The following is a 57671-nucleotide window of genomic DNA, read 5'->3' as shown; positions in this document are numbered from 1 at the left end:
GTATGTAGGAGAAATAAGTGCACAGATAGCCCATGAACTAAGAAATCCCTTGTCCAGTATCAAGGCTGTGGTCAGAAATGTAAGCATCGAGGTTGATGACGATGATGCCAAACGTCGACTGGCATTGGTAGACGGCGAACTAAATCGGATTTCTGAACTTTTAAGAAATCTGCTCAATCTTGCTCAACATAAGCCAGAGAAACCAACTCGCATCAACGTGTCTCAATCGATCAGGGATCTGGTTGACTTGGCTGTGTATTCTATCCCCAATCAAATCAGACTCGAGTTCACAGGTGATGACCCTGTGTATTTCAGTTTGCCAGAAGATAGATTTCGGCAAGTGGTATTGAATCTTATCTTAAACAGTGCGCAAGCCATTGGGGATAAAGACGGCCATATTACTGTACATATTAAGGTGCGCAAAAATTTTCTACTGGAGATAGAGGTCTGTGATGACGGGCCAGGCTTCAGTACAGGCGATAGAAATACACGAGTACTGGCTTTTTCTTCAGAAAAAAGGCATGGAACCGGGCTTGGATTGGCGATTGTTCTGCGATTTGCACACGAGTTTGGCGGTACACTGAAAATTAGTGAGAATTATCCGAAGGGTTCGAAAGTTACGGTTGTGGTACGACATGACATCTCAGTCAGCTGAAAGCATTTTGATTATTGAGGATGAGGAACTCTTCGCTAGTGAATTAAAGCGTTATTTGCAGCGAGGTGGTTGGGAAGTCAAGTGGGCGCGTAGCCTGGAGGAGGCTCGTCGGGAAATACTCCTCAATTCAAGTGATCCGTCTATCGTTCTTGCGGATATGAAATTGCCTGATGGAAACAGTCTTGATCTATTCGAAGAAACCTCCAATGTTGTGCGTACTTGTGAATGGATCATTCTGACGGGGTATGGGAGCGTACCTGATTCCGTCAGGGCGATGCGCCTGGGTGCCTTCGATTTTCTCACAAAACCCTGTGACTTTGATCAAATGGATCTGGTCATTACGTCAGCATTGAGGAGTACCCGTGCCCAAAGGCGTATATGGGAAGAATCTGACGCCAACCGAAAAAAATTCTCTGCTGAGCGGTTTATTGGTTCCAGCGCAAAAGCCAATTCTCTGCGCTATCTGTTAAGGCGATTTGCTTCAGTATCCCTTAGTTCGGTAATTATCACCGGTGAGTCAGGCACAGGCAAAGGGCTTGTTGCCCGTATTCTCCATCATTCAAGTCAGCGTGCCGATTTCCGTATTGTGGAAGTGAACTGTGCTGCTATACCAGAATCTCTCCTTGAGGCTGAGCTTTTTGGCCATGAGGCAGGCGCTTTTACTGGCGCAAAAGGTCGGCGTCGTGGGTTATTTGAGCAGGCAGATGGAGGAACACTATTTTTGGATGAAATTAGTGAAATTCCTCTAAGTTTGCAGGTGAAATTGCTTAGAGCTATTGAGGATAAATCATTCCGGAGGGTTGGTGGTGAGAAAGAAGTTCAAGTTGATTTTCAACTGCTGGCAGCAACCAATAAAAACCTTGAAGACCAAGTAGAAAATGGTGAGTTTAGAAAGGACTTATTTCACAGGCTAAATGTGATTAATATTGAAGTACCACCCCTTCGTGAGCGGCTGGAAGATATTTATGAGCTTGTCCCGCAGTTTATTCAGGAGTTCAATCATACTTCCGGTAAGTGCGTGAATAAAATTCCAGATAAAATCTGGGAGGTAATGATGGCGTATTCCTGGCCCGGTAATGTGCGGGAATTGCGCAATGTGATTGAGCGTTGCGTATTACTGTCTGATGGTGAGGTTTTTCCATACCACTGGCTATCCCTGGGGCAATCTACACCAGCCTCCAGTAGTGAGGTAATTTCCAAGGAAACTCCTATTGTGGTGATGAATCTTGATGGGAGTGAATCACTGGAGAGTATGGAAAGGCGGGTTTGCGAAGCTGCGATGCGCCTGGCTGGTGACAATATCTCTGCTGCTGCACGAATACTGTCTCTCAGTCGGGAAACGATGCGATACAGATTAAAAAAACACAATATAACCCAAGCGTAGGCAATAGGAACAGCAGGTGCTTTGGCGTGTGGCAGAACAGGGTCTGCCAGAATGATCGCAGTGTTTGAAGGAGAGAGACAGGCAACAGCTCAGCTATAATACCTGCCCCCTAAATGCTGTATTGTCAACAAATCAGGTCTGTAGAATCAGCATGATTCAGAAAAGACTGTCTGTAACAAATCCGCAATGTTTGACACTATGATGTTGCTACTGTAAGGATCTGTTTTTTTGGTTACTGAGAGGCGTTATTCCTGTGCAGATCAACGGATTCAACACCTGAAATTTCTTGTAACGTAGCTTTGGCTTTATTCAATAATTCGTCTTCACCGTGAACGATCAAAATGAATTTGTCTGCCTTGATAGCAGTTTCGTAGTTAACGATGCTGTCCTTGGGAATGCCAATGCTGACCAATGCTGCACCCAGGGCGCCTAAACTACCACCAATGACAACCCCCTCCAGTGCGCCAACAAGTACCTGGACCAGGGGGCCGGCGACAGCCACTGGACCCAATCCAGGGATGAATAGAAATGCCCCGCCAAATAAAATACCCCAAATACTGCCCCAGAAGATTCCGTTTTTGCCCCAGAACTTTATCCGATCTCCGGTGTTGTAATAACCGTGTACCTTCTCTTCTGTGTGATAATCCTTACCGATAATTGAAATTGCTTTTAGATCAATACCGATGTTTTGCAGAGGTTTTATGGAGGATTCAGCCAGATCATGACTAGGGAAGATCGCTGTGCAAGAATTATTTCTGTCCATTTCGCACCTTCAAAAAAAGGCCGCTACCAACCATAACAGAGTGCAATAGCGGCTTGTGAATGGTTTATGTTATTTAATAAAGCTCGTCAATGGCTTCGTATACGGTGTCACCCTTGTTGTTTTTGCAGTAAGTGATCATATTTGCATGCCAGTCCACATAATCATCTTCTTCGATGAGTGGCTTACTCCAGGTCATCCAGGAATAGGCGTCATACCAGTAGTACACTCGAACATAATCCTCCGGATCGTAATCGATAAACTGGCTACAAGTGATATTCAAGTAGGGATGGTCTTTTATCCCCTCTTTTTTTTCAGCCATGGCGCAAGCTGAAAAAGAAAGTGCCAGTAATGCAACAAGCAGGGTTTTTACCCGCATATAATTTCTCCTTGAGATTAAAGTCAAACGCCTGCTAATTTAGCAGCTTATCTTGTTTTCGCGTTAGGACATCTTAGCCTAGAAAGCGAAAATAGTTTTGTTTTTTTAAATGTTGACATTAATAATAAATATATAAAAACTATCAATTCGGTCGATACAAGCAGTATTTCACTTTCCTTGATTGCTGATGGCCTGATAGAACTGAACATGTCCTATCTGATGATTCAACAGATGTTTTTCATTGCATATTATTGGATCTGGTAGTTGTCGTTTGTTAAGATCGCTTATCGATATCAATGAAATAAATATGATCTGGAATTGGTAAATATCAATGCAAAATAGTCCGAGAAATAATCCAACGCAGAAAGTTGAGCACAGTGCGAACAAATTGACCGCTTTACCGCTGATTTTTATTACTGCAGCATTGTTTATGACCATGAGAAACATGCCGGCGATGGCCGAAACCGGTATGCACATGATTTTCTTTAATTTCATTACGGTATTCTTATTCTTGATCCCGGCAGCTTTGGTTTCTGCCGAGCTGGCAACCGGATGGCCACATAACGGCGTGTATGGTTGGGTAAAAGCGGCCTTTGGACCTAAATTGGGCTTTCTCGCTGTATGGCTGCAATGGGTTCAGAGTATCTTTGGGATAACCAGTATCCTGGCCTATGTCGGAGGCTCTTTGGCCTATGTACTTGCGCCTCAACTTGGAAATAATAAATATTTTATTGCAGGAACTATTGTTACTATCTACTGGCTGGCCACCGTTATGAACTTCAAGGGTGCCAAACGATCGGGATTGATTTCAAGTGTCGCACTTATTGCAGGGGTAATCACGCCGACACTTCTATTGATAGGATGTGGTGCCTGGTATTTTTTGCAGGGTAACCCATTACAAATCAATTATCAACTTACTCAGGAAAACTACCTACCCTCTTTTACTGATACGACAGGGCTGTTACTGTTTCTCAGCTTTGTGTTCGGATTTGTAGGCATAGAGGTATCAGCCAGTCATGCGAGAGATGTGGTTAATCCGCAAAGAAATTATCCCATTGCACTGTTCACTGCAGCGTTAATCGGATTTGTATTGACATTATTAGGTGGACTAGCTATTGCGGTTGTGGTGCCCGCTGAAAAGATCGATTCTATTAATGGCGCAATACAAGCCTTTTCTATTTTGCTAAAACATTACCAGCTTTCCTGGCTGATACCTGTAGTCGCTTTTTTAATTGCTATGGGAGCGGCGGGGCAAGTAAGTACCTGGGTTGTCGGACCAATTAAAGGGTTATGGGCTGCAGGGCTGGAGGGAAATCTGCCCCCTTATCTTCAAAAAACCAATAGATACGATGTGCCGGTGAGGCTATTACTGATTCAGGCAACATTGATTTCTGTTATTGGTTTGTTGTTCCTGTCATCAAGTGACGTGAATATAATATTCCTAATGCTCACGTCAACTGCAATTGTATTGTACGCAATGATGTATATCCTTATGTTCCTGGCTGCAATACGGCTTCGGTATTCTCATCCAGAAGTTCATAGGGCCTACAAAATACCTGGTGGAAGATTTGGGATATGGGGAATCAGTTTAACCGGTGGCATATCCATATTTGCATGTCTTCTTATTGGATTTATTCCGCCAGAACCAAATCCATGGGGATTGTGGGGCTTCGAGTCCCTGTTGATTTCAGTGTGCATTGTTTCAATTATAGCCGCATTTATCATTATTAATAGACGCCAATCCAATTGGATTGACAAAAGTCAAGATTCTTCACTCATTTACGGAGAGGGATAAGATGGTTTTTCACATTAAGAATGATATCGAGAAGGCAGGTGGGTTAACGCCTGGGTACGGTTCTAGAGAAATGACTGAGCCAACACCAAAATTTACTCTTCCTGAAAGGGAGATGTCTCCAACGGTAGCTTATCGCTTGATTCATGACGAATTGATGTTGGATGGAAATGCCAGACTTAATTTAGCCACTTTTGTTACAACCTGGATGGAGCCAGAGGCAAAGGCATTGATGGCTGAAACATTTGATAAAAATATGATTGACAAGGACGAATATCCACAAACTGCACAAATTGAAGAGCGGTGTATCAATATCGTCTCGAATTTGTTCAACGCACCGGAGGGAGGCATAGGGACATCTGCTATTGGGTCAAGTGAAGCGGTTATGCTGGCGGGAATGGCACTGAAGTGGAAATGGCGTGAACGCATGAAAAATAAGGGCAAGGCAGTGGACAAGCCCAACTTGGTTATGGGCAGTAATGTCCAGGTTGTATGGGAGAAATTTTGCCGATATTGGGATGTCGATCCTAGGTACGTCCCAATGGAGCCAGGACGCTATGTGATCCATGAGGAGGGGGTTTTATCTCTAGTTGATGAAAATACCATTGGTGTTGTCGCAATTCTTGGTACGACCTATACGGGTGAGTTCGAACCAATTGAACAAATTCACGATGCTCTTTTGGCGCATAATGAGCAAACAGGATATGACACACCGCTGCACATTGATGCAGCCAGTGGAGGCTTTGTTGCACCATTCCTACACTCGGATTTGAAATGGGATTTTCGGTTACCGCTGGTAAAATCCATCAATGTCTCAGGTCACAAATACGGCCTTGTCTATCCTGGTGTCGGGTGGATATTGTGGCGTAATTCTGATGAACTTCCAGCTGACTTGGTTTTTCATGTTAATTATTTGGGTGGTGATATGCCAACGTTTACGTTGAACTTCTCCCGGCCTGGAAACCAAATTGTAGCGCAATACTACAATTTTATTCGTTTGGGTTTTGAGGGCTACAAGCGAATTATGGAGAACCTCCAGTCAACAGCTATGTACCTGGCTGCGGAAATTGAAAAGCTTGGTAATTTCTCCGTTATCAATAATGGAGAGAGTATTCCGGTTGTGGTATTTCATGTTACCGGTGAGGTGCCATTTACCGAGTACGATATCTCTGATGCTCTGAGAATGTACGGATGGCAGGTACCCGCGTACACAATGCCAGAGAATATTCAAGATATGTCTATATTGCGTCTTGTGGTTCGCGAGGGGTTTTCCAGAGATATGGCTGATTCATTGATTAGAGATATCAGGCGTGCCACTCAAAACTGTAATAGCGGCAACAGCAAAGGCCAACGAATGTTTTCCCACTAAATTAGCCCAATCGGGTGTAAAGGTCCTGTTTAAAGAGCCACTGCGTATTATGGTGATCAAATCTGATGCGCGTGGCGCTTATATGCCACCCACAACAAGCACAATACTGTATAAACGCTTCAAATACCGTCCCCAGATAAGTGAAGCCTGCCAGATACCCTGTTCTTATTTGCGTGGCTAGCCAAACAAATATTACAATGCATAACAATACATTTACTGGTATGCTTGTAACTTTGATACTGGCTTGTTTTCGGGGGTTTAGCCTGAAACACAAAATGCCGGGATTAACATAAACCCTTAATGGAAGACGAGGGTCTCAGGCACCAGCGCATCTGATAATAAAATCCTGCTATTAGGCAGCATATCAACAGATAAGCTGTATCCTGTGATCCTGAAATTTTATGTTTTTAATACTGCATGTCATTATTGTTGTTGGGTTTACCATTCGCATATTATTGCGTGATGATTTATCACCCACCTCTCGCCTGGCCTGGTTTGTTGTTGTTCTCATTTTACCTTATGTAGGTGGTGCCCTCTATTTCTTGTTCGGAGAAATAGATCTTGGCCATCATGCCAAAGAGCGTCATAGCGCTATTTGGTGTGAAATAAAATCACGATGTACAGCTGTTTTTAGTAATGCAAATTTGACACAAAAGCTGATTGCCCCTGCATATCGGCCTGGATTTTCCTATGCCGCTTCGGTAAATGGGTTTCATACTGCTGACGGCAATAGCGTTGAGCTGATGCCTGACCAGGTTGCTGCCAGGGAACGATTAATTGATGATATAGAGGCTGCTAAAGATCATGTACATGTGCTGTATTATATCTGGCTTGAAGATAATACGGGTATCGCTACTGCCAAAGCCATTATCCGTGCCGCACAAAGAGGGGTGGTATGCCGAGTGATGGTGGATGGTTTAGGGTCACGTGCTTTTATTAACTCTCATCTTTGGAAAAAAATGCGTGCCGCGGGCGTGCATACTGCGGTATCGTTGTCACTGAAACATCCCATTCACACGATATTGACCAGTCGCATTGATTTACGTAATCATCGAAAAATAACTATCATTGATAACGCAATCACCTATTGCGGCAGCCAAAACTGTGCAGATCCAGAGTTTAGAATAAAGGCAAAATACGCACCTTGGGTTGATATAATGGCGAGAGTAAAAGGCAGCGTCGTCGCACAAAATCAGGTGATTTTTGCCAGTGATTGGGTGCAAACAACAGGGGAAACATTGGATAATTTCCCATTTGTAATAACGACTGTATCCCAAGGCATTCCGGCCCAGATTATGGGAGATGGCCCAACTGGCAGGTTGGGTTCGACTCCACAACTTTTCTCAACATTGATTAGCACGGCACAAACAGCGCTGACAATTTCAACACCCTATTTTGTGCCGGATTCAACTGTTCTTGAAGCCCTGTGTGCCGCGGCACATCGCAGTATAAAGGTTACACTCATCTTTCCCAAACATAATGATTCGTGGGTGGTGTCAGCGGCCAGCCGCAGCTATTATAGGAAACTTCTGGAGGCTGGTGCTAAAATATATGAATTCAGAGACGGTTTGCTGCACGCCAAAACACTCACAATAGATGGAATTGTCAGTCTGATAGGATCATCCAATCTGGATTTACGCAGCTTTGACCTCAATTACGAAAACAATTTGCTTTTGTATGATAAAGCGGTGAGCAAGGATATACAGGAGCGCCAATCCGAGTATATCGCCCGATCAGATTTTGTATCCATTGAAGATGTTCTTGCTTGGCGACGTCGCAAAAGGATCTGGCATAACGTTATTGCAACTATTGGTCCGGTTTTATAACCTAGATTCAACTTGTAAGTGCATATCTCTTGCCGGAGAAAAAGCGCGAAGCCTACGGGTAACTGGTCGATTTTTTTCTAGCTCTCTTGAGATATTCACTTGCAAGTTGAATCTAGGTATAAAATATAAAGAGCCATGATCCTGAGCATAATTTACTCTCAAGACTCCGGTGGGCAGAATTTAAAGACCGTAGTCACACAATTGAATTCCTCACAACAGCTAAGGCCATTAGTGGCGAACTGTGCCTGACATCTAAAACCTTTCTATCCAGTAAAATATTTACATCGTTATTTAGAGAACCTTTGACGTTACATGGCGGGAAGGATTCCTTATTAATAAAAGCTAGAAAAGCTGAGCTGGTCATCCATATCAACCATTTTATACAGCTGCCAAATCACGCTGCAGGACTGGTGCAATTTTTTTAAAATTTGGTTTATACTCGAAGGGAGAATAAAAGTTTCTATTCTTGAGTGAGTGAGACCAGAATGGAAATCCACCCCACCGAAATGCATTTCTCAGTTCGTAAGCAAAATACATATCGCCACCGCCGTCGTTATAAATTACACCATCAAATTTATGATCCGGCAAAATAAATCCCTTGGGTTCACAATTTGACGTCCAGCCACCCAGCGGAAAGAAGGGCTCATATTTTTCCATTTCTGGATCGTAGTAGCCGTTCTTCTTCGCTTCTTGAATGAATGCAACCTGCTCTTTATCAATTTCAGTGATCATTTTGAGCGATTCATTCAAGTCGACAAACACTATCGCCGGATGACTGCCAAGGCCGTAGACGGCAGGGCCTTTTTGTGGCTTGATCCCATCAGGATGTTGCAGTTGCTCGCTTGATTGCCGGAAATCAACAGAACCGAAAGTCTCGTACCATGCACGTAAAATAATTGGAAGGGTTCCATATTTGCTCTCGATAACATCGAGTTGTTCAAGTTCAGACTTCGTCGGTTTACGTAATGCGTTTTCGGGTGATGCAAATTGGTAACCTATCTCTTGCAATCGAGCGTGCAACAGCATGAGGTTTTTTCGGCATCGACTGACGAATTCACGGGCAACAGATTGTGCGTCAGAGATTACAGCCCTAGAGCGAACCTTGTCACCTAGCGAGATGAGTTCATCCCATACTTTGTCGCATTCGCCATTGCAATATCGTTTGTAGAATGAGTCCATGTGTTTTTCCGGATAATGCCCGCCCCGTGTTTTGTATACATTTTCAATGTTCAGTTAGAATCTTAGCGCCTTCAATACTGCCAAGTAGCTAAATATCCCACTTGCCAAGTTATTTAAACTCAGGTCAATCATACTCTCCAAGGCTACACCCTTTAAATCTATTGCCTACAAGCAATCTTTCTAAGCACCGAAGCTATCGAAGGGGGTTTTTGTAGACATATTGGGACACCCCTTCTTTGTAAACTTTTCTTGTATAAATTTTGGCCCCTGCCTTGAAGTGGGGCTTGGAGCAACGAAGTAGGGGAAAGACCATAGCAAGATTTGTTTGTTGAGGGCCGAATACGCATTCTATGCGCATAAATTGATTTTTTAAAGAGTCCGCAGATTTAATCTGACAGATACAGGCTCTTCAATAAGGTGACTGCCCTGGAATCACAAAAGTGGGGCTGGATAAGTGCCTATATAAAAATTACTTTCCGGTGCCCATCATCACTGGAAAATAGAGGCTTCAGGGCAGTAAAGTTGAGGAAAATTCAATTTTCAGAGACGCCCTTAAGTCTCGTGTAATAAGGTTTGCTCCTGCCATACCTATTGAATACAGGGCAAGACGGCGATTAATTCCGTTTCACAGAGTAACTCCGGGCGGCAAATATCAGCCTGAACCCAAACGTGAGGGAAACCTTCGAAGCCTGCATTTCGAAACCTATCCAGCAGGAGCAACTGATCGGATGGCCGTTTTACGTAGGTGATCGCGAAAGTGATATCATCGAAAGTCGCGCCCTGACCTCTCAGCAGGACATGAAGGTTCACCAGCATGCGGTCCGTTTGCGCGCAAATGTCACCCACATGGGCTGTCTTTCCAGCCTCATCAATACTGGCAGTCCCGGAAACAATTAGCATGCTCTTATTCGATTCAACGACCCGCATACCGCGTACAAAATCCGCGCCGTACTCCGGGGCTTCATTTAGGATGGGTGAGGTCATTGGAATGCGCTCTACAGGACTGCGGCCTTTCACCGCGTAGAAACCCAGACACAAACTGTGTATTTCCGAGACCGGATCACCGCCGATGGCCGTGCTGGCAGGGGCGGGTTGAATCCCCCGCGAGACGAAAAATGCCCGGCGTGCCCGGTTCAGGACATTGTAGTCGCGGTCTATATCACGAAGGTGAATCCAGGTGCGAACCACGTCGGTAAACGCCAGGCCGGCTTGTTGCAGTAAGCTCTCGGCCATTTCGAACACGCCGTCTGTTTGCTCATGGACATTGCCGCCTGCACCGCAGAGACCACTGGCGAGTACACGGGTTTCATCCCCTAACTTAACCCGCAAACCACGCCCAGAGGTGCTGGCAGTACTGCTGCAGGTTGCAGAAGTCTCGACAGTGGACAGACTGAATATTGATGTGCCGGGGATGACCGCCTGTATCAGAATTTCGAGGTGGGCTTGGGCATTCAGTGGGGGTTGTCCGATTTCTGTGCGGGCAGGTGCGATGCCCTTTCCCCCGCTTGTGGCGAGTACCTGTTCTCTTGCTTTTCGCACAGGGGCGATATTTTCGGGAAGATTTTGCAGGAATACCATCTCTGAAATGATTGAAGCGGTACTTCCGCCCTTGGCGAGTAGAGCCTTTAGTATCGCCCTGTAGATTGCTGCTGCCTGGGCACCGACATCAGCCCGGTGAGTCGGAGCCTGACAGTGTAAGAAGAGTTCTCGGGCCCTGCAGCCCTCAATGCAGCGCAGGACGATTGGACAACCATGGATTTCAAATGATTCAGCGGGAGGGTGGAAAGTCACTGGGCTCCTTTTCGCAGCAAAAGGGCCTGTAGGGCCAGGCCGCTTACACATATCAGTGGTTAAATCGGAGAAAACTGCCTCTAACAATTGTCGGAGGGTAGCTCACCATTCGGGGCCGAGGAAACAAACGTTAAGCCCTCGGGTTTGTTGTTCTTAAAACAATTTCCGGCGCCAACGGTGACCTCAAGTTGAAAGTAGACAAGGTCCGCAGCGAGGAAGTCGAGAATGCCTCCCGGTGGGCTTTCTCCGTTGCCGTTCAGTGTGTTCAGGGAGATTTGGTTATCGTTTGCCGCCGGATCAGAAATCGGCGGTCTGGTTTCGCAGCTATTGTCGGTGCCAGTAGTAGCACTACACCAACCCAATATGCCGATGCCAACAAAACCATTGTTCGCGACGCGGTTTTTACCGACCACATGATTACTCACCCCCATCAACAACACACCCGTCCCTGGGGGGAGGTCTGCCTGGAAGCTGCCATCTGGGGCATCGTTCGGCCGGTTATTGTCATAGATATGATTGTGTTCAATAACCCAATTTTCCATCACCGGCAGCGGTGGGTTGCCCGCACCGTTGGGATGAAACAAGCCAATACCCACCGTATTGTCGTATATTTTGTTATGACTTGCCTGGACCTGATTGGACACGGTAATTTCAAAGCCAATAACGCTACCGAACAGCTCGTTGCCGATAACGCGAATGTTTTCGGAGCCCGCAACCCACATGGCGGTATCCAGGGAGCCGTAGGAAATATTATCCCGAACCAAACCATTGGCGGAGAGGGTTGGGTAGATACCATTGTTCAGATTATTGACAGAAACATTACGCACAAATTGAAACCCGTTTACCCATCGGGTCTGGATGCCGTTAGCCGGGTATCCCTCGACACTGAAGCCACGGAGGTAAAATCCCTGCAGTTCTTCGGCACAGGCGCTGTTTTTGTACTCGCAACCCGCGGGCGCTACGTAAACGCCAGTCTCCTGGGCGCCATTGGCGATAAGACGAACCCTGTTGGACATCTGCCCGGCTTTATCGGAGGGGTGGCTATGGCTGTTTTTCGACTTTCCAATCAAGCGGAGGTTGTCCGTGGTGATGCGCAAACCATAGATGCTTCCGGCGTCTTCATAATACTCACCGGGCTCGACAAGGATGGTATCGCCGGGATTCGCTGCGTCGATTGCCGCCTGGATGGATTCTCCGGGGTAAACTCGCAGAATACCCGCCCGAGCTGCGGTAGTGCTGACAAGCAGGGCGACAGCAAATATTTGAAGGGTAAAGCGCACATGCATCTTGTTATCCCGACTTGAAAAGGGCCTACATGAGTTTATGATCAGCGCTTGTGGTGTGTGCAGTTCCAATTCACACCATTCGTACATGAATGATCTATAGGTGTCAATCGCCAATATGGGACTGTCATCACAAACCGGCCCATGACAATTCGGGAACCCCGTCCAGCGGGCTCTCAATTGACTTCAACCCCAATGTACTCCACACTCACCGAGCCCCCTGAGGTTGTGGTGGCGGCCTGTAATATTCTCGCATAATGGAAGGGCCTCTTCCTCAGTGAAGGGCTCCGGGCATCAACGAACGATCCATCGTATCGCCTGTACATGTGAATACATTTTCAGTCTGCGCTGGTCTTCTCAGCGTCCTGCTCGTGCTATGTGGCTGTGGGCCGGAAGCCGGCTCCACCACCGTGTTCCCTTTTCCCAGCATGCCAGCGGGGCAGCTGGAAATTATCTATCCGCTGGATGAGACACTGTTTCCACCGGAAATTGTGGCGCCCACTGTCGTCTGGGAAGATAAGACCGAAGGTGTTGCGCGGTGGCAGGTGATGTTGCGTTTTCATGGCCAAGAAGCGGTACTTCGTTTTGATAGTGCAGAATCACGCTGGCGCCCTTCAGAACAAGACTGGTCTGACATCAAGCGGCATTCCCTCAAAAGCGACACCGAGTTGGCGGTGATTGGCGTTGATGCCAGCGGCAAAGTCGCCGCCGCTGCGACTGTTCGGATTCGCACTTCAACAGATCCGGTAGAAGATGCGATCTTCTACCGGGAGGTCCCCCTGCCGTTTATCAGTGCTGTGCAAGACCCCTCGCAAATCCGCTGGCGCTTTGGGTCTATCGATTCCGAACATCGCCCCCCCATTGTGCTGGAGGACTTGCCGGTCTGCGGTAATTGCCACTCTTTCTCAGGTGATGGTGGTGTGTTGGGTCTCGATGTCGATTATGGCAACGACAAAGGCGGTTACGCCATCCTCTCTACTGAGAAGCGGATGGTGTTGAGTGATGACAAGATCATCACCTGGAGCGATTACAAGCGGGGCGACGGCGAAGCCACCTTCGGCCTGCTCTCCCAGATCTCTCCGGACGGCCGCTATGTGATCAGCACCGTCAAGGACCGAGCAGTATTTGTGGCGACGCCGGGTATCGAATTTTCCCAGCTCTTTTTCCCAATCAAGGGTATTCTGGTGGTCTACGATACGGTAGAGGGCACTTACAAGCCGCTGCCAGGAGCCGACGACCCAGAGTATGTACAAACCAACCCGACCTGGAGCCCCGATGGCAAGTCAATCGTATTCGCTCGCACCAGGGTCTACCAGAATGATGCCATCGCCAAATCGAGCGGCATTCTGCTGAACGAAAAGGATGTGCCGGAATTTATTGAGGACCAGCAGCCGTATAAGTTCGATTTGTACCGCGTGCCTTTCAACGGGGGCCTGGGTGGCACAGCCGAACCTGTAGCGGGCGCCTCCCACAACCACAAGAGTAACTTTTTCGCGAAGTTTTCCCCCGACGGCCAATGGATCGTTTTCACCCAGGCGGAAAATTACATGCTTTTGATGCCGGATAGTGCGCTGTACATTATTCCGGCCGCAGGCGGCAAAGCCCGGCGCCTGCGCGCGAATACCGCGCGGATGAATTCCTGGCACAGCTTCTCGTCGAACGGCCACTGGCTGGTATTCTCTTCAAAGGTCAACACCCCCTATACCCAGCTCTTTCTGACCCATATTGATGAGGCGGGCCGCTCCAGCCCCCCGGTGGTGCTTGATCGGTTTACTAGCAGTGATCGCGCGGGCAATATTCCGGAATTTGTTCCGCTGCCGGCGGATGCCATCGGGCAAATCAAGGCGCAATTCCTGGATGCTTACTCCTTCCTGCGCGCCGGCATGGCCAACGCACGAACCGGCAACTACCGCGGTGCTGTTCGCACCTATGAACGCGGGCTGGCAGTGGAACCCGGAAACGTGGAGCTGTTGAACGCTCAGGGGTTTGCCTTGTTCCAACAGGGCAAGAGCGAGGCGGCTGCAGTGGCGTTGGAGAAAGCATTAAAAATAGACCCAAAGCATCAAAAGTCCCACAATAATATGGCCCTTGTGTCTATCGATATTGGCGAGCTTGAATTGGCGGAAGCCCATTACCGTGAGTCGTTGGCAATCAAGCCGCAGGCGGCGATTTATAACGACCTGGGTTTTGTGCTTGAACGCCAGGGCCTGCCCGATGAGGCGATGGCAATGTATCGCAGGTCACTGGAACTGGACCCGGAATCGGCGGCGGCACACTACAATCTGGCTGCTGCCCTGATGGCTGGTGCAGAGTTTAAAGAGGCTGAACACCATTTCCGAGCGGTTATTGATAGGCAACCGAGCACGCAGGCTTATACCGGGCTCGGTATCGTCCTGATACAGCAAGGCCTTCTGGACGAGGGGCTTGCCAATTTGCAAACTGCCCTTGAAGCGGACCCGAATAATACCGCCGCCTACGGCCATCTGGGCTCGGCTCAGGTGCAACAGGGCATGCTGGCCGCTGCCGCGTCTACCTATCGTCAGCGCGTTCGCAACCAGCCCAGCGCGGCGGCCTACGAGGAGCTGGCCCAAGTGCTGGTGCGCCTGGGGCGCCATGACGAAGCTCGCCAGGAGATGGAGAACGCGAGAGCAGTGCGCAATAGCAAGAAAGCGCTGCAATAGCCCGGCACTGGACCGCGGCATCTTTGTGGAAACAGATCAATCCGTGATTCGCAGGCTAGACCACTGCAGAACCTGTCGGCAATATGCCTGTCGGCGCTGAATATCCCTACCTGCCCCTCTGATCCTGCCTATTCTCTATGGGGAGGCGTCGTCCCTGTTTTCCTTTAAGGTATCGTTAAGCACTTGCCCGTCCCACAGCACTTTTTGAGTTCGTAGCGGCTCCAATACCGGATGAGAGTGATGCGTGTGAATCAGAGAATGAAGGCGTTTCTTTTCAGGCTCGTATTTTTCACTGTATTGCTACAGCTTCCCAGCCTCTCTTTTGCCAATGCGCAAAACCCCGCGAGCGTCGTCACCAAAAACGAAAATCAGAAGGTTCTGAAAGCGCTGCCATTTGATGATCGACAGGACTTTGAAGACGTTAAACGCGGATTCATTGCCCCGCTACCGGACAATGGTATTATCAAGAACGATAAAGGGGATCGGGTTTGGGATTTGGAGGCATACCAATTTGCGCGGGGTCAGGCGGCACCTGATACCGCCAACCCGAGCCTCTGGCGCCAGCTTCAGCTGATCTCAGAAGGGGGGCTTTACAGGGTGGTCCCACGTATCTATCAGGTGCGCAGTGCCGATCTCTCCAATATCAGCTTTATTGAAGGCGATAGCGGCGTCATTGTAATGGACACACTCATATCCGCGGAAACCGCCAAAGCGGCACTGGAGTTATACCGGCAGCATCGCGGTAACAGGCCGGTGGTTGCGGTGATATACACCCACAGCCATGTGGACCATTACGGCGGCGTTCGAGGTGTAGTGGACGAGGAGGATGTAAAGTCCGGCAAGGTCAAAATCATTGCCCCCAAGGATTTCCTGATTGAGGCGGTCAGTGAAAATGTCTTCGCCGGTAATCATATGGCGCGCCGGGCCAGTTTTATGTACGGTAACCTGATTGCCAAAGACCCGAAGGGCACCCTGGGTGCAGGACTTGGCCTGGAAACCTCCACTGGCACAGTCACCCTGATCGAGCCTACAGACACGATTACAGAAACTGGTCAGACTCTCAAGGTTGATGGCCTGACCTTCCATTTTTTAATGGCGCCGGGTTCCGAAGCACCGGTGGAAATGCATTTCTTTATTCCCGAGCTGAAGGCGGTCACCGCTGCCGAAAATGCCACGCACACATTACACAATCTCTATACACTGCGCGGCGCCAAGGTGCGCAATGCGCGGGAATGGTCCCGCTATCTCAATGAAACCCTGCAGCGCTGGGGAGATAAAGCGGAAGTATTGTTTGCGCCACACCACTGGCCCACCTGGGGTAAAGAGAATGTAGTTAATCACCTGAAGAAACAGCGGGACCTGTACAAGTACCTCAATGACCAGACCCTGCGCCTGGCCAACCATGGTTATAACATGGTTCAAGCGGCAGAGATGATGGCGTTGCCGCCAGAACTGTCCCAATATTGGGCCAACCGCGGCTACTATGGCAGTGTTAATCACGATACTCGGGCTGTGTGGAATTATTACCTCGGTTTTTTTGACGGCAACCCCGCGCGCCTCTACCCGATGCCACCCACTGCCGCCGGCAGGAAATATGTACAGTATATGGGGGGAGCGGCCAGTATCATTCAGCAGGCCAAGCAGGACTACAACGCGGGGGAATATCGCTGGGTGGCGGAGGTGCTGGACAAGCTGGTTTCCGCTGAACCCAACAATCGTGCGGCGAGGGATCTACTGGCAGATGCCCTGGAGCAGATGGGATACCAGCAGGAAAATGGAACCTGGAGAAATTTCTTCCTGAGTGGTGCCAAGGAGCTGCGCGATGGCATTGAGCGGCTGCCGGTGCCGCTGACTGCCAGTCCCGATACCCTCCGCAACATGCCCACTGAACTGATATTTGATTATCTGGGGATTCGCCTGAATGGACCCAGGGCAGCAGGGAAACAGATTTCCATCAATATCACCCTGCCGGATATCAATGAGCAATACGCTCTGGTGCTGGAGAATGCGGTACTGAATTATGCTCCACCGGTGAGCAACCCCCATAGCAGCGTCACCATTAAGCGCAGCGATCTTAACGATCTCCTCCTCGGCACCGCGACCATCCAGGAGAAAATCCAAGACGGCTCGGTGAATATCGAAGGGGATGCAGAGCAGTTAAAGTTGTTGCTGTCCCTGATGGATCAGTTCGACATCTGGTGGAATCTGGTTACGCCTGAGCCCATGGACAAACGGTCCCAAGAAGACCCTTGATCAGCGGTCCATTGCCAGTGGGGATACCGGGTTAACAAAAGATAAAACTATACAGTCAATCCATTTATGGTATAGTGCCGTCGCTGAGATTGCTCAGCTGCGTCATTTGTAGGTCGGTCACTCTCCGACATCCCCACCGGAATGATTCTCAAATTCTTCCCGGAATTTTCTACCGAATGCCGCGCACCGGTTTTTGCCGATGTATAGACGGCTGTGTGCACCGAGCGCCAACCAGCTCGGAATGCTGACACCGATTTCTTTTTTTAGCACCCCCGTGGAGGGGTGTGATGGATTGCGCCTGTAGTGCAGTTTGAGGTTATTTATGTTGTTTGAAAATCTGGGCCTGACCCAGGATATTGCCCGCGCCGTTGCGGAGCAGGGATACAGTGCCCCTACGCCGATCCAGGCCCAGGCTATCCCGGCGGTGATGCAGGGCAGGGATGTTATGGCGGCGGCGCAAACGGGTACTGGAAAAACGGCAGGTTTTACGCTGCCGTTATTGCATCGTCTGAGCAGCGGTAAGCGCGCCGGCAAGGGCCAGGTTCGCGTCCTGGTACTGACGCCCACACGGGAGTTGGCGGCACAGGTATTTGAGAATGTGCAGAGCTACAGCAAGTACCTGCCAATGCGCCATGCGGTGGTATTTGGTGGGGTCAAAATCAATCCGCAGATCTCGCGCCTGCACGGCGGTACCGATATGCTGGTGGCGACACCGGGGCGCTTGTTGGACCTGTACAGCCAGGGTGCCGTCCGCTTCGATCAATTGGAGGCCCTGGTGTTGGATGAAGCCGATCGCATGCTGGATATGGGCTTTATCCACGATATCAAACGGATATTGAAAATACTGCCCCCCAAGCGCCAAACCCTGCTTTTTTCTGCGACCTTTTCCCCGGAAATCCGTCAGTTAGCCAAAGGGTTGGTCAGCAATCCACTGGAGATTGATGTCAGTCCCCGCAACTCCACCACCGCAACCGTACGTCAGAAGCTACACCCCGTGGACAAGACGCGAAAGACGAAGCTGTTGAGCCACCTGATCCGCGAGAATAACTGGCACCAGGCCCTGGTGTTTAGTCGCACCAAGCACGGTGCCAATCGTCTGGTAAAGCAATTGGAGGGAGACAGTATTCGTGCTGTAGCCATCCACGGCAACAAGAGCCAGAATGCGCGTACCCGTGCGTTGGCAGAGTTCAAGGGGGGCAAGGTACAGATCCTGGTTGCTACGGATATTGCCGCCCGAGGGATTGATATCGACCAGCTGCCCCAGGTGGTGAACTTCGACCTCCCCAATGTGCCGGAGGATTATGTACACCGAATCGGCCGCACGGGGCGCGCTGGTGCACACGGCCAGGCGGTGTCCCTGGTGAGCGCGGATGAGTTCAAACAGTTGCGGGATATCGAACGCCTGATTGGTAAAGCAGTACCACGGGAGCAGGTTGAGGGTTTCGAACCCGCTCATCAGGTGCCGGCCTCCGGTAACCCGAGACGCGGTGATGGACAAAAGCAGCGCTCTGGTCGCCACAAGCGCGCAGAGAGTGTTCGCGGAAAAGGCCATCATCACGGTGATCGCAATAGTAGAAGTCGCTCCGGGCGCCGTGGCAACAGGGAGGGCACTCCTACCCATTCTGGATATTAGGCTTCACCGCATCGATGCGCCGTGGGTGGAGTGCAATGTTCGTCGGGTTTTCGGATGGCATGGGCACACCGGGATAGTGATTGCTGGTGTGTGAAGATGCGCTTAATTATGATTGTCTCCCCGCCTTTGAGCGGGGCGACAATTGGTGCGGGAAATGGCCAAAAAGCAAGTTACTTCCCTTCTGCCCTACTGGCTAGGATGACAAGCTATAAAAACGCAGGACCGGTCACGATATGTGTGCCAATAAATAAGCTGAAGCCGTTACTCATCCCCTTCGGGTTTGAGTTTTTGGGACTCTGTAATGTGAAGCATGCGTTTTTCGCGGCGCTCTCCCCGGATTTTTACCCTGTCGCCAGACTTCATGCCTTTTTTCTTGATGTCTTCGGCATCAATAAAGTAGTAGTTGCCACTCTGCTCATCTTTAAGGGAGAAGCGGTGCTCGGATTTTCCGGATTCAAAATCCTCTACGATAATTTCTTCCAAGGTCCCGGTGACGACTTCCTCGGCCTGGACGAAGAGAGAAAAGTGTAGTCCGGCCAAAAGCGCTAGAATTCGAAACATAATATCCACCTTGTGGGTTGTAACCATTGTGTCGTGATTACTGGCTATAGCTTACGGAAATAACTGCCGATTGGTTTTCGGCGTTTCGGGACTTATATTCAATTTTCAACCCTATTGCATCATCGGTAAAGTCATCTCCAGGCTGCGCAAGCACAGCAACATGATTGGAAGTTATATCATTGAGGTAATGAACTGTCACTGAATGCGCATGATGTGGTCGGGGATTAAGCTCATTGTGCGCCACATGGTAGTTGACATAGTAATGGCTTTGGCCATTGCTGCTGTCGGTACTCTCCACTTTAAGTTGCTGTGGCAGGGTGCCGGACCGATCCTCAGCAGTCAGCTCAATGGCCTGTATCTCCAGGTCTTGGGAACTGCCTGGGTTCTGCTTTATGGTAACAGTGTATTCGGGGAATATGCGATACCAGCCCATGTATTCCCGGTGGGCGCTGCCAAAGAGCCTCGACTTTGAGCGGTTGCCCATAAAAGCACCGCCAGTGCCGTACTCATCCTCTCCACTATCATTGGTATCCCCGTCATTGTTGCTGTCCCAGCCAGCGTGGCCGAGACCGATATTGTGCCCTAGTTCGTGCCCCATAAGACTCTGGTCCGGGTCGGAAACCACCATACTCCACCCCCCCCTCACTCGCGCAAGGCCGAACCCCACAAGCCCTGCGTTATAGGCGGCCCTAGGATAGATAAAGACTTGATGGTCCCATTTACCAAGCTCCAGAGGAGCACCGTTCCCATCGACTAAGTTGTTGCTTGTCCATTGATAGGCCATATCACGCCACGTGCTGCCGGCATCAGTGTACTCCGCCCCTTGGCCGGCCTTCGCGCGGGCTGCTGCGTCTGCAATACTCAGGGTGCCGCCATTCTGGTTGTCCGGAATATCAAAGCGAATGCAATCAATGGAACTCTCTTCCCTGTTGGCCTCGCCGTAGCAGTAGTGCTGGAGGGCGTTGTCACTCACGCGGTGACGAAGGAACTTCAACTGGCCCAGGGAGTTTTCCCGATAGGTGTTATCGAGGGAATCCACATCATTGAATACCATATCCGCAATATCAGAAATGTCGGCCCGGTCTGTGGCCAGCCCATCGGAAAAATTCATCAATATAAAAACAATACTGCTTTCTTTGGGTTCGAGGGTGGCAATGGAGAAGGCAACGGTTTGCTCTGAATTATCACTTAATGTAAATGTGACGGAATCTTCGCTGAGATCCCCTTTCCTGATGCTGTCCGCTTTACTATTCAGTGTGTAGTCCCATTCGCCACTTGCAGAAAGTGTGAAATCGCCATAGCGTCCGGCAATGGTGCCACTGACAAACACCGGGGTGTTGCCATCCACATCATTCAAAGACAGCCTGCCTGTGGCGGACTCCTTGCTGTCCACTACCAGCATGGCCAGAGGCGATTCGGGTTCGAATCTGTAGGGGTCGTCAAAACCGGTGATTGAAATAGTGATATTCGTGGTGCGAGTGCCATCGGCGACACCAACGGTAAATGTCTCGCTTGCCTGTTCGCCACCATTCAGGGGGTCTGCGAGTTCGCTTTCCAGGGTATAGGTCCAACTGCCATCTTCGGATGTTTTGAGATTGCCATAGGTTCCCTGGAAGCTATTCGCCTCAAAGGTCTGATTGGCATTGGCGCTATCGGTTAGCTTGCCGGTGGTCGTGGCCTCACTGTTTTCCATAACACGGCCTTCGCCACCGCTGATCACCGCGGGCGTTTCCGTTTCAGTATCATCTTCACTGCTAGAACCGCCACCGCCACCACAGGCAGTAAAGGTAACAGACAGGCTGATTGCGGCAAGGAGCCTTATAGGGGTATTCATGATGGTTCCGACCAATTGGGTTGTGCTTGGATATACGGGGGTCAAATTATAAGAATCAATTGACTCGTATTCTGTGAAGTAAGATGCATTTACAGGGATTTTAAAATTAAACGTCTACCAGGTTGGCTTTTTGGTAATTATTTTTCCCGTTATTGGGTTATATTTGAAACTTATCAGGTAGTTGCAGTGAAAAATGGCACCACTTTTGAGGGTGCGAATTTTTGTGAAGGTGGCGTACCTGGAAATACCCCTGTGACCGCTGTAAGTGAAGCAATTAACATAAAATATCACCCTTCAGTGGATAAAAGACCGAAAAGCCGCTCTAGATCCTGTTCGATACAGTTTTGTGATTCCTGACACATTGCCAAAGCACGTTTTATCTTTCCATGATTGCCCTGTTCGGCGGCAAGTTTCAAAAAGTGCGCTGCCATTTTGGGGTCTTTATCGACAGCCTCCCCAGAGTTGTATGCCTGGGCAAGTCTAAGCGAGGCGATATCGTGTCCGAGATCCGAGGCTTTCCGGTAATGGGCCAAAGCGCGGGATTGATCGTTTTCAGTCCCCAGTCCCTGCTCGTACATTTTGGCCTGGTTAAAGTAGCCGTATCTGGAATTATTCTCCGCAGCCCGCTCGAACCAGGACAGGGCTGTGGGGTAACTTTGAAATTCCGGGGCCGAATTCAGATAGATTAGACCCAGGGCATTCATGGCATCAGCTGATCCGCCCTCCGCCGCCTGTGTAAAGTAATCAATCGCTTGCTCCAGATTTCTCTCTACGCCCTGGCCGAGCCGATAGAGCTGCCCGAGATTGTAACTGGCCCTGGCAGATCCCTGTGCTGCGGCATACTGGTAAATTTCGACTGCGCGCTGGTAATTTTGTTCCACGCCCGTCCCAAGGGCAGTGGCGTAGCCGAGGTTTGTGAGGCAATCAAGGTTATCGGCTTTGGCGCAAAGGGCATACCAGCCATAGGCAATGTCGTGGTTGGTTGTCATAAACCTGCCGGTGGAGTTGAGTATGCCCATGTGAAGCTGTGCTGGTGGATACCAGCGTACGGCTGCGCCTTCGTAGTCCCGCAGGGCCTGAGCAGTATCTATTTTTCGTCCGAAAAGCCCCGCTTCAGCAATCCGCGCTCTCAGATTGAGGGCTGGCGGAAAGTCGGCCGAAGCGGCTTTGTCCAGCAGGGCGAGACCGGTCTTTACCGAGTGCTCGCCTTTTTTCTCCAGCAGGTAGCGGGCATAGAAAAATTGCGCTGGCGGGAAGTGGGTGTCGACGGCCTGTTGAATTAGTGGTTCAAATTCATCCAATGGTTTTTGATCTGCATTGAGCTGGGCAAGGGCTAGTGCCAATAAAGCCAGAGGATATCCCTTTGCGGCGGATACCTGGCGAAAATCCTGTGCCAGCTTTTCCCTGGGGCTGGTGAATTCCGCCGAAGCCAGCAGTAAGGCTATTTCGTATTCGGCCTGTCCCGCGGGCATCCATACCGCAGCGCTGTCCAGCAGTTGATCTGCCAGTGCGGGGTCGGCTTCTATACCGAGACCGATATAGGCCATATAGGCGAGCATGATCTTTGCCTCTTCAAGTCCATGATCTGATGCGGAGACAAAGAGTTGCGCACACTCGCCTTGTGAGAACCTGGTCGATTCTCCAGCCAGGCAAAGTTTGCCGAGGCTGATATTGGCCATAATAGAACCCATGCCAATGGCATCCAGGTAAGCTTGCTCCGCTTTTTGAAACTCGCCCTCTGCGTGATAAACCTGTCCGACCGCTTGGCGTGCCGCGTAATCGGAGTCTGCCAATGGTTGCAGAATTTCACGATAGAGTGCGTCTGACAGACCGGCAAAAGGATGCTCGACTGCAAGCAGGCGATGAAGAAAACGGCTGCTGTCAAAATAGATTTTAGCGACTTTATTGTTATTCTGTGTGCGGACATTATAGACCCGGTACAGCCCGTTGCGGCTCTCGGCAAACTCAAAATAACTGTCGATAATCTCATAGCCGGAAAGGGAAAGCAGGTCTTCCGCGTCCCCCCAGCTTGCGACTTCATAGGCGCTGTAGTAGGTATCACCGCTGTGTTTGGACAAGATACCGGTTGCAATAAAAGTAAAGATGTTTTGATGGAACAGAGCCAGTTCTGTTTTGCCGAGGGTTTCATAGCATTCGGTGGCGCTGAGGTGTGGCAGCAGGGAGATGGTATTTTGCTGAGTAATCTGTTGCCAGTTAACCGCCTCGCAGGTTTTCTCTCCTGATTCCACAGAGGCCATCTCTTCGAGATAGCGCGTCTGTGCGCTCACTGTTTTGAGCGATTGGGGGGATTTCAGGTAAGCTTCCCAGTAAGTGGGGAAACTCACCGATCCCGGTGACTGTGCCGCCTGCCGGGTAAGTGCCATTAATGGATCTTCGGGCGCGGTCTTCACAGCCTGAGCGCTACAGGACGCCAGCAGCAGAGCAGTGAGAATCAAAAAGAGTTTCTTCATGATTATTTCCTGATGAGGGGATTTTTATAAGGAATGTCAACTTCTTGCGAGCATTTATCTTCTCCAAGGGCCGGGGACAAGGAAGTTATGCCATGCAAACGCGCGAAGGGTGTCACGATGGCCTTTTTCGTTCCTTTAACTAACAGCAGGAATGATCCTATTGGCAGACATTCTGTTCAGTGAGCGAAACTTTTGGTAATGACTGTGTGTTCCAGTTACCGCACAACCTTGCGCTATGGTTTTCTTTGCTTCTCTCAGCGGCAGTGTGGGTAGCTGCTCAGTTCAAGGCGTGGCAGCCTGTCATTGTAGCGGCGGTCAATCTGAAGACGGAGGTTTACCGATAAAGATACGGATGCTCAACCCGTTTTAGTCAATCCAATCAAATCGTTTTTCCCTATTTTGTCTAGAGGTTGCATCCAACCAGAAGTCAATTTAAGCCGTAAAATACCCCTTGTTCCACAGTTAAGGCAACTTTATGAGATGCCGGTGGCCCAGGTTGTCGTAAGAGTAAGAGGACGGTCAGGAAAGTTCAGAGTGTTTTTTGTGTTTTTGCTTTGCATCAACAACCAATGAGTTTAATGGCCTTGTATGGAGAAAGGGAATGACCCAGTGCCGGCAGCCGTTGGGGTAGCGCTCTGACCCATATTTTAAAATTCAATTTCCCGGTCTCTGCAGGAAATACAGGCTCGTATTATACACTCCTGCGGTGTTTCCAGGGTAGGGTATACTGCACAATTGGGTTTGGTGAGAAAATCTCACAAACGCATTTTTCGGTTCCAGTGGGGATCACTATAAGAGCGGGGTTGGCGTGTCATGACATATTGTGAGTTGCCCCCGTTTTTTCGGTTGTGTCAACAGCAGGATTGCCGGCAAAGGACAGCTAACCCAGGGCCGCAGCTCCGGCTTGGCGAACTCAGATAGTGAAGGGGGATGTATGAGTGGGGAGCGATTACAGGTCTTGAGAGAGGCGCTTCGACAGCAGGGGGTAGAGGCATTTTTGGTGCCGCGTACCGATGAATACCAGAATGAGTATATACCGCCGGCAGAGGAGCGCCTGTCTTGGGTGACCGGGTTTACGGGGTCGGCCGGTGTGGCGGTGATTGGCCTGGAGGCGGCCGCTCTGTTTGTCGATGGGCGTTACACACTACAGGGGCAGCAGCAACTGGGTGGCCGGCCAATAGAGTTGGAAAACCTGGATAGCGCTGAGATTGCCAACTGGGTCTGCAATCAGCTGCGCGAGGGACAGGCACTGGGCTATGACCCACGCCTGCACACGGAACCGGGCCTGGCCCTTCTACAGGGGCATTTGAAGGCGCGGGATATTACCCTGAGACCACTGGAGAAGAACCCTATCGATGCCATCTGGGCAGACAGGCCCGCGACGCCATCCGGCACGGCGCGGCCCCATCCCTTTGCGTTCAGTGGTGAGCACTCCAGGGACAAACGCCGGCGTATAGCCGCGCTGCTGGCGGAGAAACGCGTCGATGCTCTGTGGCTGCCAAGCCCCGAGAACTGTGCCTGGCTGTTCAATATCCGCGGTGACGATATCCCGCATTTGCCGGTCGCCCTGGCCAATGCCGTGCTGTACCGGGATGGCAGCGCCACCCTGTACCTATCGGCGGAGGCGGTCGGCGAGGGGCTGCTTGAACACCTGGACCGGGAAGTGACGGTGGTATCCGACAAGCGCCTGCTGTTTTCGGACCTGCGGCGTCGCCATATCGGCAAGATCTGGGTGGATCCCCTGATCAGTAATTGCTGGATTCTGCAGCAGTTGCGCGCTCTGGATATCCAACTGGTGCAGGAACGCGATCCCGTCTCAGGGGCCAAAGCCTGCAAGAATGCCGTGGAACTGGCCGGTGCCAGGGCCGCTCATGAGCGCGATGGGGCGGCGCTGTGCGAATTTCTCGCGGAATTACCCCGAGCGGTCGATACCGGGCTCGATGAATTGTCGGCGGTTAAGCTGCTGTATGGCAAGCGTGCAGCGCGAGAGGGTTTTCGCGGAAACAGTTTTGACACCATATCGGGTTACGGGCCCAACGGGGCCATAGTCCACTACCGGGTGAGCCCGGAGTCCAGCCTACCTATGAAACCCGAGGGGATTTATTTGTGCGATTCGGGTGCCCAGTACCCCGATGGCACCACTGATGTGACTCGTACCCTGGCTCTGGGGGATTTCCCGGCACTGGCACGGGCGCATTTTACCCGTGTATTAAAGGGGCATATTGCCATCGCCGCCCTGCGTTTTCCGCAGGGTACTTGCGGAGAGCAGATTGATGCGATTGCGCGCCGCTCACTGTGGGAGGTGGGGCTGGACTATGCCCACGGTACCGGTCACGGGGTCGGCAGTTATTTGAGTGTGCACGAGGGTCCGCAGCGCATCGGTAAGGTCGCTACCGGGGTGGCGCTGCAGCCCGGCATGATCCTCTCCAATGAGCCGGGGTTTTATCTCACCGGGCAATACGGTATTCGCATAGAAAACCTGGTGTATGTGAAAGAGAGCGAGGATTACCCCGGTTTCCTCGAATTCGAGGAATTGACCCTGGTGCCGATTGATTGCGTGCTGATCGACGCGGATCTGCTGAGTGCGCGGGAGCGGGATTGGTTGAACCGCTATCATCGGCGGGTTCGGCAGGTCATTACGCCGCTGGTTGACGAGCACACCGCGGACTGGTTGCGAGCGGCCACGGAGCCTCTGTGATGTCTTTGCGGGGCGGGCCCCGGCACCAGGTTGCTTTCTCGATCCCAGTGTTCGGCGCTATGCTGGGAGGGAGTCTCCCCGGCGTGTTTTCCTGTGGGTTTGTGCTGGCTTGAGTCGTGGAGCATTGTCTCCGGCAAGCAGTCTGGGAGGATTGCTTGCCGAGAAAATACTGTAGACCGTTTGGGCCTGTCTTTCAGTTGGCGGACAAGTGTGGTGTCGATGTCACCGCTGCACTGCGTTGTCGGAGGTTGTGCCGCAGCCACCACCAGGACAGGGCGCCGAGCAGCAGGTTGGCGGCGGCCGTTGCGGCAAAAAGGCCGGTCATCCCCCACAACCTATTGCCCAGCCAGGCCAGGGGTAAATAGACGCCCAGCACACGCAGGAAGGAAATCAGGGTGGCGGGCAGTGGTTGTCCCAGGCCATTAAAGGCTGCATTGGCCGACATCACAAAACCATAACCGGCGTAACTGAGAGGGACCAGGCTCAGGTAGGCTACTGCCACTGCGACCACCTCGGCGGATTGGCTAAACAGGTGGGCGATAGGCTCCCCGATAAAAAACAGCAGAATCGCCAGGCCTGCGCCCAGGATCAGGCAGAAGCGGGCCAGTACCGTAACGGTCTCACGCAGCCGGTCTATTTTGCCGGCGCCGGCATTTTGGCCCATAAACGGGCCGATAACCGCCGAGAGGGCATAGAATACGATCAGAGCCAAAGGCTCAATGCGCAGTGCCACACCGAGCCCGGCCACGGCATCTTCGCCGTGCACGGCCACCAGGGCCACCATTACACCGCTGGCCATGGGAATAATGACATTGGTGAGCACCGCCGGTAGCCCCACTGCCAACACCCTGCGCCAGGATTCGAGCAGGGAGCCGAGGTGCCATTGGGGCGCAGCCATCAGGTGTTCACGACGGATCAGAAAGTACAGGGCCATAAAAAAGCTCAGGGTGCGCACAGTAACGGTGGCGATTGCCGCGCCCTGTAACTCCAGCCTCGGAAAACCCAACAGCCCGAAGATCAAAATTGGGTCAAGAATCAGGTTGAACAGCGCCACGCCCACCATGATCCGCCCGGTGAGCGCGCTGTTGCCGATCGCGCGCAGGGCCGATAGCGCGATGGTGGGTACTATGACGAAGATAGTGCCGAGGTACCAGGGCACCATATAGTCGGCGATCAACGGCAACATTTCCGGGCCGGCACCGAGCAGGCTGAACAGAGGGCGAATTGTCAGCAAGCCAATGGCGGTGATGACCAGCGATACCAGCAGGGCGAGTACAGAGGCATCAGTCACCAGTCTGCGTACCTGGCGGACATCCCCCGCACCGTAGGCCCGCGCCACCGCCGATGAGGTGCCCGCACCGAGGCCGATGGCAAAACTGTTGATCGCCATAACCACAGGAAAGGTAAAGCTCATGGCCGCGAGCGGTGCACTGCCCAATTGGGAGACAAAGTAGGTGTCCACGACATTAAACGACATCACCGCGAGGATGCCCCACACCATGGGCAGGGCCAAGCGCTGCAAATGGCCGGATACCGAGCCTTCGAGCAGTGAGGGGCTACTTGTTGTTAGTGGCATTCATTAACTCTATAGAAACATGTCGGTCATGGGGGGAATCTATCTGGGTTCGCCAGCGCGCACTGGCTTATGCGGTGCAGCCCCGTGTGTGTCACTCCTTGAAAGGTGCGATCCAGGCATCCGCAAGGGGGGCTGATTTTACAGCCTGCCCGCTGCCTTTACGAACGGACCCAGGGCCAGACTCATCAGCACAGCATCCTCACGTCCGCCATTGTCTGCGGGATAGTAATTCTTACGCAAACCGTCCTCGGAAAAACCCAGTTTGCGATAGAGTGAGTGTGCGGTGAGGTTTGAGGTGCGCACTTCCAGCAGGAGTCGCCGGGTGTTCCTGGGCAGCTGTGCAATCAGGTGGGTTAATAGCTGTTCAGCCAGGCCCCGCCGGCGCCAGCGGGGCGAGATAGCCATGTCCAGAATTTCAACCTCGTCAACGAATTGGTTGAGTACACAGAAGCCAATGGTTTCATCGCCTATGGCAAGCAGCCAGCACTGGTGGCCGGCCATCAGGCTTTGCAGGTATTGAGCCCGATTCCAGGGATGGCTGTGGGCGCTGCGGGCCAGGTTGGCAAGAGTGCTGCAATCCGCTTTGTTGGCCTGGCGCAGATGAAAGCCGCAAGCGGTTAAGTGTCTCATCGCGCTCGGGTCTCGGAGGGGTAGGTTTTGCGCAGCAGCTGCCAGAGGCCGTGTTTGCGTTCCGGTTCCCGCAATAGTCGGGACAGGCTGGGCAGGGGGAGAATACGCACCTCCTGCCAGTTGTTGACGGCCTCGTCCAGGGGTATGGGCGTACAGAAAGCCCCCGCCTCTTCCCCCATCAACCAGATGGACTTCACCGGGTGACATGTGCAGGAGGCTTCCAGCCAGCTTGAAAAGGTATCGCGAGCCTCGGGGGCGCCCGCTGTGGGGCCAAAGCGGTTTTTTGTAATCGGCCAGCACAGGCGCTCGTGCTGGCGCGGCAATTGGTGCCAATTGAGTGCGCGCAGAATATTGCCAAACAATGACTCCAGCGGCAGTGCGGCACCGGGCTCATGGCTGTCCACCGCCAGCAGTTCCTCACCGACTCTCCAGCAGCTGAGGATAAAAGGCTGCAGTTCCCGTTGTGGCCGGGCCACTGCCACGGAGGGTTTATCCCATGTACCGGCAACCGCTGAAGTCTTTGCACTGTCGCTTGCGGGGGCGGACGCAGTGAAGTTAACCTCCGGTGCCGCTGACTGCGGCACCGGGCTGGCCATAGCCGGTGCGCTCTGTTGCAGCGGCGGAGTAGCTACCGCGGGCAATGCCGGCGGGAGTTGGGCCTGGCGGGGTGCGGGTGCAAGGGGTAAGACAAAGCGCGGCACATAACTGGCCACGCCCAGTACCGACAGGTATTCTGCCCGCTCAAGCTCGTTCACTTATACGCCTTGTTTCTTGCTTTCACCCATGGCGAGCAAGTTTAACGCATCCATGTAGGCCTGTGCCGAGGCAACCAGAATATCGGTGTCGGCACCGACACCATTGACCAGCCGACCGTCTTTTTCCAGGCGCACGGTTACCGAACCCTGGGAGTCAGTGCCCTGGGTAACGGCATTGACGGAGTAGAGTTTCAGGTCGGCGCCGCTGCCGACGATGCTTTCTATGGCCTTGAAAATGGCATCCACCGGGCCGCCGCCGCAGGCTTCGGTCTGGTGTGGCTCGCCCTGTATCAGCAGGCTGATAAAGGCCTGGGGTGCGCTGCCGATCTTGCTGCGCACATCCAGGTCCTTCAGTTGGAAGCGCTCCACCGGGGTTTCGTTATCGGTGATCAAAGAGTGCAGGTCCTCATCAAAAATCTCGTGTTTCTTGTCTGCCAGTGCTTTAAAGCGCTGGAAAACCTGTTGGAAGGCTTCCGGGTCGGAGAACGCGATCCCCAGTTCCCCGTAGCGTGCGCGCACCGCGGCCCTTCCCGAGTGCTTGCCCAGCACCAGGCGGTTCTGGCCCCAACCCACATCCTCGGCGCGCATAATTTCATAGGTTTCACGATGTTTGAGTACACCGTCCTGATGAATGCCGGATTCATGGGCGAAGGCATTGGCGCCGACAATCGCCTTGTTGGGCTGCACCGGAAATCCGGTGATCGAGGAAACCAGGCGCGAGGTGGGCACGATATGACGGGTGTCGATACCGGTTTCCACCGGATAGAGATCCTGGCGGGTTTTTACCGCCATCACAATCTCCTCCAGGGAGGCATTGCCCGCGCGCTCACCCAGACCATTGATCGTGCACTCCACCTGGCGCACACCGTTCATTACGGCGGACAGGGAGTTGGCCACTGCCAGACCCAGGTCGTTGTGGCAATGCGTGGAGAAAATGGCCTTGTCGGCATTGGGAACATGCTCAAGAACCCGCCGGAACAGGGCGCCGTACTCGCCGGGTTCACCATAGCCGACGGTATCGGGAATATTGATTGTGCGCGCGCCGGCCGCGATCACCGCCTCGATAATACGGTACATAAATTCCGGTTCGGAGCGGCTGCCATCCTCCAGGGAAAACTCCACATCGTCGGTAAACTGACGGGCGGTTTTGACCGCTTTCACCGCCTGTTGAAGTACATCTTCCGGGGCCATCTGCAGCTTGTACTGCATATGGATCGGTGAAGTGGCAATAAAGGTGTGAATACGGGAGGCGTTGGCTTTTTTCAGGGCTTCGCCGGCGCGCAGAATATCCGCGTTGACAGCGCGTGCGAGGCTGCAAATGCGGGATTCGCGCACGGCTTCGGAAACCGCCTTTACCGCTTCGAAGTCGCCGGGGCTGGCAATGGCAAAGCCGGCCTCAATCACGTCCACGCGCATGCGCTCGAGCAGACGGGCAATGCGGACCTTCTCCTCTTTGGACATAGAGGCGCCTGGGCTCTGTTCACCATCGCGCAAAGTTGTATCAAAAATGACTAACTTATCTTTCTGGATGCTCATTTTCGCTTTTACTCCTTATTTGTTGCGAGGCTAAACAAGGGGCTCTGCCGCTGTCTATGCGCCGCTCAAATAAAGTCGGGAATCCTGTCGGGGGTGGGGGGAGAAAAATTATATGCCGCGTAGCGGCAGCCGCAGCGTGAAAGCTAGGGTGCGGTGGCCTTGTCTGGTTGTACAGAAGTCAGTCTTCATAGGTAGCGGTTTCCGCGTCGGGACTGGGTCTGGGCATTATGCGTGATCTTTGATCTGATGGTCAATGTTCATCCTATTATTTCCTAAACTTCAATACCGATTGATATTTTTATCCTTATTTTTCTTTCTTGTGGAATTTATAACCTAAAAAAGTTGAGCCCTTTCGAGGTGCTCCTTTCCAGAGGGCCTGCCGGCAGTGATTGGTTTTATGTGTCAGCCAGATCGGGGCCTCGTTCTATCTTGCGCAAAAATTGCCAGAGGGCATCGCGCAGCGGTTCTATTTCTGCAGGGCGTATCGAAGTGCGCTCCGGATGCTGGCTGACCCATTTCGCGGCTCTGGATTTCAGTGCCAGCCACGCGCGGGTTACGGCCACCAGAGTGACGCGCTCATCCCAAGTGGCGCGTTGTCTCTGTACCAGGCCGCCAAGATTTCTTTTCTCCCGGTTTGCGCTGTCTTCTTGAGCCCACTCCCAAAGCACCATCAGCACGAGGTATTGAGGGTAGGTAAGACCCAAATCCTGCAGCATGGGCCGATAAGCCCTGGTCATGACCCTGGAGGCGGCATAGAGGGCAAAGCAAAGCTGGCGGTTGAGGGCCAGCTCTTCGAAGTCATCGCTGCCAATCACCGTTACAACATCTGCTCAATTTCAGCCTGCAGGGACTCGGGGGTATCTTTGGGGGCAAAGCGTTTTACGTCTTTGCCATCCCTGCTGATCAGAAATTTGGTGAAGTTCCACTTGATGCCCTCGGTGCCGAGCAGGCCAGGGGCTCGCTTCTTGAGTTGCACAAACAGGGGGTGTGCCGCAGGGCCGTTGACATCCAGCTTGGCATAGACCGGAAAGCTGACCCCGAAATTCAGCGTGCAGAACGTCTGAATTTCCTCATTGCTGCCGGGCTCCTGGTTGCCAAACTGGTTGCAGGGAAAGCCCAGTACCACCAGGCCCCGCTCTTTATAGCGATTGTAAAGTGATTCCAACCCTTTGTATTGCTTGGTAAAACCGCATTGACTGGCGGTATTTACCACTAGGAGGAGCTTGCCTTTATAGTCTTCCAGTGAGGAGGGTTTACCGTCGGCAGTTTCGATGGGAATTGAGTAGAGATCGGCCATGATCCGGTTCCTGTATTTTATATTGTACACAATTTAACTGCAGCCCATGTCCGTGCCAAATCAATTTCAACGCGGGCTTTATTATGAGAATAATTATCAATTATATTATGCATCTGATGATCAACCTGTTTGCAGTAACCAAAAAGGATTCTCCATGCGCCTCTTCCTCTATCTGGCCCGCCTGTTTGTGGTGCTGCTGGCTGTTACGATGACTCCCGTCCAGGCCCAGCAAAGCGGCCTTTCCGAGCAGCAGCTGCGACAGTTGATGCAGATGGCGGAGTATATTGGCGTGGATTATCCGGAGGCAGTGGCCGAAGGCGCGGTGATCAACACGGATGAGTACACTGAAATGGAGGAGTTCGCCCAACTGTTGCTCGATCACGGGCAGCAGTTGTCGGATTCACCCGAGGCGCGCGTGATCCGCGCCGAGGCCCTGGCTCTGCAGGGTGCCATTGCGCGCAAGGCGGGCCTTGACGTGGTGCAGAAACATACCGCCAAACTGCGCCAGGGGTTGCTCTCCATTGCGCCGGCCCTCTCCCTGCCCCGCGCACTGCTCAGCCTCAATGACAGTCGTGCACTCTATCGGGCCCAGTGCATAGCCTGTCACGGGGTGGAAGGGCGCGGGGATGGACCGCTGGCGGCCGGGCTGGAGCCGGCACCCACCAATTTCCACGAGCGCGAGCGCGCTGAAAACCGTTCTTTGCTGGGGCTTTACGATGCCATCAGTAACGGTATTGACGGCACTGCAATGACCGCCTTCAAGGGTCTGAACGAACAACAGCGCTGGTCTTTGGCTTTTTATGTGGGTGGCCTGGCATTTGCCGGAGAGGACACTGCTGTGAAGGCGGGCGGGCCGAGCCTACAGGATCTGGTGATGCACAGCCCGGCGGTATTGCGCAGTGAGCGCTCAGACGTACCTGCGCAGTCGGTGGCTGCCTTGCGCGCTGACCCCAGCTCTCTGTTCGCTGAGATATCCCAGGGGGGCGGGGGCCCCCTTGAGGTGGCGCGCGCGCAGTTGCAAAAGTCCCTGGCAGCCTACCGGCAAGGGAATTATGCCAATGCCCACACCCTGGCGATCAGCGCTTATCTGGATGGCTTTGAACTGGCGGAGAATGCATTGGACTCTGTGGATGCGGACCTGCGCCTGGCCACGGAACGCGCGCTGCTGGGCTTGCGCGCCCAATTGAATGCCGACAGTGATCCCCGTCGAGTGGAAGCGCAGGTTCACAGTATTCTGGCGCAGCTGACACGGGCCCAATCGCTGATGGCGGATTCCAGCCTGTCCGACGTCGCACTGTTTATCGCGAGTTTGGTGATCCTCTTGCGCGAGGGGCTGGAAGCGCTGTTGGTGGTGATAGCACTGGTCGCTATCCTGGCAAAAACCGGCCGCCGCGATGCGCTGAAATTTGTACACCTTGGCTGGATCGGCGCTTTCGCTGCAGGTGTGGTTACCTGGGTCGCCGCCCAAAGCGTGATTACCATCAGTGGTGCCAGCCGCGAAGTCATGGAGGGCGTGGCTGCACTTTTGGCGGCAGTGGTGCTCTTCTACGTGGGTTTTTGGATGCACAGCAAAACCCGCACGCGGGAATGGCAAAACTATATTCAGGACAGTATCAACCGCAGCCTGGGTACCGGTGCCCTGTGGGGGGTTGCCGGGCTGGCGTTTATCGCGGTGTATAGGGAGATTTTTGAAACGATACTGTTCTACCAGTCCCTACTGGCACAGACCTCTGCAAACCAATACAGCGCGCTTTGGGGTGGCATGGCTTCCGGTGCGGCACTGCTCGCGGTACTGGGTTTCGCCCTGGTGCATTACTCGGCGCGCCTGCCTATCGGTAAGTTTTTTTCCGCGACCACCTATATTCTGCTGGCGTTGTCTTTCGTGCTCGCAGGAAAGGCAGTTGCGGCATTGCAGGAAGCGGCCTGGATCGGTATTACCCCGCTGCCGGTGGCGTTCAGTTTCGACTGGCTGGGTATTTACCCCACCTGGCAGGGCATCGGCCTGCAGGCGGCTATCCTGGCAGCTGCCTTGTGGCTCATACTCAGAAATCACAACCCCGACCAGGCCGTGCTTAAAACGGTGTGAGCCGTTTGGGCATCTTTAACAGGGAGACTCCCCTCTGGGTGGGCCTCCCTTTTCCGCGGCCACCTGATTTCCATTGAAGAAAAGGCGTGTACCCTCCCTATCTGGACCCGGGTGACATACCAAGGCCGGTTAGATGTAGAGCGGGCGCCAGGCAAAGTGCCCTGGTTGCGGCCCCGCCCAGCCTCAGCGCTGCTCCCCGCGCAAACCCAATACCTGCTCGTGCAGTATCCCGGCCTTGGCATCGGTAGCTTCGATGGGGCAACCAGCCACGACGCTGACTTTGGACCAAAAGCGCTGTGGCCAGGTGGTGAAGGCTTGGCCACCGTTATGGCTGAAGAAACTGCCCCAAAGACCACGCAGTGCCATGGGAATCACCGGTACCGGGGTGCGCTCCAGTATTTTTTCAATACCGGCCTTGAAAGGCTGTAATTCCCCGTCTTTGGTGAGCTGCCCTTCGGGGAAAATACACAGCAGGTCCCCGTTTTTCAGGCCCTGTTCTATGGCGCTAAATGCCATTTCGTATCCCTCGGGATCCTGCAGCCTGGAACAGATGGGAATGGCGCGCCCGGTGCGGAAGATAAAGTGCAGCACCGGAATCTCATAGATCGGTTTGTACATAATAAAGCGTATGGGGCGGCGCACCGCCCCCGCCAGCAGGAGGGCATCCACGTAACTGACATGATTGCAGGCGATGAGCGCGGGCCCCTGGGCGGGAATCTGTTCCAGACCCTCGTGCTTTACCCGGTATATCGTATGGGAAAGCATCCAGATCAGCAGGCGCATGGCGAACTCCGGTACCCTGGTAAAGACAAAGATGGCCACTGCGGCATTCATCAGGGCGATAACCAGGAAGAACTGGGGGATAGTGACCTTCAGCACATTCAGGAAAAAGAGGCCGAGCAGGGCCGAGACCACCATAAACAGCGCGTTGAGGATATTGTTGATGGAAATAACCTGCGCGCGGATTTCGGATGCTGAGCGGTCCTGCATCATCGCGTAGAGCGGCACTATGTAGAGGCCACCGCAGATACCGATCAGCACCAGACAGGTGAGAATCACATAGGCACCATCACGGCTCAGGAACGCCCCCAGGCCTGCCTGCTGCAGCTCGACAAAATTGCCACCAGCAGCGGACAGGGCGATGCCGGTGATGGTGAGGCCGGCGGCACCGAGAGGCACCAGGCCCAATTCGATGTGCCCATCGGATAGGCGCTCACACAGCAGCGAGCCCAGGGCTATGCCGATGGTAAACGTGCACAGCAGCAGGGTGATAACGGACTCGTCGCCACCCAGCACGTTTTTGGTAAAGCTGGGAATCTGTGTCAGGTAGGCCGCGCCCATCAACCAGAACCAGGAGATACCGATAATTGCGTAAAAAATCGAAGGGGTTTTGGCGGTTTTATCCAGAATGCTTTGCATCTGGGTAATGGGGTTCGGGTTGACCCGCAGGTTTGGCGCTGGCGCCGGTGCCATTGGAATCCCGCGGCTGGACAGGTATCCCAGGGTTGCTGCACTCATGATCACCAGGCTCAGGTAGAAAAGGCCATTTTCCCCCTGGCCGGTGAGCCCCGCCAGCAGGCCGCCCACGATGGTCCCGGTGAGAATGCCGACAAAGGTCCCCATTTCCACCAGCGCATTGCCGCCAACCAGTTCGGAGCGCTTCAGGTGCTGGGGCAGGATGGCGTATTTAACCGGGCCGAAAAATGCCGACTGCACACCCAACAGAAAGAGGACGGCGAGGCAGAAAACATTGCTGCCACTGTAGAGGGCGGTGACCCCGAGGGCGCCAATACAGATTTCCCCCAGTTTGATCAGCCTGATCAGACGGCTCTTGTCGTACTTGTCGGCCAACTGGCCGGCGGAGGCAGAAAAGAGAAAGAAGGGCAGAATAAACAGGCCCGCTGCAACATTGATCAGGGCGTTGGCTTCGCTCTCCACCAAACGGAAAGCAATCATCACGATCAGTGCATTTTTATACACATTGTCGTTAAAAGCACCGAGAAACTGGGTGAGGAAGAAAGGCAGAAAGCGGCGGCTGGTTAGCAGTTGGAGCTGGGTGCGATGGGCCATAGTTATTCTCTCTCCTAAAAGCACCGCGCCTATGTTACGCCATAGTGGCTACAAGTTGTCCAGCTTGTAGTGGCAATGAAATAGGGGGTGCGGATGATATAAAGGACTTGGGGGGAGAGGGGCTGGCGACGGGATAGATCGCGGCAAGAGAGAAAACCGGCCGCCAGGGGCAGCCGGTTTTAACACCTGTTACCAGATTTTTACCCGCTCTTCCTCGGGCAGGTACATGCCGTCACCGGCTTTCACATCGAAAGCCTCGTAGAAGGCTTCGATATTGGGTAGCACACCCTGTACCCGGTACTCGGCGGGGGAGTGAGTGTCTGTCTTCATACGGCTGCTCAGCGCCTTGTCACGCATCTTGCTGCGCCAGACCTGAGCCCAGCCTACAAATACACGCTGGTCGCCAGTGAAACCGTCAATCACAGGAGCCTCTTCGCCATTGAGGGACATCTTATAAGCTTTGTACGCAATGCCCAGACCGGACAGGTCGCCGATGTTCTCACCCAGGGTCAGCTCGCCATTGATGTGCTCGCCTTCCAGCGGCTCAAAAGCGTTGTACTGGGAGACCAGTTTGCTGGTGAGGTTTTCAAAGTTGTTGCGGTCGGAGTCGGTCCACCAGTTGTTCAGGTAGCCCTTGCCGTCGAACTTGCTGCCTTTATCGTCGAAGCCGTGGCCAATTTCGTGGCCGATCACTCCGCCAATGCCGCCGTAGTTCACCGCGTCATCCGCCTTCACATTGAAGAAGGGCGGCTGCAGGATCGCTGCGGGGAAGACGATCTCGTTCATCGTCGGGTTGTAGTAGGCGTTAACGGTCTGCGGGCTCATGCCCCAGGCGCTGCGATCAATGGGCTTGCCGAGTTTATTGCGCTCATAGTCGGCCTCAAACAGGTTGGCGGCCAGCACGTTGCCTACCAGGCTATTCGCGTCCACCTGAAGGGCGGAGTAGTCGCGCCACTTGTCCGGATAGCCAATTTTAGTGGTGAAATTTTCCAGCTTGGACAGCGCCTGCTTGCGGGTATCCTCTCCCATCCACCCGAGGGACTGGATGGATTCGCGATACGCGGCCTTGAGGTTATCCACCAAAACGATCATGCGCGCCTTGGCTTCCGGTGGGAAATGCTTCTCGACATAGCGCTTGCCGACCAGTTCGCCCACCGCGCCGTTGACAAACTGTACGCCGCGCTTCCAGCGGGGCTCCATCTGTTCGACACCGCGAATGGCAGTACTGTAGAAATCGAAGTGGGCCTGGGCCAGCGCACTGTGCATGTAGGGCGCCATGGCGGACAGGATCTTGACCTTCAGATAGCGCTTCCAGGTGGCCATATCGGTATCGGCAATCACTTGGTTGGCCGCTTCTAGATACTCGGGCTGGCCGACGATAAAGCTGTCGGCCTTGGCCAGCTTGGCCTTGGCCAGGTAACTGTCCCAGTTCACCGCAGGCATCAGCTTTTTCAGCTCCGCCGCGGATTTCTTGTTGTAATATTTCTCAGGGTCGCGATTGTCCAGGCGGCTGCGCTGGTGTTCAGCCAGGCGCTCTTCCAGTTTGAAGATCCTGTCAGAAAAGGCTGTGGCGTTGTCGAGCCCGGCCAATTTCTGGATTTGTCCCAGGTACTCTTTATAGGCTTTGCGCAGTTTCTGGCTCTTCTCGGTATCCTCGAAATAGTAATCGCGGTCCGGCAGTCCCAGGCCCGCCTGCCAGAGGAAGGGGATGTAGTTTTCAACCTGTTTCAGGTCCTGGTAGACAGTGCCGCCAAAAGGCACGTTGTAGCCGGCGATATCGGCATAGGCGAAAAAGTCGGTCAGGTCTTTGCGGGACTTGATGGCATCGACTTTGGCGAGTTCGCCAGACACTGCGGACAGGCCTTTTTTCTCGATCAGCTTTTCGTTCATAAAGCTGTTGTAGAGGTCACCGATCTGTTTGGCGCCGTCACTGTTGGCACTTTGGCCCGCTTGCATAATCAGCGCTTTAACCTGCTCGGTGCTCTGGTCCCGCAGGATCGAAAAACCGCCCCAGCGGGATTTGTCCGCAGGAATCTCGGTGTTTTTCAGCCAGGAGCCGTTCACATAGGTAAAGAAGTCATCCTGCGGGCGCACAGTGGTATCCAGCGCGGTGAGATCAATACCGGAGGATCGCTTTTCCTGCTCTGGGGTGGCTCTCTTGTGGGTGGAGTCCGGGTGATTGTGGGCCAGCGCGGAAAGGGTGAGTTGGGGGCTGGCGAGAATGCCAAGGATAGCGACTGGTAAGAGTAGTTTTTTCATTAGTAGCTCTGTTTGGCTGTATTCAGGGTGGTCAAACGACATCCGCATGGTAGAAGAAGGCGCCATTAGGAGGCAAGAGGGCTGCGCTTAGGTGCGGTATGATCGCGACAGATGGTGTGGGGAGAGCAAAAAGCCCCGCCGGGCGGAGCTTTTGCACAGGGTCGGATCAATCTGGGATATCGAAAGTAATCGGCAAGGTGAAGCTGAAGCGGTCTGACCCCAGTTGTGGAGGTACTGCGGGATAGGGGCCAGCCCGCTCAACGGCAGCGATGGCCTCGCGGTTGAGGCTGGAATAGCGGGATTCCTGTACTGCCACTATCTCCTGCACTTCCCCCCGGGCATTTATCACTACATTCAGGCGTACGCTGCCCTCATGACCGCGTTCCTGGGCACGCTTGGGGTAGCGAATGTTGCGGAAAGTGTGGCGCAGCAGTGCGGAGTGGTATATCTGGCGGGCGAGGATCAGATCGGCTGTCAGCGGCGCCTCCTCTTCCTCCATGTCTTCTTCCCTATCTGCCGCGGGCGCCTCGGTGGTGTCGGGTTTCGCCTGGGGCAGTTCTACGGTTGGGGTGTCAGTGGGCTCTACGTCTTCATTGCCCGTGGCAGGGTTTGGCGTGGCTGTTGCAGGATTTGGCGTGGCTGTTGCAGGATTTGGCACCAGGGCCAGCGTGGGAGGGGGAAGTGCCGCCACCTCCAGCGTCGGTTTGGGCAGGATTTCCTCAGCCACTGGGGCCTCGGTTGTCAGAGCCTCCTCCAGGCTGATTTGCTTTAACTGGAGTTCTGCGATGCGCTCGCTGCTGGGCTCAAGCGCTTCGTAAGTGGTGAGCAGGCCGCTGTCCACCTCGCCTGCCGAGAGCAGTCCGTCGCGAAAGCCGGTGGATGGGGGAACAGGGCCAATCCAGGCCAGCAAAAGCGTATTGTAGAAATCCGCATCGTTGATTTCCCCGAGGGTAATCCCGTTCAGTGCAATCCTGGTGATGCCGGTGTCAGCGGCAAATTCAATTGCCAGGCGGTCGCCACGTAAAAAACGGCCTTTGAACAGATTGGCGAATGTCAGCATGGATTCTGCCTGGCTGCTCAGGGTATCGCTGCGGCTATTGATGGCGATCGCCTCCATCCACTGATTGCGAAAGCGGCGCGCGGGCAGGCTGCTGGCGATGACGCGTACTTCCAGCCGGCGCGGTGCGTTGCCGTTGAGCAGGATGGCCGTTTCATCGGTCAGGGTTTCCGAATAAACGGCAGCGATATAGAGATCCTTGTTGAATTGTTGTTCGACTGCAAGTCCGTTCAACAGTGGTATCGCTTTGGCAGATACCGTAAAAGTGAATAGCAAAAGTGAGACGGCAGTTTTTATCGGTTTCATTGTTTCACAGCCCCTGAAAGTCCGGAGGCAAAAGTTCCGGCAAATAAGGATTTGGGGTCCCTCCCAGAAGTGCAAGAGCCGGGTGAAATAGTGCGCGGTTCAAGCGTGGGTGAGCACAGTGTGCTCTCCTTTTTTCTAACTCTACTGCAACTGTGATGGAGTTCAAGTCCGAAATGGCTGGAATGTCTTTCTGTCTGTCTGGTACCAGGAGTGGGTGGTGGAAATGATTGTCACTCCTGAAGTTGGTTGTGGGGGATCAATATCGTATAGAATTCAGTTTTATAAAGTGGCTTCAAGCGCACTTTCCAAAAAATGGAATCGTTTTCACTAATTTGTAGTACGCATGGAAATCAAACCTCTTATCGATTATCCGCGGGATGCCGTGGACCGGTTGCTCAATGTTATTCATCTGTTTCGTGATATTCGCGCTTCCAATGAGTGGCAGTACACGGTTTTGCTGAAGCGCTCCAGGCTGGTCAGTTTGCAGCCGGGAGAACAGTTGCTGCGTGCCGGTGAAGTGGATCAGTGGCTTTACTTCTTGCTGCGGGGCGAGTTGCTGGTTCATGTGGATACCGCAGGCAAAATGGCAGAGATGGCCGGTGAGCGCACCCTGGCAGTGATTCGCCCCGGAGAGTTGTTTGGCGATCTGTCCATGCTGCTATCAGAACCCCGTAGCGCCAATGTGCTCGCCTCGCCCCACAGCCGCGACACCCAGGTGCTGGGCCTGGATTGCACACTGTTTGGTGATCTGGATGACCTCTCCCTGTTACAGTTGCCAGCAAAACTGATTTTTTACCGCAATATGGTGCACTCACTGCGTTGGAAACTGGAAGTTTATCGCTCGAAGTACCCGGGTCATCAACTGGCCGACAGCCACCGCAAGCTGAAACTTTACACAGGCCCCAAGCACTGCCGGCAGGAATTGGTGGCACTGGCGGAACAGGCCCGTGGGCTGGCGCGCATCCTGCTGGACTGGAATGCGGAGTTTGGTTCCGGCGAATTGATAGATGGTGAGTCGGATATGCAGGGTTTTCTGGAGTCGATGCTCTCCTGACCCGGTATAAGCGGCTGTTTAACCTGGGATCTGGCTGGCTTGGCCGCTGATTCCTATCCACCGGTAATATTCTGGCGCGCTTTAGGACGATGCCACAGATCGTTTTGCGCAAAACAGTCGGGTCGATGGATTTTCCTACCGGCGGCAAGTTCCGTTGAGCGCGTGATATGCGCTTCTCCAACAATAGTCATCAAGTACGTTTGTAGCGCAGCAGAGTCGCTACCTGCGGCCAGGGCAAGTGCCCCGCGGTAAGGATTCTATTTTCGGAATCAGTCCTCACTATGTAAAATTTGACCAGTGCGAGGTGCAGCGACTGTCTGCGAGGGTATGAACGGTTTCTATCCTTTAACCGATAGCTTTGTTTTTTCTCAACAGGTTTTTTTGAATGCAGAGTCCACTGGCGTCCATCTGGTCCAATCACAATTATCGAACGGCAGCGCTTGTCACCCTATTGGCTGCCGCCTGGCTTTTGAGCGGTGTACTGCTTACGGGCCATCAGAGGGATGGGGGTGAGGAAGCCGGTAAGGCAACAAGGGCCAGGCCCGAGGCTTCCCCGCTGGTTCAGGCCCGGCAAATCGGGGCCCAGTCCTATGTTGCGCGGGTACTGGTCAATGGCCGCACCGAAGCCAACCGCAGTGTGCGCCTGCGCGCGGAGTTGGATGGGGTGATCACCCGTCTTCCGGTGGAGGAAGGGAGTAACGTGCGGCGGGGGGAAGTGATTTGTGAGATTGGGGCGGAGGATCGCCTGGAGCAACTCGCGCTTGCCGAGGTGGCACAGCGCAAGGCCGAACTGGATTACGCCGGAGCCCTGCGTCTGAAAAAGAAAGGTTTGCTGGCAGAGACGGCTATGGCTCAGCAACAGGTGGCCCTGGCCCTTGCGAAAAGAGATTATATTCGTGCGGAAGTGTTGGTGGATAACCTAAAGATCCGCGCGCCATTTGATGGGGTGGTGAACAGCCGTGCGGTGGAATTGGGCGATTTTATTCGCCGCGGTGAAGCCTGTGCAACTGTGCTGGATCTGGACCCGATTTTGGTGGTCGGTGAGGTTGCGGAAAATCAGGTGGGCAACCTGGTCCCCGCTGGCTCTGCCAGCGCGCAATTGCAGGGGGGGAGGGCGGTGCAGGGTCAACTGCGCTATATCAGCCAACAGGCTCAGGAAGTCACACGCGCCTACCGGGTAGAGGTGGCGGTACACAATCCCGACAATAAGTTGCGCGGCGGGTTGAGTGGGCGTTTGGCACTGCCCACAGGAGAGGTCATGGCGCATCGCATTAATGCCTCCCTGTTGACGCTGGATGATCGTGGCGAACTGGGCGTGCGTATTCTCGACAGCAAACATCGCGTGGAATTTGTCAAAGTCACCCTCGTAGGCGATGGGGATGGGGGCGTTTGGGTCAGTGGCCTGCCGGATCAGGCCACCCTGATCACCGTCGGCCAGGAGTATGTCAGCGCCGGTGATCTTGTGCGAGTGGAAATGATCGCCCCCGAGCAGGATTTCGACATTCCCCCCCAGCCCGACGATATCCCCCCCGGGCCAATCTTAATGCCAGCCTCTCAGCAGCGCCCCGTCGTGGAGGGTGGCCTGCGGTGAAGCTATTAAAAAGTGGGATCGAGCGAAATCGCAGTACGCTTTGTCTGATGTTGCTGATCATTCTGGTTGGGTTGGCGGCGCGCAGTGCGATGACGATTGAATCCAGCCCCGAGGTCAATCCTCCCTTTGTGATAGTGCAGGTCACCCATGAGGGGATCTCCCCCGAGGATGGTGTGCGATTGCTGGTGCGCCCGCTGGAGCAGGAGATACGGGCGGTTGAGGGTGTCGTGGAAGTGATAGCGGTTGCGCGTGAATCACTCGCGTATATTGTGGTGGAGTTCGACTCCGCAATCGCTGTGGATGATGCGATCGACGATATCCGCAATGCGGTGGAAAGGGCCAGGGCGGAATTGCCGCGGGATGCCGAGGAGCCGACGGTTGAAGAGGTCTCGGCACAGCCATTTCCCACGATTGTGGTCACCCTTTCCGGAGAAAGCCTCAGCGAGCGCATCTTGCTGGGTAGCGCTCAACGATTAAAGCGCAAAATCGAAAATATCAGCGATGTGTTGAGTGCGGATCTGCACGGTAATCGCGAGGAGGTGGTCGAGGTCATTATTGACCCCGTACGCTTGGAGCACTACCAGGTGACCAGCGCCGAGCTGATCAATGCGGTGTTGGGCAATAATCTGATGATTCCCGCCGGTGAGCTGGAGACTGAGCGCGGCCGCTTTTCTGTAAAAGTTCCGGGGCTTATTGAAACCGCAGGAGATGTCTATGACATCCCCCTGAAAACTTCCCCGGATGGTGTGGTCACCCTGGGCAATGTTACCGACATCCGGCGCACGTTTAAGGATGCCGCCAGTTATACCAGTATTAATGGCAGCCCCGGTCTTGCTATCAATGTCACAAAACGTAGTGATGCCAGTTCTGTCAATGTGACGGAGCGGGTCAGGGAGGTTGTTCTGCAAGAGATGGGGGCATTACCCCAAGGCGTGGAGGTGAAATTTGTATTTGATCAATCCAACTTCGCGCGGGATATGGTCAGCGAGATGCAGGGCAATATTCTCACCGCTATGCTGCTGGTAATGATTATTGTGGTTGCCGCACTCGGTTTCCGCTCGGGCATATTGGTGGGATTGGGCGTGCCCTTCTCGCTGTTATTTGGCTCTATTGTCACCTGGTTGTTGGGCTATTCCTTCAACTTTATGGTGATGTTCGGCATGTTGCTGGCACTGGGGATGCTGATCGACGGCTCCATCGTGATTACTGAATTTGCCGATCGCAAGATGGCCGAGGGTTTGAGCGCAAGTAGTGCCTATATCGCCTCGGTAACCCGCATGTTCTGGCCGGTGGTTGCTTCAACCGCAACAACGCTCGCTGCGTTTCTGCCCATTATGCTCTGGCCGGGTGTGGTGGGGGAGTTTATGCGCTATCTACCGGTCACGGTTTTTGCTGTATTGGCCGGTTCTCTCTTATACGCGCTCTTTTTCGCCCCGGTACTGGGCTCCCTGTTTGGCAAGAGTACTTTGAGCGCACCTACACGGGGTTATCTGAGACAACTGGAGGAAGGGCAGCCTACAGCCCTGGCGGGTATTACCGGATACTATGCCCGCCTGTTGCTGTTTGTTCTGCGCCGCCCTGTCACTGCCTTTGCGGGCACCATTGCAGTGCTTGTTGCGATTTTTATTGGCTTTGGTCGCTATGGGGCCGGTATCGAGTTTTTTACCGAAACCGAAGAGCAATACGGCAATGTGGAGGTTCGGGCTCAGGGCAATTTATCCATGGCGGAAAAGAAAGTGCTGGTGGCCCGGGTGGAACAGGCGGTACTCAGTGTACCCGAAGTGCGTATTGCCCATACGACAATTGGCTCCGGGGGGATCACGGGCAATTCTGACCAGGCGCCGGACCAGATTGCCAATCTGTTGGTGGAACTGTTGCCTCCGGAGGTGCGGGAGCGTCGCAGCAGAGCCGTCTTTGCGGATATTCGCGCACGCAGTGCCAACTTTGCCGGAATCAAAGTGAGCGCGAATGTGATAGATGGAGGGCCTCCGGTCGGTAAGGATATTGTGCTGGAGTTGCGCGGACAGGATTATGAGAAACTACTGCTGGAAACCCAGCGCCTGCAGTGGGCCATGGAGGACGAATTCGATGGCCTTAGAGACATAGTGAATACGGCCCCACTGCCAGGCATCCAGTGGGAGGTGCAGGTGGATCGTGCCAAAGCGGCCTTGTACGGGGCTGATCTTACCGAAGTGGGACGCGCAGTGCAGCTTGTGACCAATGGCGTGCGTGTAGCTGAATATCGCCCCGATGATACGGATGAAGAGGTGGACATTCGTATTCGCTATCCACAGAGCGCCCGCGGTCTTGCCGCGTTGGATGATCTGAAAGTGAATACTGCACGTGGCACAGTGCCTATCAGCAGTTTTGTACACATCGAGGCGATGCCCAGAGTGGACAAAATTGAACGAATTAATGGCATTACCCGTATGCAAATCAAGGCGGATGCACAGGAGGGTGTGCTGCCGGACGATAAGGTCAAGGAAATCCGGGCATGGCTGAATAGCAATCCAGTGGACCCGGGGATTGAATTGTTGTTCAGAGGCGCCGACGAGGAACAGAATGCGTCCTTTCAGTTTTTGGGCGTGGCTTTCCTGCTCGCGCTGTTTCTGATGTTTATTCTGCTGGTGACCCAATTCAACAGTTTTTACCAGTCTCTGCTGACTCTATCCTCTGTGATTATGTCCACCACCGGCGTACTGCTTGGGCTTTTACTCACTCAGAGTACTTTCAGCGTAATTATGACTGGGGTGGGGATCGTTGCCCTTGCGGGTATTGTCGTCAACAACAATATTGTGCTGATTGATACCTATAATTTTGTACGCAGGCAGGAACCCCGACTCTGCCCGACCCAGGCTGTGCTCAAAGCGGCAACACAGAGATTGCGCCCGGTATTCCTCACCACTGTCACCACCATTCTCGGGTTGTTGCCGCTGGCGCTGGGGGTGAGTGTGGATATGGTGGGCAGGAATGTGGTGGTCGATGGGGTTATTGCCTCGTTCTGGGTCAAACTTGCCAGCGCCATTGTCTATGGGCTCTCTTTTTCTACGCTGCTCACCCTGTTGGTGACACCGGTGATGCTGGTGCTGCCGGGGTATGTACGCCGCAGGCTAGCCCGTGCCGAGTTTATAGGTCAACGCTAGCGCCGGTGTTTGCGCCGCCGGCATTATTTTGTGATTTCCACTACCTCGGTAATCAAATAGGGCTTCAAAAGTGAATTGGGTGGTCTGGGCAATCATTGCAGTGGTTGTGGCCGCGGTGAATTTTGAGAGGGATCGAACATGGTCAATGCCTGGCCCCGGGAAGTTATCGCACACAGCCAGATGCACGCAAGTAAGCTACCCGGCGGGGTTATTGAGGGCTTTATTCGGCAACACCAACTGCCGGCTGCGTTTTATGGGGTCATAAGAGACTATTACCTGCCCCTGGCACTGTGGCTGCAGGAGCGGCATAGGCCGGGAAAGACGCTGGTTGTGGGTATCAGTGGTGGCCAGGGTACGGGCAAATCCACGCTGACTGACTTTCTTCAAATTGTACTGACCGAGTTGGGCCACAACTGCTGCACACTTTCTTTGGATGATCTCTACCTCACCCGGGCCGAGCGGCAGCAGCTCGCGCGCGAGGTTCACCCCCTTCTGTTGACCCGCGGGGTGCCAGGTACGCACGATGTACAGCTGGGTATTGATACCCTGAATGCCCTGTGCTGTGCGGGTGCGGAATCGGTCACAGCCTTACCGCGCTTTGACAAGTCTCTTGATGAGCGCGTCCCACGGGACGCCTGGCTGCAATACATGGGGCCGGTCGATATTGTGTTGTTGGAGGGTTGGTGCCTGGGGGCCAAACCATCACTCAAACCGGTATTCCCGCTGAATGCCCTTGAGCAGTCAGAAGATCCATCCGGTACCTGGCGGCACTTTATCAATCGGCAACTTGCGGGCGCTTATCGGACCCTGTTTGCGCTGCCGGAGATTATGGTGATGCTGAAAGCGCCGAGTATGGAATCTATTCTCGAATGGCGGCAGTTACAGGAGCAAAAGCTGCGTGAGCGTAACGGCGGCGGGGGATTACAGGACAGGGAAGTGCTGCGTTTTGTTCAGCACTACGAAAGGGTTACGCGCAATTTGATTTTAGAGATGCCCGAGCGGGCAGATTGTGTTTTTTTGTTGGGAGAAGACCACCGAATAAAAGCGGTCAACTTGAAGCACTGAGCAGTTGTTATGAGAATACACCTCGACGCAGCCGGGGCCTGATCCGGCTGGAGCTATCACACTCCAGCCGGATTGTCTTACTTGGCCTTTGGCGGCCGGCCGCGGCCACGCTTTGCTGGGGCGGCTGCTGTGGTTGCGCTGACAGCTTTCTTGGGGCGTCCTGGCTTTTTCTTGGCCGTTTCGCTTTTGGCTGGGCGTCCCGGCTTCTTGTTGGCGGTTTCGGCTTTTGGCGGACGTCCACGACCGCGCTTTGCCGGAGTGGCGGCGGTATCAGTTTTTCTGGGGCGTCCCGGTTTTTTCTTGGCAGCCTCGCTTTTGGCTGGACGGCCGGGTTTCTTTTTGGCTTCGTCCGCTTTTTTGGGGCGACCGGGCTTTTTCTTTACAGCGGTCGCTTTCTTCTTTTGTGCAACAGCTTTCTTTTTCTCTGCGGCAGCGGCCTTCTTGGCAGCAGCAGCGGCTTTTTTGGCTTCAGAGACAGCCTGTTTCTTCTCTACAGCGGCCAGTTTTTTGGCAATAGCTGCCTCCTCTTTGGCGACAACCTTGGCTACCTGAGAGGCGAGCTTGTTTGCAGCTTTGACTGCTGCCAGCTTCTCTTTGGCTTCTGCCGCAGCGCCTTTGATCTCGGCTGCGGCGGCTTTGGCCGTTGCGGCGTCACCGCGGGCTTTCTGTAGTTGCCGCTGTTGGGCAGGCGTTTTTTTCTTGGCTCTAACGGCAGCCAGCTTTTGCTGGGTGGTTTTCGCCTTTAAGACGGCCTTTTTGGCGTCTTTTGCCAATTTTTCCTCTCTGCTGATCGCATCCTTCTCTTGCTTGAGACGGGCACTAGCCAGCTTGGCGGTAAGGGAGATCAGTTCTGCTTCCAGTTTGGCAACATCATTGATAGTGGTTTTGGGTACTTTCTTGCTAGCCATTATAAATATCCCTGCAAAAAGAATTGTTTTAGAAATGGGGGCATTCCTATCAATTATTCTCAGCCATCTTGTGGTCATCTAGATCGTCCAGACCACTTTTACTCAGCAAAAAACAATTGATAATGAGTCCCCCCAAGCGAGCGGCGCTAATTGCAGCTTATTTATATACCTAAATGCAAGCGTTTTATAAGAATTTTTGTTAAATAAAGTAAAAAAATGGTTTTTTTACCGGTTTTCGATCTGTGGACAGGTTTGCAAGTGCTATTGGGGTTTATTCAGGTGCCCGGATGGCAACTGGCTTTTTCTCTCTTTCTGGTGAGGCCAGTATTCAAAAACAGTACAATACACTGAATAGTTGAGTCAGTACCTTGGGATTCGTCCGCAGTAGTTTTAGAGGCCTGTCGATTAAGCGGGGAAGACTCAAACGCTTTGATCTATCTTGATGCGCGCTATTCTTTTCGCTTTTCCATTTTTCTCAATTCACCCAGCAATCCAGTAGGGCTTTCGCGCTCTTCTTGAAGCAATGGTGCAGTTGCATAATGTTGCCGACGCGTCAAGCGTATGGATCGGTCGCAGTGACATTTTGTTGTGCCGCCTTACTCTTAAGAGCCAGTACACTCCCTGAGTAGAGGGTTTGAGATCGAGGTCGTTTGGCGAAGAAAGCTGGTTGAACCTGTATAGGCCTCTATAAAAGTACACAAGCCTTGGGTAAAGACATTGCCAGCGTGTCCGCCTGAAGAAGTTCAAGGCGGTATTGTCATGTCCGTGAGGGTCGCGGGTACGTGATACCACGAGGGAGCATCCTCTTTTTATGTACAGGTAATCCCGGACGTATCGCCATGGCCACTTCCTTTCTTCGACTGTACACTGGAATTCCTGTAACAATAGGCAGTGCTAGTGGTAGCTCTGGTGCCATGGGCACTGGATGGATTTACAAGGAAAAAAACGATGAAGCGAATTCCTGAACCATTTCGCATCAAGATGGTTGAGCCAATCAAAATGACAACGCGGGCAGATCGTGAAGAAGCCTTGGTAAAAGCGGGCCTGAACCCCTTCCTGCTGCGCAGCGATAATGTCTATATTGACTTGCTCACCGACTCTGGCACAGGCGCCATGAGTGATAACCAGTGGGCTGGGTTGATGCTGGGGGATGAATCCTATGCGGGCAGCCGCAACTATTACAATCTTTGCAAGGCCGTTGAGCATTTTTTTGGTTATCAGTTAACCGTTCCCGCACACCAGGGCCGGGGGGCGGAGCAGATCCTGTTCCCGGCCCTGATCGAGCGCATGCGTCAGGTCCGCGGCGGCACCACGCCGGTATTTGTCTCAAACTATCATTTTGACACCACCGCCGGTCATATTGAGTTAAATGGTGGCAAAGCGGTCAATGTGGTGGACGAACGCGCATTTGATACCACGACCGCTTACGACTGGAAAGGTAACTTTGATTTACACAAACTGGTGAATACCATTGAGGCGCACGGGCCTCAAAACATTTGTGCAATCATTACCACGGTGACCTGCAACAGCGCTGGCGGCCAGCCGGTTTCCATGGCGAATATGCGTGCGGTTTACGAGATCGCTACCGGATACGATATCCCGGTGGTGATCGATTCAGCGCGGTATTGCGAGAATGCCTACTTTATCAAACAGCGAGAAGCGGATTACCGGGACAAATCGATCTTTGAGATCATTCGCGAAATGTACCGCTACGGCGATATGCTGACCATGTCGGCGAAGAAAGACCCTATGGTGAATATCGGGGGTCTCTGTTGCATTCGCGATCATGAAGAGCTTTTCCAGGCAGTGCGTACCCGGTGTGTGCCCATGGAGGGCTTTGTGACCTATGGCGGCATGGCCGGGCGCGACATGGAGGCGTTGGCGCGCGGGCTTTACGAGGCTGCAGATGAACATTTTCTGCATTACCGTATTGGCCAGGTAGCCTATCTGGGAGAGCGGCTGCGGGAAGGGGGGATACCCATTCAATACCCTACCGGTGGCCATGCGGTTTTTGTAGATGCCGCCAAAATGTTGCCGCAGATCCCGCCGCAACAATTTCCCGCGCAGGTATTAGCCAATGCGCTGTATCTGGAGGCGGGCATTCGTGCAGTGGAGATCGGATCGCTGCTGCTGGGGCGAGACCCGCAAACCGGGGAGCAAAAGCAGGCAGAACTGGAACTGATGCGCCTGACGATTCCACGTCGGGTTTATACCAATGATCATATGGACTATATCGCAGAAGCCATTATTGAGTTGCAAGAGCGGGCCCACAGGTTAAAGGGCCTGGAATTTGAATACGAACCTCCAGTTTTGCGGCATTTCACGGCGAGATTCCGGTCTCTGTAGGCGAACCGGTCTAGGGGTGCAGATGATTCACGGGAGCGCCTTTGAGTAGCAATACTGTATTGGCAAATGGGTAGCTCCGCCTGTGTGCAAGAATGATAGCTGCAGGGCTTTGCATCACGGCTGGTGACCCGGCGATCAGGGTTGTTGTGGGGTAAATAGTCAGAAAGGTGACTGTGAATGCGCCCTGGCCTGGGTTAAGGCGCACAGGTTGGAGAAATTGGAATACTATAGGGCTGCTGGGGACTGCTTCCAGCGTTGAGGACCAGATGGAATTTATTACTAAACCCCTACCGGCCAGTAAGCGCGTCGCTCTGGTTGCCCACGATCATCGCAAGAGTGCGATGATCCAATGGTGCACTCGCCATCGCATATCGCTGCAGAGGCATTACCTTTTGGCCACAGGAACCACGGGCGGCAAAATAGAGGCCGCTACCGGTCTGAAGGTCGAGAAGCTGCTGAGCGGCCCCCTTGGCGGTGACCAGCAATTGGGGGCGCGAATCAGTGAAGGCAAAGTGGACTTTCTTGTCTTCTTCTGGGACCCCTTTGAGCCCATGCCCCACGATCCGGATGTCAAGGCGCTGTTGCGCATTGCAGCGGCCTGGAATATTCCCGTGGCCTGTAATTCGAGCAGTGCCGATATGATGGTGCAGTCTGCCCTGATGGAGCAATCCTTTGACCGGGAGGTACCGGATTACCAGCGTTACTTGAGTGAACGCTAGTCGGATTTTTTGCTCAAAAAATAACCTAATAGTGTGATTTTCTTTTGTAACTCATTGATTTAAAATAATTATTTCCCTGGGTAATAGGTTGTGCTTGCAATGCTTGCCAATTCGCGGCAATCTTGCCCTCCTGATCAGACCGGTTAAACCGGCGCCCTTGGTATTTGATAACTGCACGGTGTTTTATGAGTAGAAGACGCGGAAAGGCCGTAGAAGAAGAAAAGGCGGATATCGACCTGACGCCCATGCTGGACGTTGTATTTATCATGCTGATCTTCTTTATTGTGACGGCGTCCTTTGTGAGAGAGAAGGCGCTGGATGTCAATGTGCCGGACCCGAATGAAACCAATCAGAAATCTGAGGATGAAAATAAGAACATCCTGCTGATGGTGGATGCCAATGACGAGATTACCCTGGGTGGCAGCCGTATTGATACCCGTGCCGTGCGCGCCCGTATTGCCCAGTTGTACGCCGAGAACCCCCAGGCCATTGTGATTGTGCGTGCGCACAACAAGTCCAGTGCGGATACCTACGTGCAGATCGCAGATGCAGCCAAGGAGGTAAACCCAGGCATACAGGTGTCCCTGGTCCCTTCCGGTGAATAAGTGCGCTTTGCACTGAGTCAGAAAAGCCAGCGATCCGCTGGCTTTTTTGTGTCTCACAATAGTGCTGGCCCATGACAAGGGTCGGCTTTTCCCGCAAATACACCCCTTTTGGCCGGTATTCCGGAGGGTTTGGCAGTCCCTGCCTATTTTAGCCCAGGCGGACCTATCCCCGGTTCTGGCCGCTATGGCGGTCAGAATTCCGAACGGATAGCCCACAGATCGGGAAACACCGTCTTGAACAGGGTACCCTGCAGATAGCCAACGCCACTGGAGCCCCCGGTACCGCTTTTGTTGCCAATGGTGCGCTCCACCATCTTCACGTGGCGGTAGCGCCACTGCTGCAGGGAGGTGTCGATATCCACCAGAGCCTCGCAGATCTCGCTTACCAGGGGGTCATTGCGGTAGATATCAATCAGTATTTTCTGCACCGTTGGAGAAGGTTCCGCAACCTGGCTGACATCCCTTTCCAGCACACTTTTTGGCACTTGATGTCCCTCATGAACCAGGAATCTTAGGAAAGTATCCCAGAGCGTTGGGGACGCCAGGCGTAGTTGTAGCCGGCGGTAGTGTTCGCAACCCGGTGCATAGTTTTCCAGCTTCTTGGGGTCCTTGGCGCCATACAGGAACTCCAGTTCACGGAATTGAAAGGACTGGAAACCGCTGGCGTTGGATAGGCGGTCTCGAAATGAGAGGAATTCGAGTGGGGTCAGAGTCTCGAGGATATCCACCTGCTGGATCAGGGTGCGGTAAATGGTATCCACCCGCTTGAGGGTATGCAGGGCGCGGTTGCGCTCACCGGTATTGAACAGACGCATCAGGTAATCGAGTTCATGGAGCATTTGTTTGAACCAAAGCTCATAGCTTTGATGAATCACAATAAACAGCAACTCGTCGTGTTCCGGACCCTCTGAAAGCGGATTTTGGCACTGCAAAAGCGCATCTATCTTAAGGTAAGTGCTATAGGTAAGGGGCATGTGGATTGCTTCCTGGTCAGGTTTTGATCAATCACGAAATAATGCGCTCTTTCATCAGTCCGGATCAAAACAAAAGTTTCGGCAGATTGATTAGTATATTGCGCAATACTCAGTTCGGAGTTCTTTACATGGAAAACCCCGTACAACAACTGCGCGTTGATGGTAATCGTCTGTGGCGCAGCCTGATGGCAATGGCTGAAATTGGCGCGACTCCGGCCGGGGGTTGCAACCGCCAGGCACTCACCGATGAGGATCGCGAGGGGCGCGACCTGTTTGTGCGCTGGTGCCGGGAGATCGGTTGTGAGATCCGTGTGGATCGTATGGGTAATCTCTTTGCCCGACGCCCCGGGGTCGACAACAGCCTGCCCGCAGTCATGACAGGGTCACACCTGGATACCCAGCCTACCGGTGGTAAGTTCGATGGTGTGTATGGCGTGCTGGCGGGTTTGGAGGTGCTGCGTACTCTGGAGGAAAGAGGGATCAGGACCAAGGCGCCGTTGGAATTGGTAGTGTGGACCAATGAGGAAGGGGCACGTTTTTCCCCGGCAATGGTGGGCTCCGGAGTATGGGCAGGGGAATTCAGCCTTGAGTACGGCCACAGCCGTAAAGACAAAGCCGGCAAAAATATCGGGCAGGAATTGGCGCGTATCGGTTACCTGGGATCAGAGCCGGCCCAGCCCGGCCCGATCAAGGCGGCTTTTGAGGCCCATATCGAGCAGGGACCGGTTCTGGAAAAGCAGAATCAGGTGATTGGAGTGGTGACCGGAGTACAGGGTATCCGCTGGTACGATGTCACCTTCTCCGGCACGCCCTGTCATGCCGGTCCCACGCCCATGGAGGATCGCCGCGATCCGGTACAGGCTCTGGCCGGGCTTTGTGAGAAGCTTTATGCCGAAGTGAAGGCTTACTCTGAGGATGCCAGAATCACTTGCGGCGATCTGCGTGCCGAGCCGGGCAGCCGCAATACCGTGCCGGAAATGGTGGTACTGGCTCTGGACTTGCGCCATCCCACGACGGAGGGCTTAGCGCATCTGCATCGTACCCTTTACCGGCTGGCGGAGCAGGTCCAGAAAACCACTGGCGTCACCATCGATGTGCGTGAAGAGTGGTACTCACCACCAGTGGCCTTTGATAAGGACTGTATTGGAGCGGTGCATAGTGCGGTAGAGCGTTTGGGTTACAGCCATCGCCGCATGGTTTCCGGCGCCGGCCACGACGCAGTCTATGTTTCCAGAGTTGCTCCGGTCTCCATGATTTTTGTCCCCTGTGCCGGGGGGCTTTCTCACAATGAGGCGGAGTCCGCAGAACCAGGACACCTTGAAGCTGGCTGCAATGTATTGTTGCAGGCGATGCTCGCAAGTGCTGAGCTGGCCTGAGCCGGAAAAAAATTGAAGCAAGAGAAAGGGTTTCTGGCACCTGTTGTCAGTGGCCCGCCATAAGATAGTTGGATGGATCAGATGCGTGAATTTACCTTGAAATACCGCAAGGATAACGGCGGTACCACTGCACTTACCCACTGGGGCATGGATTCCGAATACGGTGTGTTGCGTGATGTTCTTATCGGGCCTGTGGATAACTTCAGCTGGCGCACCGGCAATGCCAGTGCCCGCCGCGCCGCGCGACTGGGCATGCAGTTCGATCAGAAGGTGGCAAAAGCCCAACATGCAGAGATGCTGGATGCTTATCGTCATGCGGGGGTGAACACCCACCTGATCCCGGCTGATAGCAGCCTGCCGTACCAGATCTTTGGGCGCGACTCTTCAGTGATGACCCCCTGGGGCCCTATCGTGACACAGATGTACAGTCCCTGGCGCCGCGGTGAGTGGGTTCCCATCGTCAAGCAGTATGCCGAACTGGATATCCCCATCTACGATGTGATTACCGCAGGCTCCCTTGAGGGCGGTGATTTTATGGTGCTGGAACCGGGCGTAATCCTGTGCGGTTACTCCGGCGAGCGCACCAGCCCCCAGGGCTTTCAACAAATGAAGGGCTGGGTGGAAAAAGAGGGTTGGGAAGTGAAGGGTTACCAGTTTGATCCCTTCTTCCTGCATATCGACGTGATGGTGGCGATGCTGGCGGAAAAGCTGGCGGCTGTCTGTGTCGATGCGGTAGAGCCGAAGTTGGTGCAATGGTTCAAAAGCCGCAATATTGAAATTATCGATATTCCTTTCCCGCAGGTGCTGGAGCTGGGGGTCAACGTGGTGGCTCTAGGCAATGACCGGGTGATGCTGCCCAGGGCCAATACCGGTCTGGCTGACAAGTGCCGCGCCCACGGCCTCCAGGTGATCGATCCGGATATCTCCATGATTACCCCCGGCGGGGGCGGTATCCACTGCATGTGCCAGCCTCTGTGCAGGGATTCTGCGCTGAAGCCTTGATGGCAACTATTCTCCAGGTGCCAGCCAAGTTACCCGGCGGCCAGTGGTTGCCGGGTTCTTCCCGTCAACGAATGTGGTTGTTTATGAACTCGCTTACGCGGGCGCAGCCGGTAATATGAATCCTCTGAACAGGTGGCTCGCCGTTATTGACCCGGCATGACGCCAAAAAGAGGGGTTGTTGGCGTAAACAGCTTTGTACCAGGCCGGTCTGAAAGGCTCCCAGCCAGCCCCAATGGATTCCAAACCCGGAGAACAATATGCAAAGCGTATGTGAGGAAATTCAGGCTCAGGTCAGCGATCATATACTGGAAATCACCCTCAATCGTCCGGAGCGCAAGAATGCCCTGACCACGGCCATGTATGCCGCCATGGCGGAGTTGTTCAACCGTGCTGCCGACAACAGAGATATTCGTGTGGTCATCATCACCGGTGCCGGGGGCAACTTTACCAGTGGCAATGACCTGATGGATTTCCTCGGGGGCTCTGCAGAGGGGGAAGCGTCTCCGGTTTATCAGTTTATGGGCGCGCTGTACAATTTCCCCAAGCCGGTTGTTGCAGCGATAAACGGCCCGGCAGTGGGGATCGGCACCACTATGCTGTTGCACTGCGATTTATCTTTTGCCGGACACGACGCCATGTTCCAGATGCCTTTTGTGAACCTGGGATTGTGTCCGGAGTACGGTTCCAGTTACCTGTTGCCCCGTATCGCAGGCCATGCCAGGGCCTCGGAACTGCTGCTGCTCGGCAAGAAATTCTCGGCAGAGGACGCAGTGGACATTGGTATTTGTAACACTGCGGTAGAGCCCGAACAGGCAATTGTGCGCGCCCGCGAAGCCGCTACTGAGCTGGCAGCGAAGGCGCCGGCGGCAGTGCGTTTGACCAAGCAACTACTGCGCCAAGCCACCGAGGAAAAGGGCCTGGAATTTATCCAGAATGAGGGCCGCCACTTCAAGGAGCGCCTGGCTTCCGAGGAATTTAAAGAGGCTGCAACCGCCTTTATGGAAAAACGGCCTGCGGACTTCTCCAGGTTTGATTAAATCCATGGCCGCCAGAAGTGGTCATGGATGTGTCATATGTATGTCCAACATGGGTATGAACCAATGCGGTGAAAGTCCTCTTCTAGAGAGCCTGCTCACCGAGCTAGCGGTGATCGTAACTGCGCCTATTGCCTGCCTAGGAAACATTGGCAAGGTCGGGGTTGGTGAGTTTGCCCGTTGCCCATGATGATTGGTATTAGAATTGGTTACTGTGTTTACTGTTTAAAATATCTTACCACTTTTGGGCAACTTTCTTTATTTTTCAGCAGGTGGTGGGATATGCCTGAACTACTAAGCCTTAATCAAGTGCCACTGAACTATGAATTTGTTTAGACCTTTAGCCAATTTGTTTGGCTATGACATAGTTAAAAAAGAGAAGACTCTGAAAATACAATGGCATTTACAAAAAATTTTCGCCGACTTTAAAATCGATACCGTTCTGGATGTTGGAGCGAACAGAGGGCAGTATGGAAAGCTGTTGCGCTCCATTGGTTTCAAAGGACAAATACACTCGTTTGAGCCCGTCAGAATGTACTATAAAGAACTGATTGAAACGAGCAAAGGTGATAAAAATTGGTTCTCCTATAACTATGCCCTGGGAAGAGAAAGTGGAGAGCTCAGGATCAATATTGATAATGTCTTTTCCTCTTTTTATGAATACAGTGACTACTACCTTAAAGAAAGAGGGAAAGTTGGAAATTCAGAAATAGTCAAAATATCAACCCTGGATAACTTTATCAAAGAAAGTTTCAGCGGTCCCGTACAGCCAAAAATCCATTTAAAATTAGACACTCAGGGATTTGATGTCGAGGCCTTTGCAGGCGGGCAAAGAAATATTAAAAATATCTCTACCTTTCAATCTGAAATGGCCCTGAAAAAAATTTACAAAAACATGCCTGACATCACAGAGAGCTTGAATATTTATCGCAAGTGCGGATTTGAAGTGTCAGGTTTATTTCCGGTATCCAAAGAAAAGAGTGGACATGCAATTATTGAGGTTGACTGTGTGATGATAAATGGGACCCTGGTGAAATCACTCTAAGGTTCCGCATAGTTTATTCTTGTAAAGAGGGAGAGCTTTAACAGGCTGTTGAAATAGGCTCATGTATTTACTGGCTTTGGTACAATGCTCGGGGTCGATACCCCACAATGAGATAGTGTATGCGCGGTGCAGATATTACACAGGAAGCTTTGTTCACCACGGTTCACCTGGAAGAATTTGTCCCGAAATCTCACCATCTGAGAAAGATTCGTCAGGAATTTAATTTGGCATTGCAGCGTATCGACTGGCTGCTCGACTGCGCTTATGCACCGAACGGCAAGGAGTCCATCCACCCGGAGCGATTACTGCGAGCCCTACTTCTACAGGTTTTATTCAGCGTGCGTAGTGAACGCCAGCTGATGGAACAGACACGCTACAACCTATTATTCCGCTGGTTCGTTGGCCTCAGCATTGATGATAAGGTGTGGAATCATTCCACTTTCAGCAAGAACCGTGACCGTCTGCTTGCCCACGACATTACTCCCACCCTGTTCGAAGAAGTGGTGCAGATAGCTCGGCAGAAGCAACTGTTGTCGGAAGAGCATTTCAGCGTTGATGGCACCTTGATTCAGGCGTGGGCCTCACACAAAAGTTTTCGTCGCAAGCAGGATAGCGACGACGATGAGGGCAGTGGCAGCAACAGCGAGCGGGACTTCCACAAGGAAAAGCGCAGCAATGAAACGCACGA

The 57671-nt window shown here is 53.1% G+C and carries 41 protein-coding genes (1 of these 41 running past the window's edge); 22 read left to right on the top strand and 19 right to left on the bottom strand.

Going from position 1 to position 57671, the window contains the following annotated elements; all coding sequences use genetic code 11:
- On the top strand, window positions 1–655 hold the 3' end of the coding sequence (locus tag Q1A48_RS03580; RefSeq protein ID WP_299941315.1) for a HAMP domain-containing sensor histidine kinase. The gene continues 788 nt to the left of window position 1, outside the view; the window shows 655 of its 1443 coding nt (coding positions 789–1443); the start codon falls outside the window, past its left edge; it ends in the stop codon at window positions 653–655.
- Between the two features lie 7 nt (window positions 656–662).
- On the top strand, window positions 663–2039 hold the full coding sequence (locus Q1A48_RS03575) for a sigma-54 dependent transcriptional regulator (protein WP_299941313.1): 1377 nt from the start codon (window positions 663–665) through the stop codon (window positions 2037–2039).
- A gap of 232 nt (window positions 2040–2271) precedes the next feature.
- On the opposite strand, the gene Q1A48_RS03570 is transcribed toward Q1A48_RS03575, so the two are convergent.
- Both Q1A48_RS03570 and Q1A48_RS03565 read right to left on the bottom strand, forming a co-directional pair.
- The gene (locus Q1A48_RS03570; RefSeq protein WP_299941310.1) at window positions 2272–2802 is read right to left on the bottom strand and encodes a hypothetical protein; all 531 of its coding nucleotides are present in this window, start codon (window positions 2800–2802) and stop codon (window positions 2272–2274) included.
- Window positions 2803–2875: 73 nt separating this feature from the next.
- Window positions 2876–3178 carry an HdeA/HdeB family chaperone gene (locus Q1A48_RS03565; RefSeq protein WP_299941307.1) on the bottom strand — a complete coding sequence of 101 codons (303 nt, stop codon included), beginning with the start codon at window positions 3176–3178 and terminating at the stop codon, window positions 2876–2878.
- 331 nt (window positions 3179–3509) lie between these two features.
- On the opposite strand from Q1A48_RS03565, the gene Q1A48_RS03560 reads away from it, so the two are divergent.
- From Q1A48_RS03560 to cls, 3 genes are all read left to right on the top strand, one after another.
- Entirely contained in the window at window positions 3510–4973 is a 1464-nt protein-coding gene (locus Q1A48_RS03560) for an amino acid permease (protein ID WP_299941304.1), read from the top strand.
- Between the two features lies 1 nt (window position 4974).
- Window positions 4975–6339: a glutamate decarboxylase gene (locus Q1A48_RS03555; protein ID WP_299941301.1), complete on the top strand. Its 1365-nt coding sequence runs from the start codon at window positions 4975–4977 to the stop codon at window positions 6337–6339.
- Window positions 6340–6740: 401 nt separating this feature from the next.
- Window positions 6741–8165 (top strand): cardiolipin synthase, encoded by a 1425-nt coding sequence (gene cls, locus Q1A48_RS03550; RefSeq protein WP_299941298.1) that lies wholly within the window; start codon window positions 6741–6743, stop codon window positions 8163–8165.
- A 378-nt stretch (window positions 8166–8543) separates the two neighbouring features.
- On the opposite strand, the gene Q1A48_RS03545 is transcribed toward cls, so the two are convergent.
- The 3 genes from Q1A48_RS03545 to Q1A48_RS03535 all read right to left on the bottom strand — a co-directional run bounded on the left by Q1A48_RS03545 (window position 8544) and on the right by Q1A48_RS03535 (window position 12421).
- A complete protein-coding gene (locus Q1A48_RS03545) occupies window positions 8544–9344 on the bottom strand; it encodes a hypothetical protein (protein WP_299941295.1) in 801 nt (266 codons plus the stop codon).
- A 588-nt stretch (window positions 9345–9932) separates the two neighbouring features.
- Complete coding sequence (locus tag Q1A48_RS03540; RefSeq protein ID WP_299941292.1) at window positions 9933–10883, bottom strand: RidA family protein; 951 nt, start codon at window positions 10881–10883, stop codon at window positions 9933–9935.
- A gap of 332 nt (window positions 10884–11215) precedes the next feature.
- Window positions 11216–12421, bottom strand: coding sequence for a right-handed parallel beta-helix repeat-containing protein (locus tag Q1A48_RS03535; protein WP_299941289.1), 1206 nt, complete (start codon window positions 12419–12421; stop codon window positions 11216–11218).
- A 323-nt stretch (window positions 12422–12744) separates the two neighbouring features.
- Here Q1A48_RS03535 and Q1A48_RS03530 point away from each other — a divergent pair, with 323 nt between their 5' ends.
- The 3 genes from Q1A48_RS03530 to Q1A48_RS03520 all read left to right on the top strand — a co-directional run bounded on the left by Q1A48_RS03530 (window position 12745) and on the right by Q1A48_RS03520 (window position 18985).
- On the top strand, window positions 12745–15099 hold the full coding sequence (locus tag Q1A48_RS03530; protein WP_299941287.1) for a Wzy polymerase domain-containing protein: 2355 nt from the start codon (window positions 12745–12747) through the stop codon (window positions 15097–15099).
- 240 nt (window positions 15100–15339) lie between these two features.
- Window positions 15340–17352, top strand: a complete 2013-nt coding sequence (locus tag Q1A48_RS03525; protein WP_299941285.1) for an alkyl sulfatase dimerization domain-containing protein — start codon at window positions 15340–15342, stop codon at window positions 17350–17352.
- Window positions 17353–17674: 322 nt separating this feature from the next.
- Complete coding sequence (locus tag Q1A48_RS03520; protein WP_299941281.1) at window positions 17675–18985, top strand: DEAD/DEAH box helicase; 1311 nt, start codon at window positions 17675–17677, stop codon at window positions 18983–18985.
- A 261-nt stretch (window positions 18986–19246) separates the two neighbouring features.
- Here the strand turns inward: Q1A48_RS03520 and Q1A48_RS03515 are convergent, their stop codons facing one another.
- The 3 genes from Q1A48_RS03515 to Q1A48_RS03505 form a co-directional block, all read right to left on the bottom strand.
- Complete coding sequence (locus tag Q1A48_RS03515) at window positions 19247–19546, bottom strand: hypothetical protein (protein ID WP_299941278.1); 300 nt, start codon at window positions 19544–19546, stop codon at window positions 19247–19249.
- A 37-nt stretch (window positions 19547–19583) separates the two neighbouring features.
- On the bottom strand, window positions 19584–21380 hold the full coding sequence (locus Q1A48_RS03510; protein ID WP_299941275.1) for a VCBS domain-containing protein: 1797 nt from the start codon (window positions 21378–21380) through the stop codon (window positions 19584–19586).
- Window positions 21381–21667: 287 nt separating this feature from the next.
- Complete coding sequence (locus Q1A48_RS03505) at window positions 21668–23851, bottom strand: hypothetical protein (RefSeq protein ID WP_299941272.1); 2184 nt, start codon at window positions 23849–23851, stop codon at window positions 21668–21670.
- A 934-nt stretch (window positions 23852–24785) separates the two neighbouring features.
- Between Q1A48_RS03505 and Q1A48_RS03500 the strand changes: the two genes are divergently transcribed.
- A complete protein-coding gene (locus Q1A48_RS03500; protein ID WP_299941269.1) occupies window positions 24786–26549 on the top strand; it encodes an aminopeptidase P family protein in 1764 nt (587 codons plus the stop codon).
- 193 nt (window positions 26550–26742) lie between these two features.
- On the opposite strand, the gene Q1A48_RS03495 is transcribed toward Q1A48_RS03500, so the two are convergent.
- The 6 genes from Q1A48_RS03495 to Q1A48_RS03470 form a co-directional block, all read right to left on the bottom strand.
- Entirely contained in the window at window positions 26743–28125 is a 1383-nt protein-coding gene (locus Q1A48_RS03495) for an MATE family efflux transporter (protein WP_299941266.1), read from the bottom strand.
- 138 nt (window positions 28126–28263) lie between these two features.
- A complete protein-coding gene (gene rimI, locus Q1A48_RS03490; protein ID WP_299941263.1) occupies window positions 28264–28755 on the bottom strand; it encodes a ribosomal protein S18-alanine N-acetyltransferase in 492 nt (163 codons plus the stop codon).
- A complete protein-coding gene (locus Q1A48_RS03485; protein WP_299941260.1) occupies window positions 28752–29510 on the bottom strand; it encodes a hypothetical protein in 759 nt (252 codons plus the stop codon). Before Q1A48_RS03485 ends, rimI begins: the two co-directional genes overlap by 4 nt.
- Window positions 29511–31046: a 2-isopropylmalate synthase gene (locus Q1A48_RS03480; RefSeq protein WP_299941256.1), complete on the bottom strand. Its 1536-nt coding sequence runs from the start codon at window positions 31044–31046 to the stop codon at window positions 29511–29513.
- 395 nt (window positions 31047–31441) lie between these two features.
- Window positions 31442–31861, bottom strand: a complete 420-nt coding sequence (locus Q1A48_RS03475) for a MarR family transcriptional regulator (RefSeq protein WP_299941254.1) — start codon at window positions 31859–31861, stop codon at window positions 31442–31444.
- A 2-nt stretch (window positions 31862–31863) separates the two neighbouring features.
- Window positions 31864–32343 carry a glutathione peroxidase gene (locus Q1A48_RS03470; protein WP_299941251.1) on the bottom strand — a complete coding sequence of 160 codons (480 nt, stop codon included), beginning with the start codon at window positions 32341–32343 and terminating at the stop codon, window positions 31864–31866.
- 154 nt (window positions 32344–32497) lie between these two features.
- Between Q1A48_RS03470 and Q1A48_RS03465 the strand changes: the two genes are divergently transcribed.
- Window positions 32498–34429, top strand: a complete 1932-nt coding sequence (locus Q1A48_RS03465) for a cytochrome c/FTR1 family iron permease (protein ID WP_299941248.1) — start codon at window positions 32498–32500, stop codon at window positions 34427–34429.
- Between the two features lie 183 nt (window positions 34430–34612).
- Here Q1A48_RS03465 and Q1A48_RS03460 read toward each other — a convergent pair whose 3' ends face one another.
- The 3 genes from Q1A48_RS03460 to Q1A48_RS03450 all read right to left on the bottom strand — a co-directional run bounded on the left by Q1A48_RS03460 (window position 34613) and on the right by Q1A48_RS03450 (window position 40121).
- The gene (locus Q1A48_RS03460; RefSeq protein ID WP_299941245.1) at window positions 34613–36499 is read right to left on the bottom strand and encodes an MFS transporter; all 1887 of its coding nucleotides are present in this window, start codon (window positions 36497–36499) and stop codon (window positions 34613–34615) included.
- 189 nt (window positions 36500–36688) lie between these two features.
- On the bottom strand, window positions 36689–38758 hold the full coding sequence (locus Q1A48_RS03455) for a M13-type metalloendopeptidase (RefSeq protein ID WP_299941243.1): 2070 nt from the start codon (window positions 38756–38758) through the stop codon (window positions 36689–36691).
- Between the two features lie 166 nt (window positions 38759–38924).
- Window positions 38925–40121 (bottom strand): TonB family protein, encoded by a 1197-nt coding sequence (locus Q1A48_RS03450; protein ID WP_299941240.1) that lies wholly within the window; start codon window positions 40119–40121, stop codon window positions 38925–38927.
- Between the two features lie 343 nt (window positions 40122–40464).
- Between Q1A48_RS03450 and Q1A48_RS03445 the strand changes: the two genes are divergently transcribed.
- The 4 genes from Q1A48_RS03445 (at window position 40465) to Q1A48_RS03430 (ending at window position 46974) form a co-directional block, all read left to right on the top strand.
- On the top strand, window positions 40465–41175 hold the full coding sequence (locus Q1A48_RS03445) for a cyclic nucleotide-binding domain-containing protein (RefSeq protein ID WP_299941237.1): 711 nt from the start codon (window positions 40465–40467) through the stop codon (window positions 41173–41175).
- 385 nt (window positions 41176–41560) lie between these two features.
- Entirely contained in the window at window positions 41561–42766 is a 1206-nt protein-coding gene (locus Q1A48_RS03440; RefSeq protein WP_299941234.1) for an efflux RND transporter periplasmic adaptor subunit, read from the top strand.
- A complete protein-coding gene (locus tag Q1A48_RS03435) occupies window positions 42763–45909 on the top strand; it encodes an efflux RND transporter permease subunit (protein WP_299941231.1) in 3147 nt (1048 codons plus the stop codon). Before Q1A48_RS03440 ends, Q1A48_RS03435 begins: the two co-directional genes overlap by 4 nt.
- A gap of 138 nt (window positions 45910–46047) precedes the next feature.
- Window positions 46048–46974 carry a phosphoribulokinase gene (locus Q1A48_RS03430; RefSeq protein WP_299941229.1) on the top strand — a complete coding sequence of 309 codons (927 nt, stop codon included), beginning with the start codon at window positions 46048–46050 and terminating at the stop codon, window positions 46972–46974.
- A gap of 77 nt (window positions 46975–47051) precedes the next feature.
- Here the strand turns inward: Q1A48_RS03430 and Q1A48_RS03425 are convergent, their stop codons facing one another.
- Window positions 47052–47882 carry a hypothetical protein gene (locus Q1A48_RS03425; RefSeq protein WP_299941227.1) on the bottom strand — a complete coding sequence of 277 codons (831 nt, stop codon included), beginning with the start codon at window positions 47880–47882 and terminating at the stop codon, window positions 47052–47054.
- Window positions 47883–48830: 948 nt separating this feature from the next.
- On the opposite strand from Q1A48_RS03425, the gene Q1A48_RS03420 reads away from it, so the two are divergent.
- The 3 genes from Q1A48_RS03420 (at window position 48831) to Q1A48_RS03410 (ending at window position 51552) form a co-directional block, all read left to right on the top strand.
- On the top strand, window positions 48831–50228 hold the full coding sequence (locus tag Q1A48_RS03420; protein WP_299941224.1) for a tryptophanase: 1398 nt from the start codon (window positions 48831–48833) through the stop codon (window positions 50226–50228).
- A gap of 266 nt (window positions 50229–50494) precedes the next feature.
- Complete coding sequence (locus Q1A48_RS03415; protein ID WP_299941221.1) at window positions 50495–50947, top strand: methylglyoxal synthase; 453 nt, start codon at window positions 50495–50497, stop codon at window positions 50945–50947.
- Between the two features lie 185 nt (window positions 50948–51132).
- Window positions 51133–51552 carry a biopolymer transporter ExbD gene (locus tag Q1A48_RS03410; RefSeq protein ID WP_299941218.1) on the top strand — a complete coding sequence of 140 codons (420 nt, stop codon included), beginning with the start codon at window positions 51133–51135 and terminating at the stop codon, window positions 51550–51552.
- A gap of 191 nt (window positions 51553–51743) precedes the next feature.
- Here Q1A48_RS03410 and Q1A48_RS03405 read toward each other — a convergent pair whose 3' ends face one another.
- Window positions 51744–52526, bottom strand: a complete 783-nt coding sequence (locus Q1A48_RS03405) for a tryptophan 2,3-dioxygenase family protein (protein WP_299941215.1) — start codon at window positions 52524–52526, stop codon at window positions 51744–51746.
- 128 nt (window positions 52527–52654) lie between these two features.
- Between Q1A48_RS03405 and Q1A48_RS03400 the strand changes: the two genes are divergently transcribed.
- The 5 genes from Q1A48_RS03400 to Q1A48_RS03380 all read left to right on the top strand — a co-directional run.
- Window positions 52655–53902 carry a Zn-dependent hydrolase gene (locus Q1A48_RS03400; protein WP_299941212.1) on the top strand — a complete coding sequence of 416 codons (1248 nt, stop codon included), beginning with the start codon at window positions 52655–52657 and terminating at the stop codon, window positions 53900–53902.
- A 72-nt stretch (window positions 53903–53974) separates the two neighbouring features.
- Window positions 53975–54904: an arginine deiminase family protein gene (locus tag Q1A48_RS03395; protein ID WP_299941210.1), complete on the top strand. Its 930-nt coding sequence runs from the start codon at window positions 53975–53977 to the stop codon at window positions 54902–54904.
- Window positions 54905–55161: 257 nt separating this feature from the next.
- Window positions 55162–55941, top strand: a complete 780-nt coding sequence (locus Q1A48_RS03390; RefSeq protein WP_299941208.1) for an enoyl-CoA hydratase — start codon at window positions 55162–55164, stop codon at window positions 55939–55941.
- Between the two features lie 319 nt (window positions 55942–56260).
- On the top strand, window positions 56261–56983 hold the full coding sequence (locus Q1A48_RS03385; protein ID WP_299941205.1) for an FkbM family methyltransferase: 723 nt from the start codon (window positions 56261–56263) through the stop codon (window positions 56981–56983).
- 119 nt (window positions 56984–57102) lie between these two features.
- Window positions 57103–57671 (top strand): IS5 family transposase (locus Q1A48_RS03380; protein ID WP_299941202.1); only part of this gene is annotated, 569 nt, incomplete at its 3' end.

The organism is uncultured Microbulbifer sp. (assembly GCF_947489355.1).
Classification (GTDB): Bacteria; Pseudomonadota; Gammaproteobacteria; order Pseudomonadales; family Cellvibrionaceae; genus Microbulbifer.
The sequence above is the reverse complement of the archived record's forward strand: the minus strand, read 5'-3'. Positions and strand labels throughout refer to the sequence as shown.

Coding starts and splice junctions, on each gene's coding strand:
- Q1A48_RS03570 (WP_299941310.1), bottom strand. CDS start 2,802: ATGGACAGAAATAATTCTTGCACAGCGATCTTCCCTAGTCATGATCTG.
- Q1A48_RS03565 (WP_299941307.1), bottom strand. CDS start 3,178: ATGCGGGTAAAAACCCTGCTTGTTGCATTACTGGCACTTTCTTTTTCA.
- Q1A48_RS03560 (WP_299941304.1), top strand. CDS start 3,510: ATGCAAAATAGTCCGAGAAATAATCCAACGCAGAAAGTTGAGCACAGT.
- Q1A48_RS03555 (WP_299941301.1), top strand. CDS start 4,975: ATGGTTTTTCACATTAAGAATGATATCGAGAAGGCAGGTGGGTTAACG.
- cls (WP_299941298.1), top strand. CDS start 6,741: ATGTTTTTAATACTGCATGTCATTATTGTTGTTGGGTTTACCATTCGC.
- Q1A48_RS03545 (WP_299941295.1), bottom strand. CDS start 9,344: ATGGACTCATTCTACAAACGATATTGCAATGGCGAATGCGACAAAGTA.
- Q1A48_RS03535 (WP_299941289.1), bottom strand. CDS start 12,421: ATGCATGTGCGCTTTACCCTTCAAATATTTGCTGTCGCCCTGCTTGTC.
- Q1A48_RS03525 (WP_299941285.1), top strand. CDS start 15,340: ATGCGTGTGAATCAGAGAATGAAGGCGTTTCTTTTCAGGCTCGTATTT.
- Q1A48_RS03520 (WP_299941281.1), top strand. CDS start 17,675: ATGTTGTTTGAAAATCTGGGCCTGACCCAGGATATTGCCCGCGCCGTT.
- Q1A48_RS03515 (WP_299941278.1), bottom strand. CDS start 19,546: ATGTTTCGAATTCTAGCGCTTTTGGCCGGACTACACTTTTCTCTCTTC.
- Q1A48_RS03510 (WP_299941275.1), bottom strand. CDS start 21,380: ATGAATACCCCTATAAGGCTCCTTGCCGCAATCAGCCTGTCTGTTACC.
- Q1A48_RS03505 (WP_299941272.1), bottom strand. CDS start 23,851: ATGAAGAAACTCTTTTTGATTCTCACTGCTCTGCTGCTGGCGTCCTGT.
- Q1A48_RS03500 (WP_299941269.1), top strand. CDS start 24,786: ATGAGTGGGGAGCGATTACAGGTCTTGAGAGAGGCGCTTCGACAGCAG.
- Q1A48_RS03495 (WP_299941266.1), bottom strand. CDS start 28,125: ATGCCACTAACAACAAGTAGCCCCTCACTGCTCGAAGGCTCGGTATCC.
- rimI (WP_299941263.1), bottom strand. CDS start 28,755: ATGAGACACTTAACCGCTTGCGGCTTTCATCTGCGCCAGGCCAACAAA.
- Q1A48_RS03480 (WP_299941256.1), bottom strand. CDS start 31,046: ATGAGCATCCAGAAAGATAAGTTAGTCATTTTTGATACAACTTTGCGC.
- Q1A48_RS03470 (WP_299941251.1), bottom strand. CDS start 32,343: ATGGCCGATCTCTACTCAATTCCCATCGAAACTGCCGACGGTAAACCC.
- Q1A48_RS03465 (WP_299941248.1), top strand. CDS start 32,498: ATGCGCCTCTTCCTCTATCTGGCCCGCCTGTTTGTGGTGCTGCTGGCT.
- Q1A48_RS03460 (WP_299941245.1), bottom strand. CDS start 36,499: ATGGCCCATCGCACCCAGCTCCAACTGCTAACCAGCCGCCGCTTTCTG.
- Q1A48_RS03455 (WP_299941243.1), bottom strand. CDS start 38,758: ATGAAAAAACTACTCTTACCAGTCGCTATCCTTGGCATTCTCGCCAGC.
- Q1A48_RS03450 (WP_299941240.1), bottom strand. CDS start 40,121: ATGAAACCGATAAAAACTGCCGTCTCACTTTTGCTATTCACTTTTACG.
- Q1A48_RS03445 (WP_299941237.1), top strand. CDS start 40,465: ATGGAAATCAAACCTCTTATCGATTATCCGCGGGATGCCGTGGACCGG.
- Q1A48_RS03440 (WP_299941234.1), top strand. CDS start 41,561: ATGCAGAGTCCACTGGCGTCCATCTGGTCCAATCACAATTATCGAACG.
- Q1A48_RS03430 (WP_299941229.1), top strand. CDS start 46,048: ATGGTCAATGCCTGGCCCCGGGAAGTTATCGCACACAGCCAGATGCAC.
- Q1A48_RS03425 (WP_299941227.1), bottom strand. CDS start 47,882: ATGGCTAGCAAGAAAGTACCCAAAACCACTATCAATGATGTTGCCAAA.
- Q1A48_RS03420 (WP_299941224.1), top strand. CDS start 48,831: ATGAAGCGAATTCCTGAACCATTTCGCATCAAGATGGTTGAGCCAATC.
- Q1A48_RS03415 (WP_299941221.1), top strand. CDS start 50,495: ATGGAATTTATTACTAAACCCCTACCGGCCAGTAAGCGCGTCGCTCTG.
- Q1A48_RS03410 (WP_299941218.1), top strand. CDS start 51,133: ATGAGTAGAAGACGCGGAAAGGCCGTAGAAGAAGAAAAGGCGGATATC.
- Q1A48_RS03405 (WP_299941215.1), bottom strand. CDS start 52,526: ATGCCCCTTACCTATAGCACTTACCTTAAGATAGATGCGCTTTTGCAG.
- Q1A48_RS03400 (WP_299941212.1), top strand. CDS start 52,655: ATGGAAAACCCCGTACAACAACTGCGCGTTGATGGTAATCGTCTGTGG.
- Q1A48_RS03395 (WP_299941210.1), top strand. CDS start 53,975: ATGGATCAGATGCGTGAATTTACCTTGAAATACCGCAAGGATAACGGC.
- Q1A48_RS03390 (WP_299941208.1), top strand. CDS start 55,162: ATGCAAAGCGTATGTGAGGAAATTCAGGCTCAGGTCAGCGATCATATA.
- Q1A48_RS03385 (WP_299941205.1), top strand. CDS start 56,261: ATGAATTTGTTTAGACCTTTAGCCAATTTGTTTGGCTATGACATAGTT.